Origin of the sequence: Dickeya undicola, assembly GCF_000784735.1 — a bacterium.
GTDB classification, from domain to species: Bacteria; Pseudomonadota; Gammaproteobacteria; order Enterobacterales; family Enterobacteriaceae; genus Dickeya; species Dickeya undicola.
In genome coordinates, this window is the sequence record NZ_JSYG01000011.1 from 57,672 (window position 1) to 107,050 (window position 49,379).

Annotated in this window: 42 protein-coding genes (1 of these 42 only partly in view); 26 read left to right on the top strand and 16 right to left on the bottom strand. The window is 54.1% G+C overall.

Features of this window, described 5'->3' with window-relative positions:
- Both OB87_RS06450 and OB87_RS06455 read left to right on the top strand, forming a co-directional pair.
- A protein-coding gene (locus OB87_RS06450) for a DUF1852 domain-containing protein (protein ID WP_033568620.1) crosses the window boundary here: on the top strand, positions 1–877 show its 3' portion. The gene continues 101 nt to the left of window position 1, outside the view; 877 of the gene's 978 nt are visible here — the last part of the coding sequence; the start codon falls outside the window, past its left edge; it ends in the stop codon at positions 875–877.
- A 27-nt stretch (positions 878–904) separates the two neighbouring features.
- Complete coding sequence (locus OB87_RS06455) at positions 905–1,936, top strand: methionine synthase (RefSeq protein ID WP_033568621.1); 1,032 nt, start codon at positions 905–907, stop codon at positions 1,934–1,936.
- 97 nt (positions 1,937–2,033) lie between these two features.
- Here OB87_RS06455 and OB87_RS06460 read toward each other — a convergent pair whose 3' ends face one another.
- The 7 genes from OB87_RS06460 to OB87_RS06490 form a co-directional block, all read right to left on the bottom strand.
- Entirely contained in the window at positions 2,034–2,657 is a 624-nt protein-coding gene (locus OB87_RS06460; protein ID WP_033568622.1) for a glutathione S-transferase family protein, read from the bottom strand.
- A gap of 299 nt (positions 2,658–2,956) precedes the next feature.
- On the bottom strand, positions 2,957–4,471 hold the full coding sequence (locus tag OB87_RS06465) for a caspase family protein (protein WP_033568623.1): 1,515 nt from the start codon (positions 4,469–4,471) through the stop codon (positions 2,957–2,959).
- A 756-nt stretch (positions 4,472–5,227) separates the two neighbouring features.
- Positions 5,228–6,376: an L-threonine dehydrogenase gene (gene yiaY / locus OB87_RS06470; RefSeq protein ID WP_033568624.1), complete on the bottom strand. Its 1,149-nt coding sequence runs from the start codon at positions 6,374–6,376 to the stop codon at positions 5,228–5,230.
- Positions 6,377–6,778: 402 nt separating this feature from the next.
- Positions 6,779–7,456 carry a respiratory nitrate reductase subunit gamma gene (narI, locus tag OB87_RS06475; protein WP_033568625.1) on the bottom strand — a complete coding sequence of 226 codons (678 nt, stop codon included), beginning with the start codon at positions 7,454–7,456 and terminating at the stop codon, positions 6,779–6,781.
- Complete coding sequence (gene narJ, locus OB87_RS06480) at positions 7,456–8,175, bottom strand: nitrate reductase molybdenum cofactor assembly chaperone (RefSeq protein WP_033568626.1); 720 nt, start codon at positions 8,173–8,175, stop codon at positions 7,456–7,458. The genes narI and narJ overlap by 1 nt, the downstream gene beginning before the upstream one ends.
- Positions 8,172–9,734, bottom strand: coding sequence for a nitrate reductase subunit beta (gene narH / locus OB87_RS06485; RefSeq protein WP_033568627.1), 1,563 nt, complete (start codon positions 9,732–9,734; stop codon positions 8,172–8,174). Before narH ends, narJ begins: the two co-directional genes overlap by 4 nt.
- Positions 9,734–13,522, bottom strand: a complete 3,789-nt coding sequence (locus tag OB87_RS06490; RefSeq protein ID WP_033568628.1) for a nitrate reductase subunit alpha — start codon at positions 13,520–13,522, stop codon at positions 9,734–9,736. Before OB87_RS06490 ends, narH begins: the two co-directional genes overlap by 1 nt.
- Positions 13,523–14,079: 557 nt before the next feature.
- Here OB87_RS06490 and OB87_RS06495 point away from each other — a divergent pair.
- The gene (locus tag OB87_RS06495; RefSeq protein WP_033568629.1) at positions 14,080–16,080 is read left to right on the top strand and encodes an oxidoreductase; all 2,001 of its coding nucleotides are present in this window, start codon (positions 14,080–14,082) and stop codon (positions 16,078–16,080) included.
- Between the two features lie 133 nt (positions 16,081–16,213).
- Here OB87_RS06495 and OB87_RS06500 read toward each other — a convergent pair whose 3' ends face one another.
- On the bottom strand, positions 16,214–16,819 hold the full coding sequence (locus tag OB87_RS06500; protein WP_033568630.1) for a TetR/AcrR family transcriptional regulator: 606 nt from the start codon (positions 16,817–16,819) through the stop codon (positions 16,214–16,216).
- A 247-nt stretch (positions 16,820–17,066) separates the two neighbouring features.
- Entirely contained in the window at positions 17,067–18,458 is a 1,392-nt protein-coding gene (locus OB87_RS06505; RefSeq protein ID WP_033568631.1) for a NarK family nitrate/nitrite MFS transporter, read from the bottom strand.
- Between the two features lie 438 nt (positions 18,459–18,896).
- On the opposite strand from OB87_RS06505, the gene narX reads away from it, so the two are divergent.
- From narX to OB87_RS06525, 4 genes are all read left to right on the top strand, one after another.
- Positions 18,897–20,726: a nitrate/nitrite two-component system sensor histidine kinase NarX gene (gene narX, locus OB87_RS06510; protein WP_033568632.1), complete on the top strand. Its 1,830-nt coding sequence runs from the start codon at positions 18,897–18,899 to the stop codon at positions 20,724–20,726.
- Positions 20,719–21,366, top strand: coding sequence for a two-component system response regulator NarL (gene narL, locus OB87_RS06515; protein WP_033568633.1), 648 nt, complete (start codon positions 20,719–20,721; stop codon positions 21,364–21,366). Before narX ends, narL begins: the two co-directional genes overlap by 8 nt.
- A gap of 260 nt (positions 21,367–21,626) precedes the next feature.
- Positions 21,627–22,895 (top strand): acyltransferase family protein, encoded by a 1,269-nt coding sequence (locus OB87_RS06520; protein ID WP_033568634.1) that lies wholly within the window; start codon positions 21,627–21,629, stop codon positions 22,893–22,895.
- Positions 22,896–23,124: 229 nt separating this feature from the next.
- The gene (locus OB87_RS06525) at positions 23,125–24,180 is read left to right on the top strand and encodes a DUF481 domain-containing protein (protein ID WP_033568635.1); all 1,056 of its coding nucleotides are present in this window, start codon (positions 23,125–23,127) and stop codon (positions 24,178–24,180) included.
- Positions 24,181–24,394: 214 nt separating this feature from the next.
- Here OB87_RS06525 and OB87_RS06530 read toward each other — a convergent pair whose 3' ends face one another.
- The 3 genes from OB87_RS06530 to OB87_RS06540 form a co-directional block, all read right to left on the bottom strand.
- Positions 24,395–25,177, bottom strand: coding sequence for an SDR family NAD(P)-dependent oxidoreductase (locus OB87_RS06530; protein WP_033568636.1), 783 nt, complete (start codon positions 25,175–25,177; stop codon positions 24,395–24,397).
- Positions 25,178–25,404: 227 nt separating this feature from the next.
- Entirely contained in the window at positions 25,405–26,253 is an 849-nt protein-coding gene (locus tag OB87_RS06535) for an SDR family NAD(P)-dependent oxidoreductase (protein WP_033568637.1), read from the bottom strand.
- A gap of 25 nt (positions 26,254–26,278) precedes the next feature.
- Positions 26,279–27,412 carry a metallophosphoesterase gene (locus OB87_RS06540; RefSeq protein WP_033568638.1) on the bottom strand — a complete coding sequence of 378 codons (1,134 nt, stop codon included), beginning with the start codon at positions 27,410–27,412 and terminating at the stop codon, positions 26,279–26,281.
- A gap of 115 nt (positions 27,413–27,527) precedes the next feature.
- On the opposite strand from OB87_RS06540, the gene OB87_RS06545 reads away from it, so the two are divergent.
- Positions 27,528–28,451: a LysR family transcriptional regulator gene (locus OB87_RS06545; protein WP_033568639.1), complete on the top strand. Its 924-nt coding sequence runs from the start codon at positions 27,528–27,530 to the stop codon at positions 28,449–28,451.
- 182 nt (positions 28,452–28,633) lie between these two features.
- On the opposite strand, the gene prc is transcribed toward OB87_RS06545, so the two are convergent.
- The 3 genes from prc to OB87_RS06560 all read right to left on the bottom strand — a co-directional run bounded on the left by prc (position 28,634) and on the right by OB87_RS06560 (position 31,997).
- The gene (gene prc / locus OB87_RS06550; RefSeq protein ID WP_033568640.1) at positions 28,634–30,655 is read right to left on the bottom strand and encodes a carboxy terminal-processing peptidase; all 2,022 of its coding nucleotides are present in this window, start codon (positions 30,653–30,655) and stop codon (positions 28,634–28,636) included.
- A gap of 19 nt (positions 30,656–30,674) precedes the next feature.
- Positions 30,675–31,406 (bottom strand): RNA chaperone ProQ, encoded by a 732-nt coding sequence (gene proQ, locus OB87_RS06555; protein ID WP_033568641.1) that lies wholly within the window; start codon positions 31,404–31,406, stop codon positions 30,675–30,677.
- A gap of 84 nt (positions 31,407–31,490) precedes the next feature.
- Positions 31,491–31,997: a GAF domain-containing protein gene (locus OB87_RS06560; RefSeq protein ID WP_033568642.1), complete on the bottom strand. Its 507-nt coding sequence runs from the start codon at positions 31,995–31,997 to the stop codon at positions 31,491–31,493.
- Positions 31,998–32,296: 299 nt separating this feature from the next.
- Here OB87_RS06560 and yebS point away from each other — a divergent pair, with 299 nt between their 5' ends.
- From yebS to OB87_RS06580, 4 genes are all read left to right on the top strand, one after another.
- Positions 32,297–33,535: a membrane integrity lipid transport subunit YebS gene (gene yebS, locus OB87_RS06565; RefSeq protein ID WP_033568664.1), complete on the top strand. Its 1,239-nt coding sequence runs from the start codon at positions 32,297–32,299 to the stop codon at positions 33,533–33,535.
- 16 nt (positions 33,536–33,551) lie between these two features.
- Positions 33,552–36,182, top strand: coding sequence for a PqiB family protein (locus OB87_RS06570; protein ID WP_033568643.1), 2,631 nt, complete (start codon positions 33,552–33,554; stop codon positions 36,180–36,182).
- Between the two features lie 109 nt (positions 36,183–36,291).
- Positions 36,292–37,740, top strand: a complete 1,449-nt coding sequence (gene rsmF / locus OB87_RS06575; RefSeq protein ID WP_033568644.1) for a 16S rRNA (cytosine(1407)-C(5))-methyltransferase RsmF — start codon at positions 36,292–36,294, stop codon at positions 37,738–37,740.
- Positions 37,741–37,828: 88 nt separating this feature from the next.
- Entirely contained in the window at positions 37,829–38,020 is a 192-nt protein-coding gene (locus tag OB87_RS06580) for a YdfD/YebW family protein (RefSeq protein ID WP_033568645.1), read from the top strand.
- A gap of 126 nt (positions 38,021–38,146) precedes the next feature.
- On the opposite strand, the gene OB87_RS06585 is transcribed toward OB87_RS06580, so the two are convergent.
- Complete coding sequence (locus OB87_RS06585) at positions 38,147–38,989, bottom strand: phage repressor protein CI (protein ID WP_033568646.1); 843 nt, start codon at positions 38,987–38,989, stop codon at positions 38,147–38,149.
- A 124-nt stretch (positions 38,990–39,113) separates the two neighbouring features.
- Between OB87_RS06585 and OB87_RS20545 the strand changes: the two genes are divergently transcribed.
- From OB87_RS20545 to OB87_RS06650, 14 genes are all read left to right on the top strand, one after another.
- Positions 39,114–39,578, top strand: coding sequence for a hypothetical protein (locus OB87_RS20545; protein ID WP_152605876.1), 465 nt, complete (start codon positions 39,114–39,116; stop codon positions 39,576–39,578).
- Between the two features lie 2 nt (positions 39,579–39,580).
- On the top strand, positions 39,581–40,093 hold the full coding sequence (locus OB87_RS06590; protein WP_033568647.1) for a hypothetical protein: 513 nt from the start codon (positions 39,581–39,583) through the stop codon (positions 40,091–40,093).
- Between the two features lie 104 nt (positions 40,094–40,197).
- A complete protein-coding gene (locus OB87_RS06595) occupies positions 40,198–40,413 on the top strand; it encodes a DUF2732 family protein (RefSeq protein ID WP_033568648.1) in 216 nt (71 codons plus the stop codon).
- The gene (locus tag OB87_RS06600) at positions 40,413–40,637 is read left to right on the top strand and encodes a TraR/DksA family transcriptional regulator (RefSeq protein ID WP_033568649.1); all 225 of its coding nucleotides are present in this window, start codon (positions 40,413–40,415) and stop codon (positions 40,635–40,637) included. Before OB87_RS06595 ends, OB87_RS06600 begins: the two co-directional genes overlap by 1 nt.
- Before the next feature lie 95 nt (positions 40,638–40,732).
- A complete protein-coding gene (locus OB87_RS06605; RefSeq protein WP_033568650.1) occupies positions 40,733–42,850 on the top strand; it encodes a replication endonuclease in 2,118 nt (705 codons plus the stop codon).
- 63 nt (positions 42,851–42,913) lie between these two features.
- Positions 42,914–43,135 (top strand): hypothetical protein, encoded by a 222-nt coding sequence (locus tag OB87_RS06610; protein WP_033568651.1) that lies wholly within the window; start codon positions 42,914–42,916, stop codon positions 43,133–43,135.
- A gap of 719 nt (positions 43,136–43,854) precedes the next feature.
- On the top strand, positions 43,855–44,058 hold the full coding sequence (locus OB87_RS06615) for a tail protein X (protein WP_033568652.1): 204 nt from the start codon (positions 43,855–43,857) through the stop codon (positions 44,056–44,058).
- Between the two features lie 76 nt (positions 44,059–44,134).
- Positions 44,135–44,596 (top strand): phage tail protein, encoded by a 462-nt coding sequence (locus tag OB87_RS06620; RefSeq protein WP_033568653.1) that lies wholly within the window; start codon positions 44,135–44,137, stop codon positions 44,594–44,596.
- Between the two features lie 434 nt (positions 44,597–45,030).
- Positions 45,031–45,687, top strand: a complete 657-nt coding sequence (locus tag OB87_RS06625; protein WP_152605877.1) for a hypothetical protein — start codon at positions 45,031–45,033, stop codon at positions 45,685–45,687.
- 175 nt (positions 45,688–45,862) lie between these two features.
- Positions 45,863–46,504, top strand: coding sequence for a phage baseplate assembly protein V (locus OB87_RS06630; RefSeq protein WP_033568655.1), 642 nt, complete (start codon positions 45,863–45,865; stop codon positions 46,502–46,504).
- Positions 46,501–46,851: a GPW/gp25 family protein gene (locus OB87_RS06635; protein WP_033568656.1), complete on the top strand. Its 351-nt coding sequence runs from the start codon at positions 46,501–46,503 to the stop codon at positions 46,849–46,851. The genes OB87_RS06630 and OB87_RS06635 overlap by 4 nt, the downstream gene beginning before the upstream one ends.
- 4 nt (positions 46,852–46,855) lie before the next feature.
- The gene (locus OB87_RS06640; RefSeq protein ID WP_033568657.1) at positions 46,856–47,764 is read left to right on the top strand and encodes a baseplate assembly protein; all 909 of its coding nucleotides are present in this window, start codon (positions 46,856–46,858) and stop codon (positions 47,762–47,764) included.
- On the top strand, positions 47,757–48,368 hold the full coding sequence (locus tag OB87_RS06645) for a phage tail protein I (protein ID WP_033568658.1): 612 nt from the start codon (positions 47,757–47,759) through the stop codon (positions 48,366–48,368). Before OB87_RS06640 ends, OB87_RS06645 begins: the two co-directional genes overlap by 8 nt.
- A gap of 299 nt (positions 48,369–48,667) precedes the next feature.
- The coding region (locus tag OB87_RS06650; protein WP_033568659.1) for a phage tail protein at positions 48,668–49,379 on the top strand (712 nt) is incomplete at its 3' end.

The following is a 49,379-nucleotide window of genomic DNA, read 5'->3' on the forward strand; positions in this document are numbered from 1 at the left end:
CAGAGGAGATCGCCGCCAGGAGAACTTACGCAATACATTAGTGATGATTGACAATCGCTTCAATACATTGGCGTATTGGGATAACCCCAAAGGTGACCGTTATTCCGTCGAACTTGAAATCATTTCTGTTGATATGCACATTGCCGACAATAACGCCACCTTCCCGGCAATTGAAATTTTGAAAACCAACATCATTGATAAAAAAACAAACCAGCGGATTGAAGGTATTGTAGGCAATAATTTCTCGTCTTACGTGCGTGATTATGACTTTAGCGTGTTGTTGTTAGAGCATAATAATAGTCAATCCGAATTTAGCATTCCCGATAACTTTGGCGATTTGCATGGGAATATATTTAAATATTTCGTCAATTCGCAGGAATACAAAGACAAATTTAGCAAGCGGCCGGTAATATGTTTAAGTGTTTCCAGCAAAGAAACCTATCATAGAACGGGAAACCAGCATCCTGTATTGGGCATCGAGTATCAACCAAATGGTTCTTCTTTAACCGAACAGTATTTCGAAAAAATGGGGCTACAGGTTCGCTACTTTATGCCACAAAATAGTGTTGCGCCTTTGGCTTTTTATTTCTTTGGTGATTTACTGAGTGATTACACGGATCTTGAGCTTATCAGTACCATCAGCACGATGGAGACGTTCCAAAAAATCTACCGCCCTGAGATTTACAATGCGAACTCTGCTGCCGGGCAATACTATTGCCCCAACCTGAATCATCATGATCATTCATTAACAAAAATTGTTTATGATCGCGAAGAGCGCAGCCAGTTGGCGATTAAGCAAGGGAAGTTTACTGAAGAGCACTTCATCAAACCGTATAAAAATATTCTTGAGCAATGGTCGGCTCATTACGCGCGCTAATTCACCAAAAATATAAGGTCACCTGCTATGAAAACATTGCTACCTACCTCAACTGCGGGCAGTTTACCCAAGCCCTCCTGGCTCGCCGAGCCGGAGAAGCTGTGGTCCCCCTGGAAATTACAAAACGACGAGCTGATTGAGGGGAAAAAAGATGCCTTAAGCTTGTCGCTGTTTGATCAACTGCGTGCAGGTATTGATATTGTCAGCGATGGCGAACAAACACGCCAACACTTTGTCACCACGTTTATTGAACACCTGAGCGGTGTGGATTTTGAGAAACGTGAAGTGGTTAAAATTCGTAATCGCTATGACGCGAGCGTGCCGACAGTGGTCGGTGCGGTAGCGCGTCAAAAACCCGTGTTTGTTGAAGATGCCAAATTCTTACGTCAACTCACCAAGCAACCCATTAAATGGGCCTTGCCGGGGCCGATGACGATGATTGATACGCTCTATGATAACCACTATAAAAGCCGCGAAAAGCTCGCCTGGGAATTTGCAAAAATACTCAATCAGGAAGCGAAAGAATTAGAGGCTGCGGGTGTCGATATCATCCAGTTTGATGAGCCTGCCTTTAATGTTTTCTTTGATGAAGTGAATGATTGGGGAATCGCCACGTTAGAAAAAGCCATTGAAGGGCTGAAATGTGAAACGGCTGTGCATATTTGCTATGGCTATGGCATCAAAGCCAATACCGATTGGAAAAAAACGCTGGGGTCAGAGTGGCGGCAATACGAAGAAGCCTTTCCCAAACTGCAAACATCGGCTATCGATATCATTTCGCTGGAATGTCATAACTCGCGAGTTCCGATGGATCTGCTTGAGCTGATTCGCGGTAAAAAAGTCATGGTAGGGGCCATTGATGTGGCAACCAATACCATAGAGACACCAGAAGAAGTCGCCGATACGCTACGAAAAGCACTCCAATTTGTCGATGCCGACAAGCTCTACCCTTCGACCAACTGCGGTATGGCCCCCTTATCTCGTCGGGTAGCCACAGGCAAACTCAATGCGTTAAGCGCAGGTGCAGACATCATCCGCAGAGAGCTTTCTGCTAAATAACCAGAACCACCGGCGGCCGACGGAATACACCGGGCCGCCTTTTTGCTGTCGTACAGCGTGATAGCACGTGCTGGCATCGTCACCGCCAATCCGGTTTTTAAACCATGCCATTATTCCCATGACGCAAAAATGCCGGTCGCTGATTCAAGCGCATAAACCACGCATCAATGGCAGGGACTTCAGGGTGGGGAAACGGTGTCATTTTCCAGCGATTCACCGACAACCCAAGCACCACATCGGCCAGCGTAAACGTCTCACCTGCCGCCCATGCACCGGTGCGCTGGAGTTGTTGTTCAAGAATACCGATACAGTGATTCCACTCTTTAATGCCTGCGGCAATCGCGTTTTGATCGTTATAGGCCGGGTTCTTGCGCGCCAGGGCCGGGAAGACATAACGCCAGGCGTTGTTAAACTCGGTCGCCTGCCAGTCCATCCAGTGCTCGACGTTAGCGCACGCCTGCGCTTCAGTGGGGAGCAGGTCATCACGCCCGGCTTTACGCGCCAGATAGCGACAAATCGAATTGGATTCCCACAGCACGAATTCATCGTCAATCAACACGGGCACCATCGCATTCGGATTCATGGCGCGAAATGCATCGGTTTCCGTTGAGGCAAATCCGCTACCATAATCTTCCTGAACATAATCCAGCCCCACTTCCTCGCAGGTCCAGAGCACTTTACGCACATTTATTGACGTCGTTTTGCCAAGTATTTTCAGCATACCTCGAATGTCCTTCCGCGTGATTAATCGTTTAAAAACACTACACCAACCTCATATCTGCGTGCTACTGGTAACAGCGCATTGGCATGGCTACAGCGCATTCGTGGGTTTATGCTTTTATTGGGCTGCAAATTCGAATTGTGTGGCGCTTCCTACTTCATATCGCTTTACGTTGACATCAAAAATCAGTTTGGCTGTTCGCTTCAGACCCCTTCAGGCTTATAGCCGATAGTAGGAGGCTGCTCTGTCGGCTATGAGCGAGGAGCAGACCTCAAACTGAATGTGTGTTAATAAGGAGGTTACTCAATAATCTTGTTGATTGTATCTGTAAGCCATCCTTCTACCTCTTTTTGTATGTGTTGGGCGGCTGCGTTAGCAGCATCTTTTGAATTAATATTAACCTTTATATTTCTCCACTTACTGCATTGTGGGCTGAAATATTCCCCCCAACTCCGTCTCTTTAAAAACTCATAAGAAAAATTTATCGCCACATCTTTATTTGAATAAAATGGAATTACATAAAGACATATAGGATCTACAATTTCAAACAGAGGTTCAAAGGATACTTTAAAAATTCTATTATCCAAGAGGTGACTATACTGGAACCCATCAACAAAACTTCTCTTTTTAGTCACTTTTTCTAGTTTATATTCTTTATCCCCTTCGAGCCCACCTAATATTCCCAATCTATCTAAATTTGATAAATAGTTTGTCATCGGTTTTCTAGGCAATGCTTTATATTCTTCAATATGGTATTCTTCTGTATCAAAGGTTGCTTCGGCATAATAATTTTTTTCTTTATTGCTTTCAAGCCATTCTCCCAATTTAGCTCTGTTCGGGATGTGGTAATTTTCAATCGAATTATCAATATTAATTGTATAAAGTTTTTTTATTCCCTCATTCCAAGATGACAGGTTCAAATTGAATTCTTTGATAAATTGAGACAAGGTTTCTTCATTGAAGCAAACTTCTTTTGATTTTCTGGCTACTAGATCGTAAACACTGAAATTTGATTGGATATTTTCTTCCAACGATAGCGAGCTGTTATTCTCAGCGTTGCTTTTTTCATCATCTGACTTAATGCCGAAGGCTTTATAAATCAATTGATGTGTATCATTTGAAATAGAACCAAACTTTTCTAAATTACTTGATTGAGTTACAAAAATAGGTGAAGAACTACCTGAATTTGCAAAATCATCTGCTACTGCATCCATGATTTCTCTATAGCGAACCTCTCCATTTCTGTCTAGTAACGAAGTTAAAATACTTTCTGTAAAGCGACTAAACTCTGCCCCTGCATATGATTCTTCATCATCTCTAGAAGAAAACCAGAAATAAATATCGTTCAATCCATATTTTTTTGCAGATTTTTTTAAATCACTTTCTGTATTAGACTCACTTTTTATATATTGAGTACCACTAAAACAAGCATCAACAATCTTTACGCATAGATTTGGAGATATGGCTTTTATCCATTCATCTAATTCGGAGTTTCGCAGACCTGTCGTTTCCCTTTTTTTACGGTCAAAATCAGAAGGCAAATAGAAAAAATCACCCTCAAACCGCTCACCATGACCACTAAAGTAAAATATAAACTCCTCGACTTCTTTATCTTTATATTTTTCTATGAAATTAGCAATATTTCTCTTTATTAAAGTCCCAGATTCATCATTATTGATGTAAAGAACCTCTTCAAAGCTCTTAACGTTTTCCAATACATCCTTAAAAACCCTAGCATCATTTTTGCAGGCTGTAAGATTGTCAAAAATGTCGCTTTTATACTTCTCTACACCAATCACAATACCGAGATTCATCAGATTCCCCCGTTCACCATCATCTTAACTTTTAAACGATTTAGACCTTAGCAGATCACAGTGTCCCGATCTTCGTACGTCTATGATGCCGCTTCCTCTTGTGTACTTCAAAAATATTCTTCTATGTTATAATTGAAGCGCTAAAAGCACATGAACCACTCACCAGCTATCAATATAATATTATGTGAAACGTCCACTCATGACATTTAGTTGATCCTCGCTATAATTACATAAAAAACAATTCAAATTAATAATTAATCATAACCCAGTAAATATACCCGACTGATAAAACAGTCTATCATTCCGACGATAGGCTATTGTAAAAAAGCCCCCAACCATTAGGTCAGGGACTCAGACTGCTAACAAAATCCGTAAGCACAAGATGAAGTATTTTTACGGCGTCAAAAACTGCGCTGAGGTGGGCGACGTCGCCGGGTGAGCGACAGGACGTCGCGAAAGCCCGTGCCGCGTCTGGAGCGCGTCACGGGCGGCCCGAACAGCGAAGGCGAACGCCGAAGGAACCGCGTCAGCGGCACAGTTTAGCCACCAGCCTGTGGTCAAGGGGAGGTGGCGTTTGAACCTCGCCTTGTCGTGCGTGCGACGAAGCAGCAAATAAATGACACTGTTTATCCCGCACGAAACTTTTCACTGACCGGACAAATTTCACTGTTTGCAAGACAACATAAGCTGTTTGTCAACAGCCCCTGCCCCCAACCATCAGGTCAGGGGCTTTTCAATACCAACACTCACATCCCATTAGAATGCGGCGGCAAAAATCTCGACGATTTCCGCGTGGGTGGCTTTTTTCGGGTTGGTCAACCCGCAGGCGTCTTTCAGTGCGTTGTCCGCCAGAATGTTGAAGTCTTCTTCTTTCACGCCCAGATCTTTCAGGCCTGCCGGGATACCGACATCGCTCGCCATCTGGCTTATCGCCTGAATAGCCGCTTCCGCTGCCTGCTGGTCGCTCAGCCCGGCGACATCCACACCCAGCGCGACCGCAACGTCTTTCAGACGAGGTGCCGCCACCGCCGCGTTGTAACGTTCTACATGCGGCAACAACACCGCATTACACACCCCGTGCGGCAGGTTATAGAAACCGCCCAGTTGGTGCGCCATGGCATGAACATACCCCAGCGATGCATTGTTGAACGCCATGCCCGCCATAAACTGGGCGTAAGCCATCTGTTCTCGGGCCACCATGTTTTTACCGTCTTTGACCGCATCACGCAGATGGTCACGGATCAGTTCGATGGCTTTGATCGCCACCGCATCGGTGATGGGGTTCGCGGCGGTAGACACATAAGCTTCAATAGCATGGGTCAAGGCGTCCATCCCGGTGGCGGCGGTCAGTGATGCAGGCATCCCAACCATCAGCGCCGGGTCGTTGACCGACATCACCGGGGTCACGTTTTTATCCACGATCGCCATTTTCACGTGGCGCACTTCGTCGGTGATGATACAGAAACGGGTCATTTCAGACGCGGTGCCCGCCGTGGTGTTTATGCCAATCAGCGGTAGCTGCGGTTTGGCAGAAACATCCACGCCTTCGTAGTCGGCGATTTCGCCGCCATTGGCCGCCAGCAGCGCAATCCCTTTGGCGCAGTCATGGGAAGAACCGCCCCCCAACGACACCACGCAATCGCTGTGGTTGGCCTTCAGAATCTTCAGACCGGCATCCACGTTGGCGACGGTCGGGTTTGGCTGCACGCCATCATAAATGGCGCTATCGACCTGATATTTTTTCAACAGTTGCTGCACCGAAGCCGCAACACCAATTTTGTTCAACACACCGTCGGTTACGATCAAGGCATGTTTGAAACCCTGCAACTGAATCTGCCTGGCTGCTTCCTCTAACGCACCCTCGCCCATCAGGTTTAACGCTGGAATATAAAATGCGCTGCTCATAGATCACCATCCATTTATTACAGAGTCTTAACTTACGGTCATCCTAGCATTGACATTTTTCAGTAAAATTGACCCAGAACAAATTTCTAATACTCTTTGCAGCCGAAGCGATAAATCATTTCTTTCTTTCACCCACACTGATAACCGGCTGTTATTTTAGTAAAAAACCGTTTCATATAATGAAACTATGTTACTACCCGCCGTCTCAGCCACTGCGCCAGAGGTAACGCACGCAGCACAATTCATTTACACACAAACCCAGGGTGAATGCAGACTTATTCAGAGAAATGAACATAGCGGATGGGGGAAGCGAGAAACCGCATCACATCGGTTGAATGTGCGGCGTTTGAACGTGAAGACAACGCCGCACAGGCAGCGTTGTCTTGCAAAGAAAGCGATGGATTAGCGGCGGTTTCGGACCAACTGGTAACGGCGGGTCAGGTATTCAACCGGTGCGCTCCAGATATGCACCAAACGGCAGAACGGGAACAGCAGGAACAGCGTCATGCCCAGCACCAGATGCAGGCGGAAAATCAGCGCGACACCATCCAGATGCGCCGAAGCACCGCCACGCAATGTCACCACCGCCTGCGCCCAGTTCACCAGTTTCATCATTTCGCTGCCGTCCATGTGTTGCGCGGAAAACGGAATGGTCAGCACCCCCAGCAACGCCTGAATCACCAGTAACGACAGGATCAGGATATCACCGGTAGACGACGTGGCACGTACCCGTGGATTCGTCAGCCGACGCTTCAGTAGTAACGCACCGCCGACCAGCGTCAGCACGCCGCAGGTTCCACCACCGATCATCGCCATTTTCTGTTTTATCGCGAGCGACAGAAAGGGTTCGTACATCCAGTGCGGTGTCATCATGCCGATAAAGTGACCGCCCAACACCCCCAGAATACCGATATGGAACAGGTTCGACGCCAGTCGCATACCTTTCTTGTCCAGCATTTGGCTGGAACCAGCGCGCCAGCTGTACTGACCGTAGTCATAGCGCAGCCAACTGCCAGCCAGGAATACCGCACCGGCGATATAGGGGTAGATATCAAACAAAAACAGATTGAGATAATGCATCAGCAGTCTCCTTTAGCACGCGATGCGTCAAGGTTCAGGTAGTGCGGTGCCACGGCATCGGCGAAGCGACGTTGATGGCGAGTCTGTTGCGCCGGGGCGCAGCCTGCATCGGCCAGGAAGCGAACCTGCTCCTCTTCCCATACCGCATCCAGCGCCTGCGGCGTATCATCACGCGTTTCTTGCGCCACCTTCGCCGCGACGGCATCACTGGAAGGGTCGCACGCCGCCAGCGTTAACAACAGTTGCGGTAACAGGGCGTACTCGCTGTCGCGCTGGCGTAATCGTTCCGCCAGCAGCGTCAGGATCGGCGCGATATCACGCAGCCCCTCACGGGCGGCCTGCGGTTCACGCAGCGTCAGGTACTCCAGATACAGCGGCAGGAAATCCGGCAGTTCGCGGCAATCCAGCTCTAACCCGACCTCACGGTACTGCGCCAGTAAATCCACCATCGCCTGACCACGGTCGCGCGACTCGCCATGCACATGTTCGAACAGCAGCAGCGACAACGCGCGGCCGCGGTCAAACAGTTCGCTGTAGCGCGCCTGCCGGTCGAGCAGGTCACCCTGATAAAAGTCAGCGATGAATTGCAGCAGTTGCGCGCTTTGGCGCAGCGGCAACTCGTCGGCCTGTTCCAGCGCCGCCAGCATGGCCTGACGCTGCTGCCACAGTTCCGCATCCGGATACTCCAGCAGCCGGGCGATAACGCGAAGACTGATCATGACTGGTTCTCCTGCATCCGGCGGCGGCTCATGGTCTGGGTTTGGCTGGTGACGTCGATAGCATCGATACGGCGGCTGTTGAACAGATTGAACGACGAGTCGCTGCCGTGGCAGCCGTCGCCAAAGCTGAAGCCGCAGCCGCGGGTTTCCGGAAACGCATCTCGCGCCAGTTCCCGATGGCTGGACGGCACCACAAAGCGATCCTCATAGTTGGCGATCGCCAGATAGCGGTACATCTCTTCGGCCTGCGTCGGCGTCAGCCCTACCTGCTCCAGCGCGCTGACATCGGTAATCTGCTCCACCGTCTGCGCCCGTTTGTAATGACGCATCGCCAGCATACGCCGCAGCGCACGCAGCACCGGGCGGGTGTCGCCCGCGGTCAGCAGATTCGCCAGATACTGCACCGGGATGCGCAGGCTTTCCACGTCCGGCAGTACACCGCTGTGCGCCAGAGTCCCCGCGTCAGCCGCGGACTGGATCGGCGACAACGGCGGCACGTACCACACCATCGGCAGCGTGCGGTATTCCGGGTGCAGCGGCAGCGCCAGCTGCCATTCCACCGCCAGCTTGTACACCGGCGACTGCTGCGCCGCGTCAATCACGCTGAGCGGAATGCCATCGCGCTGGGCCTGCGCGATCACTTCGGGGTCGTGCGGGTCGAGGAAAATGTCCAGTTGGCGAGCGTACAGGTCGGTTTCGCTCTCCACCGACGCCGCCTGTTCAATGCGGTCAGCATCGTACAGCAGGACACCCAGATAGCGGATACGGCCCACGCAGGTTTCCGAACACAGCGTCGGCATCCCGGATTCGATGCGCGGATAACAGAAAATGCATTTTTCTGACTTGCCGCTCTTCCAGTTGAAGTAGATTTTTTTATACGGGCAGCCGGTCAGGCACATGCGCCAGCCGCGGCATTTATCCTGATCGATCAGCACAATGCCGTCTTCCGCCCGCTTGTAAATGGCACCGCTCGGACAGGTGGCGACGCAGGCCGGGTTCAGGCAGTGCTCGCACAGTCTTGGCAGGTACATCATGAAGGTGTTCTCGAACTGCCCGTACATGGCTTTCTGCATGTCGTCGAAGTTCTTATCCTGCGAGCGTTTGCTGAACTCGCCACCCAGATCGTCTTCCCAGTTCGGGCCGTTTTCGATCTTCTCCATGCGCTGACCGGTTACCAGCGAACGCGGGCGCGCCACCGGCTGGTGTCGGCTTTCACCGGCGCGTTGCAGATGAGCGTAGTCGTAGTCGAACGGCTCGTAGTAATCATCCAGCGCGGGAACGTCCGGGTTGGCGAAAATTTTCGCCAGCACCCCGATGCGATTCCCCATGCGCGGCTCAAGCCGCCCGTTGATTTTACGGATCCAGCCGCCTTTCCATTTTTCCTGATCTTCCCAGGCGTGCGGATAACCGGTGCCGGGCTTGGTTTCCACGTTATTGAACCAGGCGTACTCCACCCCTTCGCGGCTGGTCCAGACGTTCTTGCAGGTCACCGAACAGGTGTGGCAGCCAATGCATTTATCCAGATTCAGCACCATGCCGACTTGTGAACGAATTTTCATCAGGCTTTCTCCTGCAGATGAGGTTGCACATGGGAAGAGAGGTCGTCGTGGCTGTCCTCATCCAGCCAGTCGATACGGTTCATCTTGCGGACCACCACGAATTCATCGCGGTTGGAACCGACGGTGCCATAGTAGTTAAAGCCATACGCCAACTGGGCATAGCCGCCGATCATGTGGGTCGGTTTCGGGCAAACGCGCGTCACCGAGTTATGAATGCCGCCGCGCTGGCCGGTCACTTCCGAGCCGGGCAGGTTCACCAGTCGCTCCTGCGCGTGGTACATCATGGTCATGCCGGACGGAATACGCTGGCTCACCACCGCACGAGCGGTCAGCGCGCCGTTGGCGTTAAACACTTCCACCCAGTCGTTGTCGGCGATGGTCAGCTCGCGGGCATCGTCCTCGCTCAGCCAGACAATCGGCCCGCCGCGCCCCAACGTCAGCATCAACAGGTTTTCGCTGTAGGTGGAGTGAATCCCCCACTTCTGATGCGGCGTCAGGAAGTTGAGCGCCTTTTCCGGGTTGCCGTTGGGCTTTTTATTCAGCAACGGCTGCGCTGCGCGGGTATCCACCGGCGGGCGGTACACCAGCAGGCTTTCGCCGAAGGCGCGCATCCATTCGTGGTCCTGATACAGCTGCTGGCGGCCGGAAAGGGTGCGCCACGGAATCAGTTCATGCACGTTGGTGTAACAGGCGTTGTAAGACACATGTTCGTCTTCCAGACCGGACCAGGTCGGGCTGGAGATGATTTTGCGCGGCTGCGCCTGAATATCCCGGAAGCGGATTTTTTCGTCCTCTTTCGGATGCGCCAGATGGGTGTGATCCCGTCCGGTGACCGTGCTTAGCGCCGACCAGGCTTTCACCGCTACCTGGCCGTTGGTTTCCGGTGCCAGCGACAGAATGACCTCGGCGGCGTCTATCGCCGTGTCGATTCTCGGGCGACCTGCGGCCGGGCCGTCTTCCTGCACCCGGTTCAGACGCTTGAGGAAATCGACCTCCGTCTGGGTATTCCAACTGATGCCTTTACCGCCGTTGCCCAGCTTATCCAGCAATGGGCCGAGCGCGGTAAAGCGGGTATACAGGTTCGGGTAGTCGCGCTCTACCGTCATGATGTGCGGCGCGGTTTTGCCCGGAATCAGGTCGCATTCGCCTTTTTTCCAGTCTTTCACCCCCAGCGGCTGTGCCATTTCGGCCGCCGAGTCGTGCTGAATCGGCAGCGTCACCACATCGGTTTCCACCCCCAGATGCCCCTGACAGACGCGCGAGAAGGTTTTCGCCAACCCTTTATAAATGTCCCAGTCGGTTTTCGACTCCCAGGCCGGGTCAACCGCCGCCGATAACGGGTGGATGAACGGATGCATGTCCGAGGTGTTCATGTCGTCCTTTTCATACCAGGTGGCGGTCGGCAACACGATGTCGGAATAGAGACAGGTGCTGGACATACGGAAATCGAGCGTGACCACCAGATCCAGCTTGCCTTCACCGCCCTGTGCGCGCCATTCCACCTCTTCCGGCGTCACGCCACCCTGCTGGCCCAAATCCTGCCCCTGAATACCGTGTTCGGTGCCCAGCAGGTACTTGAGCATGTACTCATGCCCCTTGCCGGACGAGCCCAACAGGTTGGAGCGCCAGATAAACAGGTTGCGCGGGAAGTTTTGCGGGTCGTCCGGCTGTTCGGCGGCAAAACGCAGGCGACCGGCTTTCAGCTCCGCCACGGTGTAATCCTGCGGTGACATGCCGACGGCCGCCGCTTGTTCGGCGATACGCAGCGGATTCACACCCAACTGCGGGGCGGACGGCAACCAGCCCATGCGCTCGGCGCGCACGTTGAAATCGATCAGGCTGCCGCTGAAACGGGAGCGGTCCGCCAGCGGCGACAGCAGTTCCTGCGGCGCGATGGTTTCGTAACGCCACTGACTGGAGTGGTTATAGAAAAACGAGGTGCTGTTCATATGGCGCGGCGGGCGCTGCCAGTCCAGCCCGAACGCCAGCGGCAACCAGCCGGTTTGCGGACGCAGCTTCTCCTGACCGACATAGTGTGCCCAGCCGCCGCCGCTCTGCCCGACGCAGCCGCAGAAGATCAGCATGTTGATCAACCCGCGGTAGTTCATGTCGAGGTGATACCAGTGGTTCATACCCGCACCGACGATAATCATCGAACGGCCGTGGGTTTTATCGGCGTTATCGGCGAACTCACGGGCGATACGGATAATGTTCTGGCGCGACACGCCGGTTACCTGTTCCGCCCATGCTGGGGTGTAGGCTTTTACCTGATCATAATCCGTTACCTGATCATCGCCGGTCGCGCACTGCGCGTCGTCCAGGCCGCGATCCACGCCGTAGTTGGCGAGCGTCAGGTCGTACACGCTGGTGACCAGCGCCAGCTGACCATCGGCCAGCGTCAGGCGTTTAACCGGCAACTGATGCAGCAACACCTCGTCCAGCGCGACGCTGGCGAAGTGCTCACTGGATGCACCGCCAAAATAAGGGAAGCCGACGGACACCACATCGTCGTGCTTTCCCAGCAGGCTCAGTTGCAGGTTGACATCACGCTGGGCGCTGCCTTCGCGCTGTTCCAGATTCCATTTGCCCTGCTCCCCCCAGCGATAACCGATGGAGCCTTGCGGAGCAACCAGTTCACCGGTGGGTTCGTCAATGGCAACGGTTTTCCACTCCGGGTTGTTCTGCTGCCCCAGTTTGCCCACCAGATCGGCGGCGCGCAGCAAACGCCCAGCGGCGTAGCTGCCGTCCGCACGCGGTTCCAGCAGCACCAGCATCGGCATGTCGGTATAGCGGCGCACGTAATCGGTGAAGTACTGGCGCGGCTGTTTGAGGTGAAATTCGTTGAGGATCACGTGGCCCATCGCCAGTGCCAGCGCGCTGTCGGTGCCCTGTTTCGGATTCAGCCACTGATCGCACAGCTTGGCGATTTCCGCATAATCCGGGGTGATGGCGACGGTTTTGGTGCCTTTGTAGCGCACTTCAGCAAAGAAGTGCGCGTCTGGGGTACGGGTCTGCGGGACGTTGGAACCCCAGGCGATGATGTAGGACGAATTGTACCAATCGGCTGATTCTGGTACGTCGGTCTGTTCGCCCCAGGTCTGCGGCGACGCCGGTGGCAGGTCGCAGTACCAGTCGTAAAAACTGAGGCACACCCCGCCCATCAGGGACAAATAGCGCGCGCCAGCAGCGTAAGACACCATCGACATCGCCGGAATCGGTGAAAAACCGATCACCCGGTCCGGGCCGAAGGTTTTGGCGGTATACACGTTGGCGGCGGCGATCAGTTCATTCACCTCCTGCCAGTCGGCACGCACAAAACCGCCGCGCCCGCGCACCTGCTTATATTGCTGTGTTTTGCTCGCGTCACCGACGATTGACGCCCAGGCATCCACCGGGTCGGCGTGATGCTGACGCGCCTCGCGCCACAGTTTCATCAGGCGTTTGCGCACCATCGGATATTTCAGCCGGTTGGCGCTGTAGAGATACCAGGAGTAGCTGGCACCGCGCGGGCAACCACGCGGCTCGTGATTCGGCAGGTCCGGACGGGTGCGGGGGTAATCGGTTTGCTGTGTCTCCCAGGTGACCAGCCCGTTTTTGACATAAATCTTCCAGCTGCATGAACCGGTGCAGTTAACGCCATGCGTCGAGCGCACCACCTTGTCATGTTGCCAGCGGCTGCGGTAGCCATCCTCCCAGTCACGGTTGGTATTGAGTGTTTGGCCGTGATCGCCAGAAAACGGCTCGGTCACTTGTTTGAAATAGCGTAACCGGTCAAGAAACTTGCTCATCCGGGCTCTCCTGCTGCGGAACCTGAAGGTTCCTGTCGTTATGGAAAAGGGTCAGGCTGACCACCGACGTCGCGCGGCGTTATCGGGAAAACAGCCTGATGCTTTGCTCACTATGGACCGCAGCTTAGCCAGCCGACTCTGAGGCAGAATTGACAGTGATCAAGCTCCATCCGCTGTTCACGCCCTCTCAGCGGGTGAAATACCACCAAAGGATTAATGCAAAAAATCTCTCTAATTAATTGAATAAAAACACAATTCAACCATTTCTCATGAAAGGGGTGGTAGGTAATTTCCGTTAAGGACTCTTTGGAGGTAGATCAGCGCTGCCCGCAGGGGAAAAGACGATACGCAACGACATCATCAGCACAGGTCCCCAACCGATAACACGGCGAATGGAAGCGTTCACCCGGCTGAATAGATTGATCCATGGCGCACAAACCTTAATTTCCATCACATTTTATAAGGATAAAAACAGTATAATGAACGCATTCAGTGAATCTATTCACTTTGTTAAATTCAACGATTCACCCTTATGCCAACACCAGGGAGTTCCTATCATGAACCCGAACCATAAAATCCTATTTGAGCCGTTTAACATTGGAAAACTGGAGATCAAAAACCGATTCGTCATGGCACCGATGGGGCCTGGTGGCCTGTGTGACGCTGACGGGTGTTTTAACGAGCGAGGCGCGGAGTACTATATTGAGCGCGCCAGAGGGGGAACCGGCCTTATCATGACCGGCGTGACCATGGTGGAAAACGATATTGAAAAATGCGCCCTGCCCTCCATGCCTTGCCCGACGTTAAATCCGCTCAATTTCATCAAAACCGCCAAAATGATGACCGAGCGAATCCATGCCTACGGTGCCAAAATCTTCTTACAGCTCTCTGCCGGATTTGGCCGCGTCAGTATTCCCGCTATCGTCGGCCGCACCGCCGTTGCCCCGTCGCCTATTCCTCATCGCTGGTTGCCCGACGTCACCTGCCGGGAACTAACCAGAGAGGAAATTCACACGTATGTCAGAAAATTTGCGGAGTCGGCCGCCATTGCGCAAAAGGCCGGGTTTGATGGTATCGAAATACACGCGGTACACGAAGGATACTTGCTGGATCAGTTCGCCATTTCCTTCTTCAACCAACGCACGGATGAATACGGCGGCAGCCTGAGAAACCGCCTGCGATTTGCCATCGAAATTGTTCAGGCCATCAAGGCCGAATGCGGGCAGGATTACCCGGTATCACTGCGCTATAGCATCAAGAGCTTTATCAAAGACTGGCGGCAAGGCGGCTTGCCAGGCGAAACCTTCGCCGAGCAGGGACGTGATATTGAAGAAGGCATCGAGGCGGCCAAAATCCTGGAAGAAGCCGGATATGACGCCTTCAATGGTGACGTGGGTTCCTATGATTCCTGGTATTGGGCGCACCCGCCGATGTATCAGGACAAAGGCTTGTACCTGCCTTATAACGAAATTCTAAAACGCATTCTTACTGTGCCGGTCATCACCGCTGGCCGCATGGAAGACCCTGACCGGGCCAGCCATGCCATCCTCAGTGGCCAGACGGATATGATAGCTTTAGGTCGCCCTTTGCTGGCCGATGCAGAAATTCCCAATAAAATCAAAGCAGGGAAATTTCATAAGGTCCGCCCCTGTTTATCCTGTCAGGAAGGGTGTATGGGGCGTCTGGCTAAATTCGCGGCCATCTCCTGCGCCGTCAATCCAGCCTGTGGGCGGGAAAAAGACTATGCCATCGGCAAAGCGGATCAATCCAAGAAAGTCTTGATCGTCGGCGGCGGCCCGGCAGGTTGCGAAGCCGCTCGCGTTGCGGCGCTACGCGGGCACCGTGTGATTCTGCACGAGAAAGCGAACCGCCTTGGTGGCAACCTGATTCCCGGTGGTGTCCCGGACTTTAAAGAAGATGACCATCTGCTGGCTACCTGGTATCAGGACACCCTGCAAGACTTAAACGTCGACGTTCATTTTTCCAGCACAGTGACACAGGAGATGCTGCTGAACAGTGATGCCGACGCGGTTATTTTCGCCACCGGCTCCTCACCTCGCACCTTCTCCATTGGCTCAGCCCATAACGTCTATACCGCAGAAGAAGTCTTGCTCGGTAAAAAAGACCCCGGTAATCACACCATTATTATTGGTGGCGGACTGGTCGGCTGCGAAACCGCACTCTGGCTGGTCAATCAGGGCAAGCAGGTAACACTGGTCGAAATGCAGGGTGATATTCTGACCATCGGTGGCCCGCTATGCCATGCCAATGAAGACATGCTGCGGGATCTGGTAGCGTTTAAAAACATTCGGCTGTTAACGGATACCGTGGTTTCCGGGGCAACGGATGCGGGCTTTATTTTGAAAAACGCAGCTAATGAAGAAACCGTGCTGGCCGCTGACTCTGCGATATTAGCCATCGGCTATCACTCGCAAAAAGCATTATACGAGTCAGTACGTAATGAATTGCCAGAAACCTATCTCTTGGGCGATGCCAAGCAGGTGCAAAATATCATGTACGCGATTTGGGATGCGTATGAGGTAGCCAAAAACATCTAATCACCGCACCGGCGGTAAGTCATGCTCTCGCCTGTTTTCGTTGATCGGGTATCACCATGGAAACAGGCGAATTTTTTTATCGCAACATCGTCGAATTATCGCAACATCCTCGAATCGCAGGACTGCTGCAACGTCACCGGTTACCGGGATGTGGGCACTGGATTGATACCAGCAATCTATTCATATAATTGCGCATCCCTTCCCGCAAATCAAAACCGCCATCATGCAGGCACCAGTTATAAATCAATCCTCGGGCTGAAATAAAAAGATACTGCGTAATATTTTCGGCAGAATCCGTATTATCGATATCCCCGCTCTCCTGACCATTTTCAATGATGCGCTGTAACATCTTCTGCATATTCCGGCCTCTCATAATAAACAGCTTATTATTGCAGGTATAAAGCTGCTTCACCGTTTGCAAACCGATCTTTAGCTGATACTGAGAATATGTGTCGAAGAACTCCAGAATCCGTTCTCGTGTTGTCGCGGTCAGGTGCTGAGAACGGTATTTATCCAGAAAATAGGTGTCTGCCTGCTCATACATTTCGACGAAGATGTCGGTTTTGGTTTTAAAATGCCGGTAAAAAGACCCGACCGAAACACCCGCATTGGTACAGATATGGCTGATGGTAATATCGTCAATTGCCATATCCTCCATTAACCTGAGCGCACTCTCATAGAGTTTCTTTCGCGTCGCCAGGTTTCTTAACTGCCGTGTCGTTAATTTTTCTGTTGTCATAGGTATCCCAAATCATTGGCATCACAGGAAAGCAACAACCAGGCATCCCGTCAGCCGCCGAAAAACCGGCGCATATTCCCGACCAGCGTTATACCACTCATCAGCCATCGGCACTATATTCGGGAACGGTAATTCATTTGGGCATGGCAATTCACGGGGTATGGGCATTTATGGGGTAGGATAGCTCAGGCCTCTTTGCCTGTGCCGACGCGCCAGGCACACCCTGGCGCGTCACACACATCAGAACTCAGGCGCGCGTTTTGCGCCCGTAACACAGCCAGGTGATCAACACGCAGGCCACGTAAAACACCACGAAGATCTTCATCGCGCCAGCAGGTGACCCGGTCAGCGCCAGCGAAGTGCCGAACGCTTTGGGAATGAAGAACCCGCCGATAGCGCCCATGGCGGAGATGAACCCCAGCGCGGCCGCGGTATCCGTCACCGCGCTGCGCTGCGCATCTTCGTCGCTACCGCCCGCCGCCTTCACTCGTGTCACCGTCAAACCACGGAAAATGACCGCAATCATCTGGAAGGTTGACCCGCTCCCCAGTCCAGCCGTCAAAAACAGCAACATGAAGATGCCAAAGAACAGCGGGAAGGAGCCAGATTGGCTGTCGCCCGGTAACGCGGTGAACAACAGCACGGACAATATCGCCATCAAGGCGAAATTGACAAGCGTCACCCTAACACCACCGAAACGGTCCGACAGTATGCCCCCCACCGGACGCGCCAGCGCCCCTAGCAATGGGCCAAAAAAGGCGTAATGCAGGATGACGACATCCGGAAACTGGGTTTTCGACAGCATGGCGAAACCGGCAGAGAAACCAATAAAAGAGCCGAACGCCGACAGATATAGCACTCCGAGGATCCACAAATGCGCCCGTTTAAGCACCGGCAACTGCTGACGGAGCGACGCTTTGGCGGTAGACAGGTCATTCATGCCGAACCAGGCCGCCGCTGAGGCGATAAGCAGCAGCGGCACCCACACCCAGGGCGCATTCTGCAACATAATCTGACTACCGTCTGGCTGCGTTACCCCTTTGCCAGTAAAGCTCAGCATCGGCAGAAAAATCACCACCGGCACCAGTAGCTGCATTACGCTAACGCCCAGATTACCGAAGCCGCCATTCAGGCCCAACGCACTGCCCTGCTGCGCTTTCGGAAAAAAGAAGCTGATATTCGCCATACTGGAAGCAAAATTAGCCCCGGCAAATCCGCATAACAGCGAGATAAGGATAAATACGCTGTAGGGCGTCTGCGAGTCTTGCACCACCACCCCCAACCACACGCATGGAATAATCAGAATCAGCGTGCTGAAGGTGGTCCAGCGGCGTCCGCCTACCAGCGGAATGATGAAGGAATACGGCACCCGCAGCAGCGCGCCGGATACCGACGGCAAGGCGGTCAGCATAAACAGCTGGTCGGTGGTGAAATGAAACCCTACCTTGTTCAGGTTGACAGCCACTGTGCTGAACAACATCCAGACACAGAAAGCCAGCAACAAACAAGGAATGGAAATCCACAGGTTGCGTTGTGCAATACCGCGCCCCTGTGTGTGCCAGAACTGAACATCCTCCGGGCGCCATTCCCGGATAACAGTCTGCCGTGAAGCGCCTGGCGTAATGGTTGACTGCGTCATAACAAGCCTCGGTCAGTAAAAATACCCCTATCACTACGCGACACATTAGAAGGTATGCCCGAAGTAAAATTGATATACATCAACGGCTTGTTGGGTAAAAAAACGCGTCCATTTTGCGCCCTCTCCCAAATGGGTAAGTGCTGATGACAAGTTAATGCCATAGTTTCATACTGTTATCGTCATTTATTTTATCACTGTACTCACCGCCTTCCTCTTATGGAAATTGAGAGGTACTTCTTTAGGAGTATGGGGTTACCCCTGAAAATAAGAAAAAATGACCTTGTGATGGATACGGCTGTTCTGACGACAGTCGGCAGGGTTGGCTTTTTTGTCTAACGTATCAAAGCGTAGCACCATGCCTACGGTGTAGCAGCATCATTCCCGCAGTATAGTTTATCACACAACCGCGTTTCCATTTTCGTCACAGGTGGTTTCCCGATGTTCAGAGGCTTTCGACTTCCACTCTCGTTGGTCAATCTGGTTGCGTTGCTGATGTTACTGCAAGGTCTGTTGGGGATCGCAGGCATGGTGGTTTCCAGTTGGATGTCGCAGAGCATTCAGGGTAATGCGCACGCCATCAATACCGCCGGTTCGCTGCGGATGCAGAGCTACCGGCTGCTGTCGATGGTGCCACTTAACACCAGCAGTGAACGCTACTTGCAGGAACTGGAACAGGATGAAAACGACGATGACCTGCGTCAGGCGGTCGTGCGTGAGGGGCTGAGCGAACAATTCAGCACCTTGCAACATTACTGGGCGGAACAGCTTAAACCTCGCCTGCGCCAGGCCGAACACCCGGCCGATGCTGCCGCTACGGTGGCCGATTTTGTCCACCATCTTGATGCACTGGTGCTGGCCATCGACCAGAAAACCGAGGCGCACCTGCGGCTGGTGACGCTGGTGCAGCGCGTTTTTATCGGCATCATGCTGTCGCTATTGCTGATCACCTTTTTCTATTTGCGCCACCGCCTGCTCACCCCCTGGCGTAAGCTGGTATCGATGGCGCAGGGCATCGGTCAGGGTGAATTCCATCAGCGGGTGACGCTGCGCGGTCAGGATGAAATGAGCACGCTGGCGCAGGCGCTGAACAATATGTCGGATGAACTGTCGGCGATGTACCGCGATCTGGAACAGCGGGTGGCGGAAAAAACCGCTGACCTGCAACAGAAAAACGATACCCTGGCGTTTCTTTACCGCGTCAGTCGTCGGCTGCATACCAACGCCCCGCTATGCAGCCGACTGTTGCCGGTGCTGGACGAGCTGAGCGCGCTGATGCCGCTGTCCGATATCCGGTTGCAGCTCTATGAAGACAATCACCAGGCACATGTGACCCCCGCTAATCTGACGCATATTCCCGACCCCGATGCCTGCCCGGATAGTCACTGCCAACGCTGCGAACGTCTTGCTCCGCACCATGAACCCGCTGAAGGCAACCCCGTCAGTTGGGATCTGCATGATAAGCTCGGCCATTATGGTGTGGTGCTGGCGCGCCTGCCTGACCACCAACACCTGACACCCGACCAGCACCAATTGCTTAATACCTTGCTGGAGCAACTGACCAGCACGTTGGCGCTGGAGCGGCAATCCAGCCATCAGCAGCAATTGATGCTGATGGAAGAGCGCGCCACTATCGCACGGGAACTGCATGACTCTATCGCGCAATCACTCTCCTGTTTGAAGATTCAGATCAGTTGCCTGCAAATGCAGCACACGTCACTGACGCCGGAGATACAACAACAACTGAATGCGATGCGCGATGAAACCAATACCGCTTACCGGCAGTTACGCGAATTGCTGACAACCTTCCGGCTTAAACTGTCGGAATCCGGCCTGCTGGCGGCGTTGCGGGCCACGACGGACGAATTCAGCCAGCGCCTTGGTTACGATATCGTACTAGACTACCAGTTGCCGCTACAGGCCGTGTCCGCGCATCAGGGCATTCACGTGCTACAGATTGTGCGTGAAGCGTTGAGCAATATTTACAAACATGCGCAGGCTACCGCCGTTAGCATCACCCTGCGTCAGCAACAGCGGCACATTGCGCTGCGCGTGCGCGATAACGGCATCGGCATCCGTGATGACATTGGCCGCGCTAATCATTACGGGCTGATCATCATGCGTGATCGCGCCCGAAGCTTGCACGGTGACTGCACTATTCAACGCCTTGCGTCCGGCGGCACAGAAGTCTGCGTGAGTTTTCTGGCAGACTACCGTCAGCCCGCCGTATTATCAGAAGAAGACCATTTACCAGAGGAACGCTATGACTAACGATGCCGCCACCGTGCTGTTAATTGATGACCATCCGATGCTGCGCAACGGCGTCAAGCAACTGCTCAGTATGGCTCCCGACCTGTGTGTGGTGGCTGAAGCCAGCCACGGCGAGCAAGGCGTTACCCTGGCAGAACAGTTGGATCCGGACCTGATTTTACTGGACCTGAACATGCCTGGCATGAACGGGTTGGAAACGCTGGCCCGCTTGCGCGAAACGCCATTATCTGGGCGAGTCGTGGTGTTTACGGTTTCCAACCACGAAGAAGATGTCATCAGCGCATTTAAAAACGGTGCCGATGGTTACCTGCTCAAGGACATGGAACCAGAAGACTTGCTGGTAGCGCTGCATCAGGCCGCCGCCGGGAAAATGGTACTCAGCGATGCCCTAACGCCAGTGCTGGCAGCCAGCCTGCGGGACACACGCAGCAGCGACACACGAGATATCCAGCAACTGACCCCACGTGAAAAGGATATCCTGAAGCTAATCGCCCAGGGTTTGCCCAACAAGGTCATCGCCCGCAAGCTAACGATTACCGAAAGCACGGTAAAAGTGCACGTCAAACATCTGCTGAAAAAAATGAAGTTGCGCTCCCGTGTAGAAGCCGCTGTCTGGGTGGTACAGGAGAAGATTTTTTAACTGATGGCGGCCGGACGCCGCCAGCCAGATACCCCCGACGGTATCGCAGCCCCGGCTTTTTCATGTCAAAAATTACAGTAAAACACGCTCACCTACACTTCTATACATTAGTTTGCATCAGAAATGATAAAGTAACACTTGAACATGGTTTTTAGTACTTTATCGCCATTTTCCTAGATATTTCCCCATATTCCTTTCCTAGACTCACCTTGTTCGGCGTTTCATTGCGCTTTCGCCAGGCTTACCGAAGGAAAAAGAGAATGAAAGTCAGAGAACGATTTATTGGACTGGAATGGCTCCGGTTTCTGCTTGGATGTTATGTCATGGTTTACCACACCGTGCATCTTTATCCACAGCGTGAAAAGATCCTCTTTATGAGCGAACTGACCAGCATGGGTTTTTTCGCCACCAGCACGTTCTTTGTGTTATCCGGCTTCCTGCTGACGCATGTTTATCTGCGTGACGGTCAGTTGCGGGAACCGGCTCGCCATTTTTGGGCCAAACGGTTTTTTAACCTCTACCCGATCCATATCATCGGGCTGGTGTCATCCATCGTGGTGGTCAGCCTGATGCACTGGCTGGCGATTCCACCAGAAGGCCAGGTCGCCAGCGCCCGCTTCGTGATTTACGACAGCAACGACCCCAGCGTCGCACCAGAGACACTGCGCCATTACATGGACAATGCTCAACTGGCTTTTAACGGCCTGCTGCAATTACTGATGTTACAGGCCTGGAACCCTTATTTTCTGACGTTCAACGCGCCGTTGTGGTCGGTTTCGACGCTGTTCTTCTTCTATTTACTGTTCCCGCTGCTGGCACCGCGGCTGTTAGGTAGCCGTTACCCCCGCCTGTGGCTGATAGCGATATTTGTGTTGTACCTGCTGCCGCCGGTATGGGTTGTCTGGAATCAATTATACGGCGCGCCTTACACCGGTCTGTTACAACGCAGCCCTTTGCTACGTCTGCCGGAATTTCTGGCTGGGGTACTGGGTTATGCTATTTTCCGCCAATATCGCGACGGCACGCTGCCGACACTGAGTGGCCTGCAACGTAAAGCGCTGGTTGTCTTTATCAGCCTGAGTTTTATCGTCGCCACCTGGCTGTTTACCCATGGCGACCACTACTGGTATTTCCTGCTGCATAACGGTCTGCTGTTACCGGCACAGGTTGCGCTGGTGTGCCTGTGCGCCCATTTCCGCGAGCCGGACAGCGACACGCTAAAAATCTGGGCCACCCGGCTGGGGGCTGCCTCGCTGTCGATCTTCGCCTTGCATGTACCGTTGTTCAACCTGTTCCGCACGCTGGAACAGCTGCTACGCGGCGACCCATTGCAGTGCTTCAGCGACTGGGCCGCCTGCATCAACGCAGCCGGAAGGGTCGAGCTGTCCATGACCGGCTATGGCGTATTCCTGCTGACCACCGTTGCACTGTGCGTAATATTTCAGGAACAGGTGGTCATCCGCATGAAACAGGCATTGACCGAGCGCTTCCTGAGCCGCCGTTTCCAACCCTCCCGCAGCACGGTCTGATGATAACGGCTATCGCGGTGATGTGATCGTCATCACCGTTATAGCCGTAAATCATTAATCACACGGTTTATAACAATTTCCATTCTAATTATGGGACACTTATACCTAGAGACGCAGCGCGATTCCTGTTAATGTTTGCCTCGCCGGGAAAAACCGGTATATCGATGCATTGGCAGGCCGTCTGAACGGCGTCTTTCACTTTTAGTCACCCACTGTTTTATCTGACATCATGACACATTCCAAACACGCACTTTCGTCGCTGAGTCTGTTTATCGCCCTCAGCGCCGCTGGCATTTCCACCAGCTATGCGGACACCGTCTGGTTAACCAACGGTGACAAGATCAGCGGCCAGATTACGCTGCTGGACAGCGGTAAATTATTCATCAAAACCGACTATGCCGACACCGTATCGGTCACCTGGGACAAAGTTAAAACCTTCCAGACCGACCACGGGATGGTGATTCAAGGACAACGCTACGAGAAAGGCGTGCTCTACCCCTCCATCAAAGCGTCCGACAGTTCACGTGCCATCGTGGCCCAACCGGCGAGCGTAGATGGTCAGCAAATTAGCGCCGGTCAGGAAACCCTGCCGCTGACTGACATCAACTCGATGGTGGTGCCACACCGTTGGGTGGAAGATTTCTCCTGGAAAGGCAACATTGATGTCAGCCTGGCCCACAAGAAAAGCTCTACCGAAACTGACAACCGCGATGTCACATTGAACACTCGCCTGCGTCACGGCACCTGGCGTCATAACCTGGATGCCAGCTACCACATGACTAAAGAAGACAATGTGGAAAGCACCAAAAACGCCGACGGCGAGTACGCGCTGGATAAATTCATCGACGAACACTGGTTCTGGCAGGGTCGTTATGAATACAAACGCGACTGGGTGGAAAACATCAAGATCAACCGCTCCGCTGGTACTGGTCCGGGTTATCAGTTCTGGGATAACGATTTGGGCTCCTTCTCCGTCACCACGCTGGTGAACTCCCAGACCTTTATTTATCAGGACAACAGCGAAGACAATTTCTACTCCGGTGGCCTGAAGTGGAACTACGATCGCTTCCTGTTCGGCAAGCGTACCGAAGTATTCACCGATGGCGAAGTGGGCCGGTCGTTTGACAGCACTACCCCGCTCTACCTCAAAGCCGGTGCCGGTCTGCGCTTCAAAGTCACCGACTGGTCATCCGTCAGTATGAAGGTATCCCGCAACCGTACCGAAAGTGTTCAGGGCAACGTCAACGATACCCTGTACTCACTGGGTCTGGGTGTCGGCTGGTAATAACCCTCCGGTTCCTGCGATTATCGCGGGAACCGTTTACCTACCTCACCCGGTGTTCCCCCCCGAGGGCACGGCCTTGATTGTGCCACCCTTCCTGAATCCCCGACATCCCCCATGTAGTGATGTGCTGTTTTACGAAAATTGTGCACTGTCTCGTCAGGGGCGATGAAGCCAATGGATGCCGCCTATTGGCATAAACCTCTAGGTTCCATGCTCAACATCTCGGGCGCGCCATCTTGGCGTGTCGCTGAGCCTTTTCCTCTTCCGACAGACGTTTGTGCTCGCGACCTGCTTCCTGGGTGGTTTCATCACCACCGATCAAACTGGTTTCTCCGCGCATAAGGGCGTCATAACCTTGTCGCGCCACCAGGGCCGGATCGTTCTTCCAACTGTTGTCGCCGAAGCCGGTATTGCCCATGCCAGCACGGGCGTGGAAGTTGGTCGCCGTCGCACCCGGATGAAGGATCGTTACCTGTACGCCAGTGCCCGACAACTCCTCGCGAATGCTATGTCCGAACGATGACAGGAATGCCTTGGATGGGCCGTATACGCTCTCGTAAGGCGTGGGCGTGGTGGCAGACAGGGAACTGACCAACAGGAGTTTACCGCCACCGTTTGCCACCATGCCAGGGATCACCGCATGGGCCAGCCGCACTGGTGAGGTGACGTTCAAGGCAATGAGCTGTAGATGCCGTTCCAGGGGAATGTCGATGAACGCTCCGCCAATGGCGATACCGGCATTGAGAACGGCGATCCCCAAAGGCCGCCCCGTAGATACCAGTGCGTCGAGAACACTGGCATTACCTGCCTCGGTGGATAAATCGGATTGGACCGGAAGCACCTCGACGCCAAACTTGCGCAGTTCCTCTGCCGCTTGGAGGACGCGTTTTTCTCGCCCCGAGATGATGAGGTCGTTACCGTCCTTTGCCAGAAGGCGTGCGATCTCCAGACCAATTCCTGCTGAGCCGCCGGTGATGAGTGCAAGTGGCTTGGTCATTGTTCTTCTCCTGCTTGAAATTTCTGATTGATTGGGGATGTGCCAGACGATGTGCTGTACTTGCCTCTGCGCGAGTGCAACGTATCATCCGAACACAGCGTATCTACATAGACTTGATGCCCATGACATAGCGATAACGGGTGCGCTTGGGCGAGTTACACAAGTGGAATATCCACCGTTGATGGTCAGGCGCGTGGCGTTCACATCCAGGTTCATAGTTCGAGCCGTCACGCTCCCTTCATGAACTCAGCAAACTTCTCGCGCCAGTCGGGATGCCAGCGCGACAACGCTGGCCGGTTCTGGATCATGTCATCAGCCGACCATTGCATTCGACGCTGATCCATTTCACGGGTAACGTCGTTGTCCTGGCAGAATATGTAGAAGTCACCGGCACTCAAGCTCTCGACCATCCGATCCACGACCTGATCGGCGCTCCACGTCCCCGTCGGCTGAGGGGCATCCGCCGATACATCGGGGAAGTTCATCGGAGTGAACGTCCATCCCGGAATCAGTAGGTGTGCCGTCACGCGATCTTGCACACGTTCACACAGTTCATGTGCGAGTTGTTCCGTTAGAACACGCACGGCTGCTTTGGACACGCTGTAGGCCGCATTACCCGGTGGCGTGGTGATGCCCTCCTTGGAACCCAGATTGACAATGGCACTGGCCGAAGTCTGCTCGATCAGGGTGGGCACGAAGCGCTGCTGTAGTGCCAAGATGGCCCAGAAGTTGATATCCATGATCCTGTGCCATTGCTCAGCGTTCTCCCAGGGACCTGCGCCTTTGATGATCGCCGCGTTGTTGACCAACAGTGCAATCTCGCCGAGCTCGACCGCTTCCTGATACACCTGCTCGATGGTAGCGTGGTCGGTCACGTCCCCAACCACGCTACGTTGTATCAGCGTCGGGAAAGTCGCCTGCAGGCGGTCAGTCGCTGCCATCAGGGCCGTTGCATTCCTGTCCAGCAGCACAAGCTGCATACCTTCCTGGGCGAGTCGATGGGCGATGGCGTAGCCAATGCCCATTGCCCCCCCTGTAATGACTGCAACGCCGTTTTTACGAATTGCTGGATGCATCGTTTTTCTCTCCCAAAATGAAATGTTAGCGCTCGAGCGACCTGAGTGTGATTTCCGTGATCTCGGCGGGTACGCCGAGACGGATCGGGAATCCATTCCAGAGCCCCGTGCCATTGCTGACATACAGGTGCATGTCACCAACGGAGTAGTAGCCAGAGGCGAAGCCATCATTGAGCGGCGCGACCATCAGAGTATCGAAGCCCCGAATCATTCCGCCATGGGTGTGTCCCGCCAGTTGAAGATCGATGCCAGACTGCGCGTGCATCGCGGTGTCCACCGGACGGTGGGTCAGCAATACCGTTGCAGCGTAATGAGGCACGTCTTGCAAGGCGTGTGCAGCATCGGGACCTGGCTTCCCGTATTCAAGGGCGGCCAGGTCAGCCAGACCCGCCACAACAAGCCCTACGCCATCTACCGATATGCGCAGATGCTCATTAACCAGCACGCGCATACCCAATTGCTCTAACACGTCCGTCCACTGATCGGCGTTGAAGTAGTACTCATGGTTGCCCAGGATCGTTACGACGCCATGTTTGGCGCGTAGCTCCCCCAGTGGTTTCACATCGTCGCACCGGGCCGATATCGTGCCGTCGATCAGGTCGCCGGTGACGACAATCAGATCGGGGTTCAGGGCATTAGTGCGCTCGACCACCTGCCGTGCCCACGAGCCGTTCAGCAGTCGGCTAATGTGCAGGTCGGTGAGTTGCACCAGGCTAAATCCATCCAGAGTCGGGGGCAGATCGTGCAATGTCAGCTCGATGCGTCGCACCTCCGGCACTTGCGTGGCCTGATGCACTCCGATGACGGAGAGAACAAGAGCCACGGCCCCCATGATATAGCGTGCCCGCGTGCAGAATTGCTCATCAACGCCCCTACCACGACGCACCAGCCAGGCCACTCCCAGCAGCACGTCGAGTATTGCCGTGAGGAAAAATAGCAGTACGAAGACACAGAACAGCCCACCAAACAGCACCACCAATGCGCGCGGTATCTCTGGGGAAAACATCGTCCCGAAGACCCATTGCTGGATCAAATGATACTTGGACGCCAGCAGCAGCACGGCGGCCAGCAACACGCGGCATCGCGTACACCAGGGGAGCGGGAACACGAAGCGGCACACCACATAGAGGTAGAGGACAAACAAGGCAACGTGAAACACGGGCTAAGAATCACCTTACTGTTGATATTTTTTGTATAATAACCCCACATAACCGACAAACAATTGAACTATATTCAATGGTCTGTGAAATTGAATTCATCGATGGGTATTTGCCATGAGTGTTCGCCCCACCGCGCGCTTATCGAGAGCCGACTTAGCCGACCTGAATGCTTTCCTGGTCGTCCACCGCTTGCGCAGCTTCACCCAAGCCGCTGTCGAACTGGGTATCACCACCTCGGCACTGAGCCATGCCATACGCAACCTGGAGGCCCGGTTGGGCGTGCGCCTGCTCAACCGTACCAGTCGCACGGTGTCGCCAACCGAGGCAGGCGACAACCTGGCGAAACGATTAGAAATCGGCTTCCTTGAAATTGGTGGAGCCTTAGCGGACGTGAATCGCCATCGCGACCGACCAGTGGGCAGGCTGCGGTTGAACGCGCTGCAAGACAGCGCCCGACTTTTGCTGGCCACACATTTGCCGAAGTTTCTGCATAGCTATCCCGACGTCGAAGTCGAGGTCGCGGTAGATGACCATATGATCGATATCGTGGCCGCAGGCTTCGATGCCGGTATCCGTTTCGGCGGTACGGTGCCGGAAGACTGCGTTGCGGTCAGGATCGGCTCGCCGCTCAAGTGGGTCGCTGTAGCGTCACCGCGCTACCTTCATCGCAGCGCACCGCTGCTCGTCCCCGAAGACCTGAAGGTACACAACTGCATCCAGATCCGTACCGGCCAAGGGGTCATCTACCGATGGGACTTCGAGAAGGATGGCGAACACCGATCTATTGACGTGCCGGGCCAGCTCTGCGTGAACGAGACGACATTGGGTATCGACATTGCGGTTGCCAGCGGAGGCATCATGTACTGCCTGGAAGATCGTGTCCGCGAACACTTGCGGTGCGGCGAATTGCAAGTAGTGCTACCGGATTGGGCACCGATAGAACCGGCATTCCACATCTATTATCCCGGCCACCGTCAGGTTCCGCCGGGCCTGCGAGAGTTGATCGAGATCCTGCGTCAGGGCGTGACCTGTAAATAAAAAGCGGCCGCGCAAGGTATTGAACAGGGTCATGCGGTGAATGAAGCCTGTCAGGCTATGGGGACTGACGAAACGATGGTGCCTGGCTGGGTTGAAGCGCTTACACTGGAGAAACTGACTAATCCTGATGTAAAAAGCCCGGCTTTCTCACCGGGCTTTTTCTTTATGGCTCTGACTCGCCTTTACTGCGGTTTTGATTCTTGCTTAGACAGGTCTTCCGCAATCTGGACGGTTTCGTTCAGGTAAGCGTCCGGATCCTGATAATCCTTCGGCAAGTCATCCAGCGTTTTCAACGGCGGTTTACCCTGACGTTTCAGCCGATCGTTGATGCGTTGCAGACGCGTCGCCTCGTCTTCGTTGTTTTCTTTCTGGCGCTGAGCCAGATTCAACGACACATGGTTGCGCTTCTCTTTCAGTTCCTGGTAGCGAGCCACATCCTGCTGGATGTACTGGAACTCCGGATCCTTGGCGATACGGGCGTTATGCTGCTCGATAAGCCCCGGCAACAACGGCTTCATGTCGCCTATCACCGTATAACTGGCTGGTTTGATGCTGTCCCACGGCAAGGCGTTGTCTTCAAACTTCTCACCGGTATCCACCATCTCATTGCCAGTCGGCATCACGATATCCGGCGTAACCCCTTTACGCTGGGTACTGCCGCCATTGATACGATAGAACTTCTGGATGGTGTATTGCACCGAACCCAGTGCTGGCCATTCCGGACGCAGCATCTGATCGTAAATACGGTTAAGAGAACGATATTGTTGCACCGTCCCTTTACCGAAGGTCGGTTCGCCGACAATCAGCGCACGGCCGTAATCCTGCATCGCCGCTGCGAAAATTTCCGATGCCGAAGCACTGAAGCGATCGACCAGCACTACCAGTGGGCCTTTGTAATAGATGGTGTCATCAGTGTCGCTGTCTTCACGCACTTTGCCGTTATTATCACGTACCTGCACCACCGGGCCGGTAGGAATGAACAGCCCAGACAGCCCGACGGCTTCTGTCAGTGCGCCACCGCCGTTGCCACGCAGGTCGATGATGATGCTGCTGACATGCTCTTTCTCAAGCTTCTGCAACTGCACTTTCACATCATCCGTCAACCCGACGTAGAATCCGGGGATATCCAGTACACCAACCTTGTCTTTACCCGCGTCCTTGATGGACATTTTCACCGCACGATCTTCCAGACGGATACGTTCACGGGTCAGGGTAATGGTTTGCGTTTTGGTGCCTTTGCCTGCTGGCAGTACTTCCAGACGCACCTTGCTGCCTTTCGGCCCTTTGATTAACGCCACTACGTCATCCAGACGCCAGCCGATCACATCCACCATTGGCTTACCCGCCTGGCCGACACCAACGATACGATCGCCAACGCTGATGCGTTTACTTTTAGCCGCGGGGCCACCCGGCACCATGGAGTTGATCACCGTGTAATCTTCATCCATCTGCAATACCGCGCCGATGCCTTCCAGCGACAGGCTCATCTCGGTATTGAACTGCTCGGTATTACGCGGTGACAGATAACTGGTGTGTGGATCAATTTCCCGCGCAAAGGCGTTCATGATCAACTGAAACACGTCTTCGCTGTTGGTCTGTACCAGACGGCGAATCGCAAACTGATAACGTTTGGTGAGTGTTTCCTTGATTTCTGTATCGGTCTTGCCAGTCAGTTTCAGGCTCAACCAATCATATTTAACCTTGGCATTCCACAATGCGTTCAGTTCATCCGCGTTTTGCGGCCAGGGAGCCTTGGCACGATCCAGATCGATAACATCATTGCCGTTCAGATTGATCGGTTTTTCCAGCAGCGTCAGCGCATACTGGTAACGTTCAAAACGACGTTTCTGCGCCAGATTGTACATGGCGTATGGCAGGCTGAGCTTGCCGTTTTTCAGGTCGTCGCCCAACTCGCCCTTCTGACCGGAAAACTGCGCCACATCAGAAGCCAGCAACACGTTATGGCTGTAATCCAGCATGTTGAGGTAACGGTCAAAAATCTTACCGGAAAACTGCGCGTCCAACATGAACTGGCGATAGTGGGAACGCAGGAAACGCGACGCAACCCGTTCGCTAACGGTGGCGTGTTGCGCTTCCGGCTGCAATTGAGGGATTTGATCCGCGCGGGTGATATTCTCACTGGCAAAACTGCATCCAGACAGCAAAAGCCAGGTTAACGCCACTACTTTGACAAATTTGTTCATGCCCTGGTTGGCCTCCGTATCAGAACTGCAAATGTTCTGCGCGTACGATCATCGCCAGACCGGAAGCCAGCTGTACTCTGACTCCATCTTTGGCGATCTCAAGCACAGTAGCATCCATGGCGTTTTTGCCAGCCCTGACTTTGATTTCCTGGCCAATTTGCAGGCTGGAAATATCCGTCACCGCCTGCCGTTCTGGTTGCACCACTCGGGCTGCTTTAGGCTGACGGGGTTGGGATTTTTCGGATGACGAGGAAACAGACTGTGCAGAACGGGAAGAAGGAGAACGCGGTTTGCGCGGCGCAGCACCAGCGGCATCTCGCTCACGACGTGGCGCATTTCTGCTGCCAGCCGGACGCGGACGGGACGGTTCGGCTTCGCCAGACTCACGCTTCTTCGCCTGCTGCTCGGCCCGTTGGGCCTGAACACGGGCTTTGGCCTCTTCCAGTTGCTTGCGCGCATGTTCTACATGCTGCTGCTCAAGCTCACCGCACGCATTGCCATCGAGATCGACGCGTTGGGCACCCAGTTTGACGCCATACAGATAGCGCCAGCTCGACGTATAAAGACGGAGTGCAGAGCGCAACTGCGTCTTGCTGACGTGTTCAGATTCGGACACGCGTTCGACCAGATCCTGAAAAATACCAATCTTTAACGGACGCGCTTCGCCTTCAAGGGTGAAACAGAGCGGAAAACGCTCTGCCAGATAGGCGATCACTTCTTTACTACTGTTCAACTTAGGTTGATTTTCCATGAAATTTCCTGATTACAACGGGTTTGCCAACCAGCGCAGGCATGAACAGGCGTCATTATAATGACGCCATCGGCAATTGCTACGTTATCCTTGTCGCAACGTAAGAGAATTGATGAAAGCCAGTACGTCACTCTGTGACAACTGACGGCATAATGCCGCCGCCACAGCATTCAGCCCGTCTTCGTCCACATCATCAAAACGGTGATGAATAGTACTGTCGATATCCAGTACGCCAATCAACTGCCCGTCAACCGTCAGCGGTAACACAATTTCGGCATTGCTGGCGGCGTCACAGGCGATATGACCGGGGAATTCATGCACATCGCCAACCCGCTGCACGCGGTTTTCCGCAACCGCCCGACCACAGACCCCTTTTCCAGCCGGAATACGTACACAAGCCGGACGCCCCTGAAACGGCCCGAGAAACAACGTCTCACCGTTCAGCAGGTAAAAGCCAGCCCAGTTCACACCATCCAGTCGTTCAAACAGTAACGCACTGCTGTTTGATAATATCGTGATGAAGCGATCTTCATCGGCAATCAACGCCGTCAGATCACGCACCAGCTCATCATAGAATTGTTCTTTTTTCATCGCTTGCAATAGGCACACATTGTCTTTACGGACCGCCTGACGGCTGACGCCCGCAGCACATAGATAAAGTTTCGGATCAGGATGCTACAGGATTTCTCGTGTTAGCCCAACTGTCACCGCACGGCACCATCACCGAACAGGATGTATACCGTTTGTCAGGCACCCTGTCGTTGCCATACGGGCTACCACCTGGCGACGCCATCACTACTTCAACTGACAAGAGTAGCAGTGATTTTGTGTCGTTCATCATTCAGTTACACTATGATAATACCTGTCCTGTTAACCTGCCCGCAGGAAATATGAAAATTTATAACGCCGCCCCGTCCGTCGGGTCGGCTGACTCGCCGCCTGCTGCGCCGCGGCGTCTTCAACGTTGTCCGCAATGCGACCTATTGTTCACGCTGCCCCGGCTCAAGCGCCATCAGCACGGCCACTGCCCACGCTGCGCGGCGCATATCGCCAGCGGCCGTGACTGGCCGATTGTCCGACTGGCGGCGATGGCGCTCGCCATGCTGGTACTGATGCCCTTCGCCTATACAGAACCGCTGATTAATATCCGGTTGCTCGGCGTGTCGATTAACGCCAGCCTGTTGGAAGGTATCTGGCAGATGACTCGTCAGGGGCACCCGGTCACCGCCAGTATGGTGGCGTTTTGTATCATCGGCGCGCCGGTGACGTTGGTATTCGCCCTGCTGTACCTGTTTTTCGCCCCGCGGGTCGGCATGAACCTGCGCCCGGTGCTGTTGTTGTTTGAACGTTTGAAAGCGTGGGTGATGCTGGATGTGTATCTGGTCGGTCTGGCGGTCGCTTCGATTAAGGTGCGCGAGTTCTCCGAGGTGCTGCCCGGCAACGGGCTGCTGGCGTTTCTGGCGCTGATGGCGCTCAGTTTGTTGACCCTGATTCATCTTAATCCCGAACAACTCTGGCAACGCTTCTATCCACAACGCACGGCGTCAGCCTCACCACAGGCGCTGGTCTGCCTCTCCTGCTATTTCACCGCTGCGCCGGACCATCGCGGCCGCTGCCGCCGCTGTCATATTCCGCTGACACCACGCCGTCCTTATAGTCTGCAGAAATCCTGGGCTGCGCTGATTACCTCGGTGATCCTGCTGTTTCCCGCCAATCTGCTGCCGATATCGGTGATTTACGTCAACGGCGTTCGTCGGGAAGACACCATTTTTTCAGGAATTATGTCGCTGGCTGCCGGGAACGTTCCCGTGGCACTGGTGGTTTTTATCGCCAGTATTCTGGTGCCGTTCAGCAAGGTGATTATTACCTCGACCCTGCTGCTGAGTATTCACTTTCGGGTCCAACACAGTCTGATGGCGCGTATGCGGCTGCTGCGCCTTATGACCTGGATCGGGCGCTGGTCAATGCTTGATCTGTTCGTGATCGCCTTGACCATGTCGCTGGTTAACCGCGACCAATTGCTTGCTTTTACCATGGGACCGGCGGCGTTTTATTTTGGTGCCGCCGTTATTCTGACTCTATTGTCCGTCGAGTGGCTGGATAGCCGACTGATGTGGGATAACGATTAATCATTGTAGGGTAATAATGCAGAACCAAACGCCGATGACACCAACTGAAGCCAACGTCAAAGCCCGGCGGCGCCTGTCGCCATTCTGGTTGCTTCCTTTTATCGCCCTGCTGATCGCCTGCTGGCTGCTTTACACCAACCAGCAGGAGCGAGGCGCGACGGTCACCATCGATTTCGTATCGGCAGACGGCATCATTCCTGGCCGCACGCCGGTGCGCTATCAGGGCGTCGAGATCGGCACCGTGCGCAATATTAAGCTCAGCGACGATTTACGCACTATTCAGGTCATCGCCAGCATTCGTAATGACATGAAAGAGGCATTGCGCAGCGGCACCCAATTCTGGCTGGTGACCCCCAAAGCATCGCTGGCTGGTGTGTCGGGGCTGGATGCATTGGTTGGTGGTAACTACATCGGTATGTTACCCGGCGGCGGTGACCCTGCCAGTCACTTCACCGCTCAGGACACGCAGCCCAAATACCGCGTTAACAGCGGTGAATTAATGATACACCTGCGTGCCGACGATCTGGGTTCGCTAAACACGGGTTCGCTGGTCTATTTTCGTAAAATGCCGGTAGGGAAAGTCTACGATTACAGCATCAACCCCGATCACAACGGTGTGATGATCGATGTGTTGATCGACCGCCGGTTTACTGAGCTGGTAAAAAAAGACAGCCGCTTCTGGAACGTGTCCGGCCTGAAAGCCGATGTCAGCCTCAGCGGCGCGACTGTCGAAATGCAGAACCTGTCCACACTGGTCAACGGTGCCATCGCGTTCGACTCCCCCGAGCAAGGGGACGCGGCCGCCGCAGACCAGAACTACACCCTGTACCCAGACCTGGCGCATAGCCAACGCGGCGTACAGATAACACTGGATCTGCCTTCCGGCGATAAACTGCGGGCGGGGCATACGCCGCTGCTTTATCAGGGGCTGGAAGTCGGTACGCTGCAACGCATCGCGCTGGATGCGGATCAACGCGTCACCGGAGAGCTGATTGTCGACCCGTCAGTCGTACCGTTGATGCGGGAAAAGACCCGCATCGAACTGGCAGCACCGCGCTTATCGTTGAGCGACCTCAACGTACCTAGTCTACTGGGCGGCACCACGCTGACGCTGATCCCCGGTGAGGGCGAGCCAAGGCAACATTTCACGGTGCCTGATACCACCCAACAGCAGCTACAGCAGCCCGGCGCACTCACCGTTGAATTGACCGCCAGCCAGAGTTACGGCATCGACAGTGGCCAGCCGGTTATCCTGCACGGCGTGCAAATCGGCCGGATTGTTCAACGCGCCTTAACCGATAACGGCGTCAGTTTTACCGCCGTTATCGACCATCAATACCGCCATCTGTTGCATAAAGACAGCCAGTTCATCGCCAGCAGCCGGGTCAACGTCAAAATGGGGCTGGACGGTGTTCAGGTGCTGGGGGCCAGCGCCCAGGAGTGGTTGAGCGGTGGTGTGACGGTGTTGCCGGGACGCACCGGCGAGGCGCAGCCGCGTTATCCACTTTACAGCGATCGGGAAAAGGCTGGTGCCGGGATTCAGGGTGCCAATCCCCCCACCACCCTGACACTACTGACCGACAGCCTGCCGGACATTCAGGAAGGCTCGGTCGTGCTGTACCGCAAGTTTCAGGTGGGTGAAATCACCCGCATTCGTCCGAAAGCCGATACCTTCGAAATCGATGTTTATGTCCGACCGGAATACCGCAACCTATTGACCGACAACAGTGTCTTCTGGGCGGAAGGCGGTGCAAAGGTACAACTAAACGGCGCGGGGCTAACGGTACAGGCATCACCGCTTAGCCGGGCACTGAAAGGGGCTATCAGCTTCGACAATGTAGACGGTGCCGCTGACGTACAAGGTGGCAAGCGTCCGTTATACAGCAATGAAACCGCCGCCCGAGCGATTGGTAGCCGTATTACGTTACGGACCTACGACGCCAGCAAACTCTCCGCCGGAATGCCGATTCGTTATCTCGGCATTGATATCGGTCAACTGGAATCGCTGAAGCTGGCGGAGCAGCGGGATCAAGTACTGGTGCAGGCGGTGCTCTATCCTGAATATGTTCGTAGTTTTGCCCGCGCTGGCACCCGTTTCTCAATGGTAACGCCGGAGATCTCCGCTGCCGGTGTCAATCATCTGGAAACCCTGATCCAGCCGTATATCAACGTCGAACCCGGCAGCGGTGCCTTTACCCGCAGTTTTGAACTACAAAAAGCCACCATTTCCGACTCCCGTTATCAGGATGGGCTGAACATCAGCGTGGATACCGCCGAAGCCGGGTCGCTGCAAATCGGCACTCCGGTGTTGTTCCGCGGGATTGAGGTCGGCACGGTGACCGGCCTGTCGCTGGGTTCCCTGTCCGACCGGGTATCGGTGGCGCTACGCATCAGCAAACGCCATGCGAATCTGGTGCGCGACAATTCGGTATTTTGGCTGGCTTCCGGCTACAACCTACAGTTTGGTCTGACCGGTGGCGTTTTCAAGAGCGGCACCTTCCAGCAATTTATTCGCGGCGGCATTGCCTTCGCCACCCCACCAGCCACACCGCTGGCCCCTATGGCGCAGGCAGGCAAGCACTTCCTGCTGCACGTTGAAGAGCCAGGTGGCTGGCGCGACTGGGGAACCGCGCTGCCGGAACGATAAGCGCCATCTCTGCGACTCACCGGCTTATCCCGGTGAGTCGTCATCCCTTCCGATGACCGGGATATGGTAAGATTCGCGTCCTGATTGTAGCTGTAACGGAACCGTTTCTGTGGCCAAACCTATTCCCGCGTCTCTCACCCCTGACTTTCTGACCGCCATGCAGGCTATTATGCCTGCGCACCTGAGCATGGACGCGTTCATTGACGCCTGCCAGCGACCGCTGCGACGTAGCATCCGCGTTAACACCTTAAAAATCAGCGTGCCTGATTTTCTGGCGCTGGTCGCCCCCTACGGCTGGGAGCTGGAAGCGGTGCCCTGGTGCGATGAAGGTTTCTGGCTGTTGAACGCCGATGAGGAAGCCCTACGGTTAGGCAATGCACTGGAGCATCTGGCCGGGCTGTTTTACATTCAGGAAGCCAGTTCAATGCTGCCGGTCAGCGCGCTGTTCCTGGCGAATGACACCCCGGCGCGGGTGCTGGACATGGCGGCCGCCCCCGGCTCCAAAACCACCCAGATCGCCGCCCGGCTCAACAATCAGGGGTTGATTGTCGCCAACGAATATTCCGCCAGCCGGGTCAAGGTATTGCACGCTAACCTGCACCGCTGCGGTGTCAGCAATACCGCCCTGACGCATTTTGATGGCCGGGTATTCGGCAACGCCTTGCCGGAAACGTTTGACGCCATCCTGCTGGACGCGCCCTGCTCCGGGGAAGGCGTCGTCAGAAAAGATCCCGCGGCCATGAGCCACTGGTCGCTGGAGAGCATCACCGATATCGCCGCGACCCAGCGCGAACTGATCCTCAGCGCCTTCCATGCCCTGAAGCCGGGTGGCGTACTGATTTACTCCACCTGTACCCTGAATCATCAGGAGAACCAGCAGGTTTGTCGCTGGCTGATGCAGCAGTTCCCCAATGCCTGCGAGACAGAATCGCTGGAGGGGTTGTTCCCGCAAGCACATCGCGCCCTCACCGAAGAGGGCTTTTTGCACGTTTTCCCGCAGATTTACGACAGCGAAGGCTTTTTTGTAGCACGCTTGCGCAAAACCGCTGGTGTACCGCCGCTGGCAGAGCCGAATTACAAACTCGGCAAACTGCCGTTTACCCCCGTAAACCCCAAAGATGCACAGTTGATTCGCCAAAGCGCTCAGCAGTTGGGCCTGCAATGGTCAGAACAACAATTACAGCTATGGCAACGGGACGATGAGATCTGGTTATTTCCGGCGGCATTGCAACCGATGTTGGGCAAAATGCGCTTCTCCCGAATGGGCGTCAAACTGGCGGAACGCTTTGCCAAAGGATACCGCTGGCAGCATGAAGCTATTGTGGCACTGGGCAACCCCGCTAGCCCAAACACCTACGCGCTCAGCGCGGAGCAGGTTGTTGACTGGTTCCGCGGCAAAGACATTTATCCGCCCTCGCCCGTCAGCCACGACGAGGTGTTGTTGACCTGGCAGCAAACCACACTGGGATTAACCAAACGCGTCGGCCAACGCCTGAAAAACAACCTGCCTCGTGATCTGGTTCGCGATGGTGCCAATCTTGTCTCCACCATCGGATAATCTTTGACCGGGCCGTCGCTCGCGGCGTTCCCGGTACGTTTTTTTCATCTACACTCACAACAGGACGTGGCAACCTGTTGAGGAATCTATGTTCGCACTGGTGATCTTTGTTTGTTACCTGGGAGGTAACTGCGAGAGTCTGGTCGCGGGAACCTATATCAATGAACCACAATGTCTGGGTGCGATGGAGGAACAGCAAATCCGTAACGGCGGCTGTTTTCCTATTGATGATTTTCGCAACGGGGACTGGAAACCAGCTCACGAGTACCGTGACCGCTAATCACGGCGGTTAGCGTTGCCATGTATAACCGATGATAGACGGCGATAATCGATAACGGACGACACGGGCAAACACGATGACTTATCTGACACCCGGCGCAGCCTAGACACGCCGGGTGTGTAAAGATCAGATGCTGGGGGTTAACGTCAGTACCACTACACCACGCGGCGTGACTTCATCCACCCCGCACTGGAACTGCGAACTGCCGCCTTCAACCTGCATTTTACGCCCCGGCAGCAGTGCCACATCGTAGATATCGCTCTTGCCATCAATATCCAGCAGCCAGCGACCGTTGCTGATACTGGTAATACCGGTATCCACCAGCCAGGAAGACGAACTCCCTTCCACCAGCAAAGGCGCATGTAACCCAGCAGGAATGAACTGCGGGTCCGCCTTCCACTCTCCTGCATCCTGCAATTTTCCCGTTTTCAGCAGATTACGCGGGATCAGGCAGATGCCGCTGTCGTCCTGACGGCTGACAGGCGCGTCACTCTGTTGTGGGGAACCTTTACCGGTTGCCAGCCACGCCAACGACACGCCCGTATCCAACGCGCAGGTAACCACCACATCACCGGGGAAGAAATCACGACGAATCCAGGTACTGATCGTCCCAGGTGCAATACCCAGTAAATCCCCTAACTCTTTTTGTGTACTGAATCCATAGGCATCAAGCATTCGACGCAGTACCGCCTTACCGCCTGATGACAGAATCTGCTCATAAAGCGCTTTGCCTTTCAGCGGCGATTTATGCGTAAAGACATTCGCATTTGCGAACTCTCCGGTGACCAGCCATCCGGCATCGGCTCCGGTATCAAGCGCACACTTCAAAATAATATTACCCGGCACATTCCCTCGCTGAACCCAGTTACTGATTGTATTGGTAGGTATCTCAGTGACCTCGCTCAGTTCCTTCTGAGTCTTTACTCCGTAGCTTGACATAATGCGCTCAAGTACGAAGGCCGCAGACACGGCATTACTATTTGTATTCAAAAACACCTCACGAGTATTTACTTATACACGTTACGTGTTTTATAGTGTCTACACAGCACATGTAACACCATAGAACACCCTGGCCTGGGGGAGATATTGCTTTATGTCAGACGAAATTTCAATTCTAACGCACGTTTCTGAGGAAAATCCTACCACAGCGCGTCTATCCGCCAGTACAGAAAGCGGCTTTTCGGCCGTCACTCGACAGCCCCATGCTATACCGATTCAGGCGTCGTCTTCTTTCACCTGCTTGCGTCATGTAGCCCAAGCCACAGCGCTAATATCCACGCTATGGCGCACTGCGCGCGATACCAGGAAGCCGTGGCTTCTGTTTACCCTCACCAGGCTTCAGCCTGATTTTGCAAATGCAAAAGCGGTATTGGGCAGCATCACGTTAACAGCCTCGTTTTCCGGCCTCATTGCGACCTGTTCGCTATCTGAGCGATATCGCCATTCAGGTATTGTGAACGGTTGCAGTGACTTTAATCCGAAATTCGGAAATTCGAATCACAGCTATATTCTACGCTCGCTGACCAGAACTGACGGCCTCAATGGCAAGCGAGCGTAATCATGAAGCCCCATTATGCCTTTACCGCCGATCATCTGCAGACTCTGCCACCCAATTTGCGGGCGCTGATCGGAAAACACTTCGCGGATTCGCGCTGGACACAGACATGTATTTTTTACCAGCGACTCTCCGAGCGTTATCGCCGCACGTTGTGCTTTCATGCCGCACTGCATCACCGCTGGTGCGTCTATCAACTGGAAGAGATGGATGAAATGGCGCGCGAAAGAATGGTCAGCGCACTGAATGAACTACGCAGCGCATTCGAATTACCAGAAAAACAGGAGCATGACTCGTTGTTGCATCGGGTTAGGCACCTCACCCTCAGCGAACGCCGCACACTGTTTTTCCATGCCGGACTCACGACCCAGGAATTTGATCACCCCTTACGGCGTATGGACGAGTCGGACTGCCCGTGGGCAACAGCGCTTAACCGCGCCTTCGAGGAGTTACGCAGCCTGTTTGCCGGAGCACCCGACATTCTGACCAGTATCAGACCCGAACATTATTCTCGTTAACGACAGGCACCGTCGAAAAGACGCCCACCGTTAACTCAACCACCAGCACACAGGCCGCCGATGAGGCAGGTCCGCATTGTTGCTGCTTACCATCAGGAAATTGTATGAAAAACACACAATCCAACCATGAAAAACCGTCCCTTGCCAAACGGCATATCCCGAATGACGTCTGGCGAGCAGACCTGGCTCACCGCTATAGCGACCACCTGGACCAGTTGGCGCAACACGCCCGACAGGAGCAGTTGTCCGCTCAGGAACTGGTGGCCCTGCTGCAACAGGAAGCCGAAAACATCCGCCATCAGATTTGGGAGGCACACTAATGGCAGACAGTATGGATATTTCCCAGGAGCAGCAAGCCATGTTGCTGGATGCGCAAATCGCCCATGCTCGCAAAATCCCGGCCGCTCACACCGCCCATGTCTGTGAGGACTGCGATGCGCCAATTCCCGAGGCCCGCCGTCAGGCGATCCCCGGCGTAACGTGCTGTGTGGCGTGTCAGGAAATTCGCGAACAGAAGCAACGTCACTACCGCTCACCGTCGTGAACGTCAGGTTACAGACTGACAAGCCAGGCTAATTGGCAGCTATTTCCGTCGGCAACCCGGCAAACCTTCATCGAGTAGATAAAAACTGGCTGGTTATGACGACTGACAACGCTGAGAAACATGCCAACAACCGCTGGGCGTACCCGTGGAATGCACCCCGTCCTGCCATTCTGCCCGAATCCAGCACATTGTCTGCGGATACCTTGCAGCACGGACAGGCGGTATTGTATCGGCTGGCCTTGCTGCCACACTTTCTGGCTAACCATTTCCGTCGCCGTTTCGATTATTTGAAGCAGCATCAGGGAACCGGGGCGGCGTTTAACTACCTGTTATCGATGGTTCAGCGTCGTCTCTGGCCCCGCATTGACGCCGTGAACGCCCGTTACCAGATGAATACCGCCGGTTCGTCACATTTCATCAGCGAAGCCGAACAGTATCACCAGTTGCCGGATATGCCGGACAAGGTACTGCGCGCCTTTGCCAACCGTATCGCCGCCCACATGAATGAGGCTTACCATGCCCACTGTGATCGCTATCTACAGGATAGCGATCGCCACAATCAGGCGAGTTTATTCAGTGCTGAAACACAAGCACACATCTATGGTCAGTTAGCGGCGCTGGCGCAGTCTCTCAACGTGGAACCGGCTTACTGGCTGCGCCACCAAAACGGGACGCTCACGCTGGAGCAAATATGCGCGGGTATAATGCGGCTGGTCACTCCTCGCTGGTGGGAGCGCCAGTTGAAAATCCAGCAGACACGCTGGCGTGAAGCACTGTGGATTGCCAGCGGCGAAGTCAGCCGTGCCGCCTCCCCGTTTCTCAGCCGTCAGGCGCTGCTGGATATCCGCTACCGCCGTCTGGCAACGCTGGATTTTCTGAAAAGCCGTGAGCTGGAAAATACCCGTAATGGTGATCGAGTCGATTTGATCGATAAGGTCATGGGCAGTATCGCGAATCCGGATATTCGCCGCATGGAACTGATGACCATGCTGGCAGGTATTGAGCGTTACGCTACAGCACATCATCACATGGGTATGTTGGTGACGCTCACCGCCCCCGGACACTACCATCCCACCCGCACCCGCGGTCATGACCAGGTGTTGGTTAACACAGGATGGCTGCCGGATTGTCCTTCGCCCAAAATGACCCAGCATTATCTGGTGCGGTTATGGGGGAAAATCCGTACTGCGCTCAAAGACCGAAAACTGCAAATCTACGGCCTGCGGGTCGTAGAACCCCATCACGACGGCACGCCACACTGGCATATGATGCTGTACTGCGACCGTGCGCAGCGCCCGGCTATTGTCGATATTCTACGCCGCTACGCCCAGTCCAATGACGGCCACCGCACCGTGGCACACAGCCACCAGTTTGACTGCAAACATATCAACAAGGGCGGTGCGACAGCCTATGTGGCCAAATACATCGCCAAAAATATTGATGGCTATGCACTGGATGGTGAATCAGACCACGAAACCGGTAAACCGCTGAAAGACATGGCTGCCTCAGCCTCTGCCTGGGCCTCGCTCTGGCGTATTCCTCAATTTCATTTCATCGGCTTACCCACGATTGGTGCGTACCGCGAATGCCGACGCATTCGCAGCTTGTCATTACAGGATACGCTGGGAGAACAAGCCGAAAGGGTGAGGAACGCGGCAGACCACGGGGATTTTGCCGCGTACATCGAGGCACAGGGCGGTGCGAACGTCGCCCGGCAACACCAGTCGGTTCGTGTCGCCAGAGCTGCCAGCGAACGGCTGAACACCTACGACGAAACGATTGTGCGTACCGTCGGTATTTTTTCCGCTCAACGCGGCCGCGAGCGAGTCTTCACCACCCGGCCGGATGAATGGAAAATTGTGGCCAAAGGCTCGGCCAGCAGCGATGCCGTCGAAAGGCATCAGCCTGCTCGTCCTTGGAGTTCTGTCAATAACTGTGGGGGCGCGTTTTCACCCAGCGCGTTCCCTTACCCATTTCGCGATATTCCTCGTGTTCCTTCAGCACGGCTAACCTATTTCCAACGCGATCGGCTGGCGTCATTGCGCCCCCGCCTTCGTCAGCAAGGTATTGAGATCTCACGTTGGGAGCGGGAGGCACTGGTCCGTGGTGCCAGCGTGAAGATTGACGGCCAACTGATTGATGAATCTAGGAATAACGCGATATCCGCCGTTGATGAAAAGTGCATCATGAGCACACCATTCCTGCACTTATGAGTTGACGAATACTACTGAATAAAGTACTGTATATAAATACAGTCTCACAATGGAAGAGGTACCGTGGAACAGACTGAAAACAGAGAGCTGACCCTGTCAAGGATTCGATTAATTGCCGATATGTCATTGATATCACAATGCGATCCTGAAGAAATGAAAATCGCTATGTCGTTGATTGCCGACTTATCTCACGGCGAACTACCGGTGAGTGATTACCAACAGTTTCTGAAAAACAGCAGTGATGGACAGCAGCTTAAAGCATGGTTTGAACAACAAGTGTTGTAAGGGATTTCAATGGATAATCATGACCGCCGTGACATTCCCTGGCCGATAGCCAGAGGCACGTGCAAATTAATGGACTTTCTCTGTGGCTAACTCGCCAGACTAATACGCAGCAAAAATTTTTTGTATCCAGACCATTTAATAAAAAGGTCTGACCGGCCAAAGTCGGTATATTTTTTTGGTATCAATTATTACTCCGGCTGAATTAAAGCCGATTCGTTGGTCATGTTTTTTAGCACCATAATGTGGAATTGGGGTACTTCTATTTATACCCAAAATAATTCGAGTTGCAGGACAAAACGTTTTGCGTTTTGAACAACGCAAAACGTTGGCTCTTTAGGGCAAGGCTCATTTGAGCCTTGTAACGCGGCAAGTAAACAAATCCCGAATCACTTACTTAGGTAAGTGATTCGGGTGAGTGACAAATTGGCGTAAGCCGATTGGAACGCTGCTTGCAGCGGCCCCGAAGGGCTGAGGCCTATGGAATGGGCAGAGTAACACCGTCAACACACCAGCAACTTGAAGTATGACGGGTATAAATAATAAATACCCAGACATTATTTCCCGTTATCCCGCCTGTTGTTGTGCCATATGTACAACATCTTTTCTGCATTGCGACCACGGCCGTTCCTCTGGAGGATAATGAACCAGAGATACGCTGTTTTACCCGATATTGTTTATCTGTCTCTCTCACTCTTTTTTATCTGAACTAAAGGGGTCACATGAACGTTTACGCCCATCAGGACGACACCCTGGATGCGCTTTGCTACCGCTACTACGGCCGGACACAAGGGGTTGTGGAAACGGTTTTGCTGTCCAATCCAGGCCTTGCGGACCTTGGTCCGATTCTGCCGCACGGCACCGCAGTTACTCTGCCTGATATTGCCGTTTCCAGTTCCCAGGAAAGTATCAATATCTGGGAATAACGCCGCATTATTGGGCTCCATGCTCATCGTTAGCCAATCGCGCATGGAGATCGCCGCCACACCAGGAACCTTAATTATGCAAAAACCACAAAGCCTCAAACTTGCACTCACCACCGCATTACCCGCGCTGGGGGATGCATTACAGTTTCGGGTCCAGGAGGGGGAAATCGCCGCGTTGCAGGAGCCGTCCCTGTCATTTGAATACCGTTATCAGTTGCTGCTGACGCTGAATAATTTCTCTGACAATCCCGATACCTTTTTTGTCACTCTGTTGCTCTGGGTACGCCAGAATCAGCCGGATTTGTTAACACGAGAGAGTATCCGCAACAAAGGTATCAGTTTTACGATCGACAATAATGCGGACAACACCAGCACGCTATCCGTTCGGCTTAATGTGACGGAGCGTACCCGTGTCAATGAACAGAATCAAAGCTTGCAGATACAGTATGAACCCGAACCCGCACCGCCCGAGCCGGTAACTCGGCCTACGGCGCTGTATATCGCAGGTGAATTGATCAGCCAGTGGAAAGGCAGCTGATCCGTTCAAATGAACTCGCATCCATGATGGCCGTTGCAAATACGGCCTGTTTTATTGGTGATAATCGATAAGACATGGCTATTTCATTATGGAACTCTTCACTTGGCTTATTCCCAGGTCGTAATTTTCATAATAAAAAATTATCGCTGAATATTATCTGACTTGCCCCTCCTCGTTTCCTTCGCTGCAAATTATTTCAGAAATCGTTGTCTACTGTTATCACTCGTGATCAATCAGTAATACCCTATCGCCTCACCTGTTTCATCAGCAAAAAGCGGCGGGTGTTATTGTCTGACCGACTCTCTTTGATATTGAATAATTGAAAGGAAGCACAATTGGATAAAAGCCAAAGTTTGCCGCGTAATATACGAAAGGAATTACTCCATTTTAAACATTTTGGTAACAATGAGGGATTCCTTTATTACCCGAAAATCATGGAAGATATCCATCCGCCTCTGCCTAAAAGCGTCAATATCCATTGCAACGACAACCGAGAGAAATCCAGAAAGTTGCTTCATCTGTTTGGCTGTCATTTAGGCGACCCCTATCGCAGCCAGACGGCGGCTTCCCATGAGTCACCGCAACTCACCAGCATTTTTTCGTCCTACGGCGTACTGACGTCCAGCGCAAGCTCACCAACGCCGGTGTTTACTCAACCCGATTTTCTGCTGCTGCATTGCGGGTGTGACGCGTCCGTCTTCAAAATACTGGTTGGTATCGCCAGTCTTCGTCATGTCATGAGCCATGTGGATCGCCACACCCGTATCGAATTATGCCTGCCACAATATGCGCTGCGCCCCGGTGCGGTCAGCCAGGACAACGTACCGTTCAGCCTCCTCAGCGCCGACCATGACCCTTTTTTCACCTGTACGCCTGACCTGGCGTATCCCCTGACCTCGCCTGCCAGACATGCGCTGCTAAAACTCGACCCGCTGCTGAAAAACAGTATGCAATGGCTCAACCTAAAACGGGGTGATCTGCTCATTATCGACAACCGCCGTAGTACCCACATCTGTGTGCCATTCACCCCGTTCTTCCGGCAGGACTCTCCTTACCTGACCCACCTGTTCGTCAATAAACCGACGCCATAACGATACTGAACGCCACCCGCTGCCAGGCAACGCGTCTACAGCCTGTGCGGCTAAGAGCGTCATGATGCAAAGGTCGTAACGCAAAGAACAGTCTTAACACAAAGATCGGTGGGGCCATTCGCCACACAACCACAGCAAATTGTCTCATTACGCGGGAAGACGCATTCTTCCCACCATGAATACATATGAATATCTCTCCGAAATCCAGCGCGCACTGCGTAACCTGATTCGTATCGGCGTCATTACCGAAGTTGATACCCAGCAGGCTCGTTGCCGCGTGCAGACCGGTGGCATGGTCACCGGATGGCTCCACTGGCTGTCCCGTCGTGCGGGGAGTTCCCGCGAGTGGTGGGCACCGTCGGTGGGTGAACAGGTGTTATTGCTTGCAATAGGAGGCGAACTCAATACGGCATTTGTTTTACCGGGTATTTATAGCGAACACCATCCGGCTCCATCAGCCTCTGCGGATGCCTGCCACATCCACTTCCCTGATGGCGCGGTGATGGAATACGAACCCGCTAACGGCGCGTTGACCGTAACCGGCATCAAGAGCGCGACGGTTGTCGCATCGGAATCGGTCACCGTCACCACGAAAAACGTCACCATCAACGCCAGCGAACGCATCACGCTGGACACCCCAGAAGTTGTCTGTACGCACAAATTAATCACCCAGACTATCGACGTTCAGCAAGGTGGCAGCATCACGGGCAGCGTCACCCACTCGGGGGGGAGCTTCTCTTCCAACGGCGTGGTGGTACATACCCACCAACACAGCGGTGTACAGAGTGGCGGCGGCACAACAGGAGGACCTTTATGACCAGTACGTCATACACCGGCATGAATCGCAATACCGGCAGCAGCCTCAGCGACCTGGAACATCTGCGCCAAAGCGTGCGCGATATTCTGACCACCCCGCAAGGCAGTCGGGTGATGCGGCGTGATTACGGCTCACTGCTTTCGACCTTGATCGACCAGCCGCAAACGCCTGCCTTGAAATTACAGGTGCAGGCGGCCTGCTATGTCGCGTTGCTGAAATGGGAGCCACGGCTGACGCTGACATCCATCTCAATGGAAAGCCACTACGACGGCCAGTTGATTGTGGATATTTCCGGCACCCTGGCCGACAACAGCACCTCCCTTTCATTAACTATTCCCGTGAGTTGAGATCATGCCTCTTATCGATTTAAGTCAGTTACCCGCCCCTAGCGTGGTCGAAACGCTGGATTATGAAACGCTGTTCGCCACACGCAAAGAAACCCTGCTGTCGCTCTACAATGCCGATGAGCGCGAAGCTATCGCTCGCGTTCTGGCATTGGAATCAGAGCCGCTGGTAAAACTGCTACAGGAAAACGCCTATCGTGAACTGCTGCTGCGCCAGCGCATCAATGAAGCGGCTCAGGCCGGGATGCTGGCGTTTGCCCAAGGTAGCGACCTGGAGCAGTTGGGTGCCAACGTTAACGTCTCCCGGCTGGTGATCACCGCGGCGGACACGACCACCGTTCCCCCGACCGCGGCCGTAATGGAGTCGGATACCGATTTTCGTCTGCGCATTCAGCAAGCTTATGAGGGCTTAAGTGTGGCGGGGTCCATCGGCTCCTATCAGTTCCACGGGCGCAGCGCCAGCGGACAGGTAGCGGATATCTCGGTCATCAGCCCCGGCCCCGCTCAGGTACTGGTGTCGGTCCTGTCGCGGGAAAACGACGGCACCGCCAGCGATTCGTTGATCGCCACCGTCAACGCAGCGTTGAACGCCGAAGACATCAGGCCGGTGGCTGACCGGGTCACCGTCAAGTCAGCGGTGATCGTTCCATACGACATCAACGCCACGCTTTACCTGTATCCCGGCCCGGAAGCTGAACCCATCCGCGCCGCCGCCGAGAAAAAACTACAGAGCTATGTCAGCAACCAGCACCGACTCGGGCGCGACATCCGCCGCTCCGCCATCTACGCGGCACTGCATGTGGAAGGGGTTCAGCGGGTGGAATTGGCCAGCCCAGCAGCCGACATCGTGCTGGATGATACCCAGGCATCGCACTGTACTGGCTATACCCTGATATTGGGGGGAACGGATGAGTAAAAGTCCTCTACTCCCCCCCGGCTCATCCTCTCTGGAACAGGCGATTGCCGTTACCGGAGCCAGTCTGGAAACCGTACCGATTCCCCTGCGACAGATCTGGAATCCGGATACCTGTCCGGTTGAACTACTGCCTTATCTGGCTTGGACATTGTCGGTTGACCGCTGGGATGAAGGATGGTCAGAAACCGTCAAACGCAAAGTCATCAAAGATGCGTTTTTTATCCACCGTCACAAAGGTACGATCGGCGCACTGCGGCGGGTTGTTGAACCGCTGGGATATCTGATTCGCATCAAAGAGTGGTGGCAAACCGGCGACGCCCCCGGCACCTTCAGGCTGGATATCGGCATTCAGGAATCGGGGATCACGGAGGAGTCGTTTCAGGAACTGGAACGCCTGATTGCCGACGCCAAACCGGTTAGCCGCCAGATGCTGGGGTTAAACATTAATCTGGACAGTCAGGGACCATTGTTGATGGGTGCCGGTTCTTATAGCGGCGACGAACTCACCATCTACCCCTACTTCCCAGAAACCATCAGTGTATCTGGCGACGAAATAACCGGCGCAGCCATTCACCTGATTGATGACATACACGTCGGCGGTTGATTTCCGCACTCACACCAAGCCAGCCTGCGCTGGCTTTTTTTATGTCGGCATCACCACCCAATGTGGTCTTCATCTGTTGTCTCCCTATGCGAACAACGCCCGCCAGATGCGCTGACGACGCCGACTTCGCATACTACCTCTACCCAGGCTGGGTCTTCAGATAACGCTTTTCGCACCTGAACCCGGACACAGCCTACCCACACAGCCGGGCATACCGGTGGTCATCGCCTGTCGGCCAGCCCGGCTTCCCCGATGTCGCCCTGCGGCATCCTATCCTGTTAACCGTATGAGTAATCTGCATGAGTACAAAATACTTTGCTTTACTGACGAACACCGGCGCGGCGAAGTTGGCTAACGCCACCGCGCTGGGTAGTCATCTGGCCATTACGCAAATGGCGGTAGGCGATGGCGGCGGCAGCCTGCCAACCCCCTCGACCGCCCAGACTAAACTGATTAACGAAAAGCGCCGTGCCTCACTCAACACCCTAAGCGTCGACCCGGCAAACACCAACCAAATCATTGCCGAGCAGGTTATTCCTGAAAATGAAGGCGGTTGGTGGATCCGTGAAATTGGCTTGTATGACAGCGACGGCGATCTGATCGCGGTCGCAAACTGCGCCGAAACCTATAAACCGCAGTTGCAGGAGGGTTCAGGCCGGGTACAAACCGTGCGCATGATCCTGATTGTCAGCAATACCGATGCCATTACCCTGAAAATTGACCCCTCGGTGGTGCTGGCTACCCGTCAATACGTCGATGACAAAGCGATTGAGGTTAAGTCTTACGCCGACAGTCGCCTTAGCGCTCATGTGGCCGCAGCCAATCCCCATCCGCAGTATGCGCCGCTCAACAGCCCGGCACTGACTGGCGTGCCGACTGCGCCGACGGCAGAGAAAAATGTGAACTCCACACAGTTAGCCACCACCGCCTTTGTCAAAAACGTCGCCCTACAAAAAGAGCAAAACGGTGCTGACATCGCGGACAAATCGGCCTTTCTCGCAAACCTGGGTT

Coding starts and splice junctions, on each gene's coding strand:
- OB87_RS06455 (WP_033568621.1), top strand. CDS start 905: ATGAAAACATTGCTACCTACCTCAACTGCGGGCAGTTTACCCAAGCCC.
- OB87_RS06460 (WP_033568622.1), bottom strand. CDS start 2,657: ATGCTGAAAATACTTGGCAAAACGACGTCAATAAATGTGCGTAAAGTG.
- OB87_RS06465 (WP_033568623.1), bottom strand. CDS start 4,471: ATGAATCTCGGTATTGTGATTGGTGTAGAGAAGTATAAAAGCGACATT.
- yiaY (WP_033568624.1), bottom strand. CDS start 6,376: ATGAGCAGCGCATTTTATATTCCAGCGTTAAACCTGATGGGCGAGGGT.
- narI (WP_033568625.1), bottom strand. CDS start 7,456: ATGCATTATCTCAATCTGTTTTTGTTTGATATCTACCCCTATATCGCC.
- narJ (WP_033568626.1), bottom strand. CDS start 8,175: ATGATCAGTCTTCGCGTTATCGCCCGGCTGCTGGAGTATCCGGATGCG.
- narH (WP_033568627.1), bottom strand. CDS start 9,734: ATGAAAATTCGTTCACAAGTCGGCATGGTGCTGAATCTGGATAAATGC.
- OB87_RS06490 (WP_033568628.1), bottom strand. CDS start 13,522: ATGAGCAAGTTTCTTGACCGGTTACGCTATTTCAAACAAGTGACCGAG.
- OB87_RS06495 (WP_033568629.1), top strand. CDS start 14,080: ATGAACCCGAACCATAAAATCCTATTTGAGCCGTTTAACATTGGAAAA.
- OB87_RS06500 (WP_033568630.1), bottom strand. CDS start 16,819: ATGACAACAGAAAAATTAACGACACGGCAGTTAAGAAACCTGGCGACG.
- OB87_RS06505 (WP_033568631.1), bottom strand. CDS start 18,458: ATGACGCAGTCAACCATTACGCCAGGCGCTTCACGGCAGACTGTTATC.
- narX (WP_033568632.1), top strand. CDS start 18,897: ATGTTCAGAGGCTTTCGACTTCCACTCTCGTTGGTCAATCTGGTTGCG.
- narL (WP_033568633.1), top strand. CDS start 20,719: ATGACTAACGATGCCGCCACCGTGCTGTTAATTGATGACCATCCGATG.
- OB87_RS06520 (WP_033568634.1), top strand. CDS start 21,627: ATGAAAGTCAGAGAACGATTTATTGGACTGGAATGGCTCCGGTTTCTG.
- OB87_RS06525 (WP_033568635.1), top strand. CDS start 23,125: ATGACACATTCCAAACACGCACTTTCGTCGCTGAGTCTGTTTATCGCC.
- OB87_RS06530 (WP_033568636.1), bottom strand. CDS start 25,177: ATGACCAAGCCACTTGCACTCATCACCGGCGGCTCAGCAGGAATTGGT.
- OB87_RS06535 (WP_033568637.1), bottom strand. CDS start 26,253: ATGCATCCAGCAATTCGTAAAAACGGCGTTGCAGTCATTACAGGGGGG.
- OB87_RS06545 (WP_033568639.1), top strand. CDS start 27,528: ATGAGTGTTCGCCCCACCGCGCGCTTATCGAGAGCCGACTTAGCCGAC.
- prc (WP_033568640.1), bottom strand. CDS start 30,655: ATGAACAAATTTGTCAAAGTAGTGGCGTTAACCTGGCTTTTGCTGTCT.
- proQ (WP_033568641.1), bottom strand. CDS start 31,406: ATGGAAAATCAACCTAAGTTGAACAGTAGTAAAGAAGTGATCGCCTAT.
- OB87_RS06560 (WP_033568642.1), bottom strand. CDS start 31,997: ATGAAAAAAGAACAATTCTATGATGAGCTGGTGCGTGATCTGACGGCG.
- yebS (WP_033568664.1), top strand. CDS start 32,297: ATGAAAATTTATAACGCCGCCCCGTCCGTCGGGTCGGCTGACTCGCCG.
- OB87_RS06570 (WP_033568643.1), top strand. CDS start 33,552: ATGCAGAACCAAACGCCGATGACACCAACTGAAGCCAACGTCAAAGCC.
- OB87_RS06580 (WP_033568645.1), top strand. CDS start 37,829: ATGTTCGCACTGGTGATCTTTGTTTGTTACCTGGGAGGTAACTGCGAG.
- OB87_RS20545 (WP_152605876.1), top strand. CDS start 39,114: ATGTCAGACGAAATTTCAATTCTAACGCACGTTTCTGAGGAAAATCCT.
- OB87_RS06590 (WP_033568647.1), top strand. CDS start 39,581: ATGAAGCCCCATTATGCCTTTACCGCCGATCATCTGCAGACTCTGCCA.
- OB87_RS06595 (WP_033568648.1), top strand. CDS start 40,198: ATGAAAAACACACAATCCAACCATGAAAAACCGTCCCTTGCCAAACGG.
- OB87_RS06600 (WP_033568649.1), top strand. CDS start 40,413: ATGGCAGACAGTATGGATATTTCCCAGGAGCAGCAAGCCATGTTGCTG.
- OB87_RS06605 (WP_033568650.1), top strand. CDS start 40,733: ATGACGACTGACAACGCTGAGAAACATGCCAACAACCGCTGGGCGTAC.
- OB87_RS06615 (WP_033568652.1), top strand. CDS start 43,855: ATGAACGTTTACGCCCATCAGGACGACACCCTGGATGCGCTTTGCTAC.
- OB87_RS06620 (WP_033568653.1), top strand. CDS start 44,135: ATGCAAAAACCACAAAGCCTCAAACTTGCACTCACCACCGCATTACCC.
- OB87_RS06625 (WP_152605877.1), top strand. CDS start 45,031: ATGGAAGATATCCATCCGCCTCTGCCTAAAAGCGTCAATATCCATTGC.
- OB87_RS06630 (WP_033568655.1), top strand. CDS start 45,863: ATGAATACATATGAATATCTCTCCGAAATCCAGCGCGCACTGCGTAAC.
- OB87_RS06635 (WP_033568656.1), top strand. CDS start 46,501: ATGACCAGTACGTCATACACCGGCATGAATCGCAATACCGGCAGCAGC.
- OB87_RS06640 (WP_033568657.1), top strand. CDS start 46,856: ATGCCTCTTATCGATTTAAGTCAGTTACCCGCCCCTAGCGTGGTCGAA.
- OB87_RS06645 (WP_033568658.1), top strand. CDS start 47,757: ATGAGTAAAAGTCCTCTACTCCCCCCCGGCTCATCCTCTCTGGAACAG.